54 protein-coding genes and 2 pseudogenes (2 of these 56 cut by a window edge) are annotated in these 56,234 nt (G+C 63.0%); 36 read left to right on the top strand and 20 right to left on the bottom strand.

The genetic code is table 11. From position 1 onward, the window contains the following. On the bottom strand, positions 1-651 hold the 5' portion of the coding sequence (locus tag KJQ96_RS01610; RefSeq protein WP_213284947.1) for a 3-hydroxybutyrate dehydrogenase. Its footprint begins 174 nt before the window's first position; only the first 651 of its 825 coding nucleotides appear in the window; it begins with the start codon at positions 649-651; its stop codon lies off the left edge, out of view. Positions 652-839: 188 nt separating this feature from the next. Between KJQ96_RS01610 and KJQ96_RS01615 the strand changes: the two genes are divergently transcribed. The 4 genes from KJQ96_RS01615 (at position 840) to KJQ96_RS01630 (ending at position 3,494) form a co-directional block, all read left to right on the top strand. Beyond that, positions 840-1,742: a LysR family transcriptional regulator gene (locus KJQ96_RS01615; protein ID WP_213284948.1), complete on the top strand. Its 903-nt coding sequence runs from the start codon at positions 840-842 to the stop codon at positions 1,740-1,742. A gap of 114 nt (positions 1,743-1,856) precedes the next feature. After that, positions 1,857-2,042, top strand: a complete 186-nt coding sequence (locus KJQ96_RS01620; RefSeq protein WP_028347356.1) for a hypothetical protein — start codon at positions 1,857-1,859, stop codon at positions 2,040-2,042. A 396-nt stretch (positions 2,043-2,438) separates the two neighbouring features. Then, on the top strand, positions 2,439-2,894 hold the full coding sequence (locus KJQ96_RS01625) for an antibiotic biosynthesis monooxygenase (RefSeq protein ID WP_213284949.1): 456 nt from the start codon (positions 2,439-2,441) through the stop codon (positions 2,892-2,894). Positions 2,895-2,924: 30 nt separating this feature from the next. After that, on the top strand, positions 2,925-3,494 hold the full coding sequence (locus KJQ96_RS01630) for an NADH-quinone oxidoreductase subunit B family protein (RefSeq protein WP_213284950.1): 570 nt from the start codon (positions 2,925-2,927) through the stop codon (positions 3,492-3,494). Positions 3,495-3,570: 76 nt separating this feature from the next. Here the strand turns inward: KJQ96_RS01630 and KJQ96_RS01635 are convergent, their stop codons facing one another. Both KJQ96_RS01635 and KJQ96_RS01640 read right to left on the bottom strand, forming a co-directional pair. Then, positions 3,571-4,290, bottom strand: a complete 720-nt coding sequence (locus tag KJQ96_RS01635; protein ID WP_249733594.1) for a peroxiredoxin-like family protein — start codon at positions 4,288-4,290, stop codon at positions 3,571-3,573. Positions 4,291-4,370: 80 nt separating this feature from the next. Next, positions 4,371-4,655 (bottom strand): hypothetical protein, encoded by a 285-nt coding sequence (locus KJQ96_RS01640; RefSeq protein WP_213284952.1) that lies wholly within the window; start codon positions 4,653-4,655, stop codon positions 4,371-4,373. Positions 4,656-4,895: 240 nt separating this feature from the next. On the opposite strand from KJQ96_RS01640, the gene KJQ96_RS01645 reads away from it, so the two are divergent. The 4 genes from KJQ96_RS01645 to KJQ96_RS01660 all read left to right on the top strand — a co-directional run bounded on the left by KJQ96_RS01645 (position 4,896) and on the right by KJQ96_RS01660 (position 7,778). After that, positions 4,896-5,384: a DUF302 domain-containing protein gene (locus KJQ96_RS01645; RefSeq protein WP_213284953.1), complete on the top strand. Its 489-nt coding sequence runs from the start codon at positions 4,896-4,898 to the stop codon at positions 5,382-5,384. A 70-nt stretch (positions 5,385-5,454) separates the two neighbouring features. Continuing rightward, positions 5,455-5,694, top strand: coding sequence for a hypothetical protein (locus tag KJQ96_RS01650; RefSeq protein ID WP_249733596.1), 240 nt, complete (start codon positions 5,455-5,457; stop codon positions 5,692-5,694). Positions 5,695-5,935: 241 nt separating this feature from the next. Continuing rightward, positions 5,936-6,427: a cupin domain-containing protein gene (locus KJQ96_RS01655; RefSeq protein WP_065748750.1), complete on the top strand. Its 492-nt coding sequence runs from the start codon at positions 5,936-5,938 to the stop codon at positions 6,425-6,427. Between the two features lie 121 nt (positions 6,428-6,548). After that, on the top strand, positions 6,549-7,778 hold the full coding sequence (locus KJQ96_RS01660; protein WP_213284954.1) for an MFS transporter: 1,230 nt from the start codon (positions 6,549-6,551) through the stop codon (positions 7,776-7,778). On the opposite strand, the gene KJQ96_RS01665 is transcribed toward KJQ96_RS01660, so the two are convergent. The 4 genes from KJQ96_RS01665 to KJQ96_RS01680 all read right to left on the bottom strand — a co-directional run bounded on the left by KJQ96_RS01665 (position 7,747) and on the right by KJQ96_RS01680 (position 13,659). Continuing rightward, a complete protein-coding gene (locus KJQ96_RS01665) occupies positions 7,747-9,039 on the bottom strand; it encodes an MFS transporter (RefSeq protein WP_213284955.1) in 1,293 nt (430 codons plus the stop codon). The genes KJQ96_RS01660 and KJQ96_RS01665 overlap by 32 nt on opposite strands. A 45-nt stretch (positions 9,040-9,084) precedes the next feature. Continuing rightward, on the bottom strand, positions 9,085-9,582 hold the full coding sequence (locus tag KJQ96_RS01670) for a PRC-barrel domain-containing protein (protein ID WP_213284956.1): 498 nt from the start codon (positions 9,580-9,582) through the stop codon (positions 9,085-9,087). Between the two features lie 46 nt (positions 9,583-9,628). Further along, on the bottom strand, positions 9,629-11,827 hold the full coding sequence (locus tag KJQ96_RS01675; RefSeq protein WP_213284957.1) for an amylo-alpha-1,6-glucosidase: 2,199 nt from the start codon (positions 11,825-11,827) through the stop codon (positions 9,629-9,631). A gap of 68 nt (positions 11,828-11,895) precedes the next feature. Continuing rightward, complete coding sequence (locus KJQ96_RS01680) at positions 11,896-13,659, bottom strand: ABC transporter ATP-binding protein (protein WP_213284958.1); 1,764 nt, start codon at positions 13,657-13,659, stop codon at positions 11,896-11,898. 304 nt (positions 13,660-13,963) lie between these two features. Between KJQ96_RS01680 and KJQ96_RS01685 the strand changes: the two genes are divergently transcribed. After that, complete coding sequence (locus KJQ96_RS01685) at positions 13,964-15,034, top strand: glycosyltransferase family 4 protein (protein ID WP_213284959.1); 1,071 nt, start codon at positions 13,964-13,966, stop codon at positions 15,032-15,034. A gap of 140 nt (positions 15,035-15,174) precedes the next feature. Here the strand turns inward: KJQ96_RS01685 and KJQ96_RS01690 are convergent, their stop codons facing one another. Continuing rightward, complete coding sequence (locus KJQ96_RS01690) at positions 15,175-17,121, bottom strand: alkyl/aryl-sulfatase (RefSeq protein WP_213284960.1); 1,947 nt, start codon at positions 17,119-17,121, stop codon at positions 15,175-15,177. A 135-nt stretch (positions 17,122-17,256) separates the two neighbouring features. On the opposite strand from KJQ96_RS01690, the gene KJQ96_RS01695 reads away from it, so the two are divergent. Next, positions 17,257-17,790 (top strand): tripartite tricarboxylate transporter substrate-binding protein, encoded by a 534-nt coding sequence (locus tag KJQ96_RS01695; protein ID WP_213284961.1) that lies wholly within the window; start codon positions 17,257-17,259, stop codon positions 17,788-17,790. A gap of 115 nt (positions 17,791-17,905) precedes the next feature. On the opposite strand, the gene KJQ96_RS01700 is transcribed toward KJQ96_RS01695, so the two are convergent. Next, positions 17,906-18,910 carry an ABC transporter substrate-binding protein gene (locus KJQ96_RS01700; protein ID WP_213284962.1) on the bottom strand — a complete coding sequence of 335 codons (1,005 nt, stop codon included), beginning with the start codon at positions 18,908-18,910 and terminating at the stop codon, positions 17,906-17,908. 99 nt (positions 18,911-19,009) lie between these two features. Here KJQ96_RS01700 and KJQ96_RS01705 point away from each other — a divergent pair, with 99 nt between their 5' ends. The 7 genes from KJQ96_RS01705 to KJQ96_RS01735 all read left to right on the top strand — a co-directional run bounded on the left by KJQ96_RS01705 (position 19,010) and on the right by KJQ96_RS01735 (position 25,746). Then, positions 19,010-19,657 (top strand): TetR/AcrR family transcriptional regulator, encoded by a 648-nt coding sequence (locus KJQ96_RS01705; protein WP_213284963.1) that lies wholly within the window; start codon positions 19,010-19,012, stop codon positions 19,655-19,657. Between the two features lie 88 nt (positions 19,658-19,745). Further along, entirely contained in the window at positions 19,746-20,516 is a 771-nt protein-coding gene (locus KJQ96_RS01710; RefSeq protein WP_065748761.1) for an ABC transporter permease, read from the top strand. A gap of 14 nt (positions 20,517-20,530) precedes the next feature. Beyond that, the gene (locus tag KJQ96_RS01715) at positions 20,531-21,568 is read left to right on the top strand and encodes an NAD(P)-dependent oxidoreductase (protein WP_213284964.1); all 1,038 of its coding nucleotides are present in this window, start codon (positions 20,531-20,533) and stop codon (positions 21,566-21,568) included. Continuing rightward, positions 21,555-22,379, top strand: a complete 825-nt coding sequence (locus tag KJQ96_RS01720; RefSeq protein WP_213284965.1) for a GNAT family N-acetyltransferase — start codon at positions 21,555-21,557, stop codon at positions 22,377-22,379. Before KJQ96_RS01715 ends, KJQ96_RS01720 begins: the two co-directional genes overlap by 14 nt. Positions 22,380-22,390: 11 nt before the next feature. Beyond that, complete coding sequence (locus KJQ96_RS01725) at positions 22,391-23,446, top strand: dihydrodipicolinate synthase family protein (RefSeq protein WP_213284966.1); 1,056 nt, start codon at positions 22,391-22,393, stop codon at positions 23,444-23,446. Beyond that, positions 23,434-24,222 (top strand): ABC transporter ATP-binding protein, encoded by a 789-nt coding sequence (locus KJQ96_RS01730; protein WP_213284967.1) that lies wholly within the window; start codon positions 23,434-23,436, stop codon positions 24,220-24,222. The genes KJQ96_RS01725 and KJQ96_RS01730 overlap by 13 nt, the downstream gene beginning before the upstream one ends. Before the next feature lie 132 nt (positions 24,223-24,354). Further along, positions 24,355-25,746, top strand: coding sequence for an MFS transporter (locus KJQ96_RS01735; protein WP_213284968.1), 1,392 nt, complete (start codon positions 24,355-24,357; stop codon positions 25,744-25,746). 131 nt (positions 25,747-25,877) lie between these two features. On the opposite strand, the gene KJQ96_RS01740 is transcribed toward KJQ96_RS01735, so the two are convergent. After that, on the bottom strand, positions 25,878-26,306 hold the full coding sequence (locus tag KJQ96_RS01740; RefSeq protein ID WP_213284969.1) for a DUF1772 domain-containing protein: 429 nt from the start codon (positions 26,304-26,306) through the stop codon (positions 25,878-25,880). A gap of 57 nt (positions 26,307-26,363) precedes the next feature. Between KJQ96_RS01740 and KJQ96_RS01745 the strand changes: the two genes are divergently transcribed. The 9 genes from KJQ96_RS01745 to soxA all read left to right on the top strand — a co-directional run bounded on the left by KJQ96_RS01745 (position 26,364) and on the right by soxA (position 33,321). Next, positions 26,364-26,822 (top strand): MarR family winged helix-turn-helix transcriptional regulator, encoded by a 459-nt coding sequence (locus tag KJQ96_RS01745; protein ID WP_213284970.1) that lies wholly within the window; start codon positions 26,364-26,366, stop codon positions 26,820-26,822. A 179-nt stretch (positions 26,823-27,001) separates the two neighbouring features. Next, positions 27,002-27,451, top strand: coding sequence for a (2Fe-2S)-binding protein (locus KJQ96_RS01750; RefSeq protein ID WP_213284971.1), 450 nt, complete (start codon positions 27,002-27,004; stop codon positions 27,449-27,451). Positions 27,452-27,461: 10 nt separating this feature from the next. Then, positions 27,462-29,648: a xanthine dehydrogenase family protein molybdopterin-binding subunit gene (locus KJQ96_RS01755; RefSeq protein WP_213284972.1), complete on the top strand. Its 2,187-nt coding sequence runs from the start codon at positions 27,462-27,464 to the stop codon at positions 29,646-29,648. Between the two features lie 53 nt (positions 29,649-29,701). Then, positions 29,702-29,995 (top strand): c-type cytochrome, encoded by a 294-nt coding sequence (locus KJQ96_RS01760; protein ID WP_213284973.1) that lies wholly within the window; start codon positions 29,702-29,704, stop codon positions 29,993-29,995. A 12-nt stretch (positions 29,996-30,007) separates the two neighbouring features. Next, on the top strand, positions 30,008-31,291 hold the full coding sequence (locus KJQ96_RS01765; protein ID WP_213284974.1) for an NAD(P)/FAD-dependent oxidoreductase: 1,284 nt from the start codon (positions 30,008-30,010) through the stop codon (positions 31,289-31,291). 13 nt (positions 31,292-31,304) lie between these two features. Next, positions 31,305-31,742 (top strand): sulfur oxidation c-type cytochrome SoxX, encoded by a 438-nt coding sequence (soxX, locus tag KJQ96_RS01770; RefSeq protein WP_249733597.1) that lies wholly within the window; start codon positions 31,305-31,307, stop codon positions 31,740-31,742. 9 nt (positions 31,743-31,751) lie between these two features. After that, a complete protein-coding gene (locus tag KJQ96_RS01775) occupies positions 31,752-32,231 on the top strand; it encodes a SoxY-related AACIE arm protein (protein ID WP_213284976.1) in 480 nt (159 codons plus the stop codon). Then, positions 32,231-32,551: a thiosulfate oxidation carrier complex protein SoxZ gene (gene soxZ, locus KJQ96_RS01780; RefSeq protein ID WP_213284977.1), complete on the top strand. Its 321-nt coding sequence runs from the start codon at positions 32,231-32,233 to the stop codon at positions 32,549-32,551. The genes KJQ96_RS01775 and soxZ overlap by 1 nt, the downstream gene beginning before the upstream one ends. Then, on the top strand, positions 32,548-33,321 hold the full coding sequence (gene soxA, locus KJQ96_RS01785) for a sulfur oxidation c-type cytochrome SoxA (protein WP_213284978.1): 774 nt from the start codon (positions 32,548-32,550) through the stop codon (positions 33,319-33,321). The genes soxZ and soxA overlap by 4 nt, the downstream gene beginning before the upstream one ends. Positions 33,322-33,465: 144 nt before the next feature. On the opposite strand, the pseudogene KJQ96_RS01790 reads toward soxA, so the two are convergent. Continuing rightward, positions 33,466-34,239 (bottom strand): annotated as a pseudogene (locus tag KJQ96_RS01790) (ferredoxin--NADP reductase). 145 nt (positions 34,240-34,384) lie between these two features. Here KJQ96_RS01790 and KJQ96_RS01795 point away from each other — a divergent pair. From KJQ96_RS01795 to KJQ96_RS01815, 5 genes are all read left to right on the top strand, one after another. After that, on the top strand, positions 34,385-35,584 hold the full coding sequence (locus tag KJQ96_RS01795; RefSeq protein ID WP_213284979.1) for an amidohydrolase family protein: 1,200 nt from the start codon (positions 34,385-34,387) through the stop codon (positions 35,582-35,584). A gap of 383 nt (positions 35,585-35,967) precedes the next feature. After that, complete coding sequence (locus KJQ96_RS01800) at positions 35,968-37,536, top strand: SUMF1/EgtB/PvdO family nonheme iron enzyme (protein WP_213284980.1); 1,569 nt, start codon at positions 35,968-35,970, stop codon at positions 37,534-37,536. A 17-nt stretch (positions 37,537-37,553) separates the two neighbouring features. Beyond that, the gene (locus KJQ96_RS01805; protein WP_213284981.1) at positions 37,554-37,979 is read left to right on the top strand and encodes a DUF4399 domain-containing protein; all 426 of its coding nucleotides are present in this window, start codon (positions 37,554-37,556) and stop codon (positions 37,977-37,979) included. Between the two features lie 60 nt (positions 37,980-38,039). Next, a complete protein-coding gene (locus tag KJQ96_RS01810; protein ID WP_213284982.1) occupies positions 38,040-39,440 on the top strand; it encodes a selenium-binding protein SBP56-related protein in 1,401 nt (466 codons plus the stop codon). 3 nt (positions 39,441-39,443) lie between these two features. Beyond that, a complete protein-coding gene (locus KJQ96_RS01815) occupies positions 39,444-40,109 on the top strand; it encodes a hypothetical protein (protein ID WP_213284983.1) in 666 nt (221 codons plus the stop codon). A 13-nt stretch (positions 40,110-40,122) separates the two neighbouring features. On the opposite strand, the gene KJQ96_RS01820 is transcribed toward KJQ96_RS01815, so the two are convergent. The 8 genes and pseudogenes from KJQ96_RS01820 to KJQ96_RS01855 all read right to left on the bottom strand — a co-directional run bounded on the left by KJQ96_RS01820 (position 40,123) and on the right by KJQ96_RS01855 (position 48,363). Beyond that, positions 40,123-40,578, bottom strand: a complete 456-nt coding sequence (locus KJQ96_RS01820; RefSeq protein WP_213284984.1) for a MarR family winged helix-turn-helix transcriptional regulator — start codon at positions 40,576-40,578, stop codon at positions 40,123-40,125. 28 nt (positions 40,579-40,606) lie between these two features. Further along, positions 40,607-41,311, bottom strand: a complete 705-nt coding sequence (locus KJQ96_RS01825; RefSeq protein WP_213284985.1) for an ABC transporter ATP-binding protein — start codon at positions 41,309-41,311, stop codon at positions 40,607-40,609. After that, entirely contained in the window at positions 41,308-42,099 is a 792-nt protein-coding gene (locus KJQ96_RS01830; RefSeq protein ID WP_213285121.1) for an ABC transporter ATP-binding protein, read from the bottom strand. Before KJQ96_RS01830 ends, KJQ96_RS01825 begins: the two co-directional genes overlap by 4 nt. 30 nt (positions 42,100-42,129) lie before the next feature. Then, positions 42,130-43,968: pseudogene (locus KJQ96_RS01835) on the bottom strand (ABC transporter permease); the annotation flags it as partial. Between the two features lie 206 nt (positions 43,969-44,174). Next, positions 44,175-45,386 (bottom strand): ABC transporter substrate-binding protein, encoded by a 1,212-nt coding sequence (locus tag KJQ96_RS01840; RefSeq protein ID WP_213284986.1) that lies wholly within the window; start codon positions 45,384-45,386, stop codon positions 44,175-44,177. A 23-nt stretch (positions 45,387-45,409) separates the two neighbouring features. Further along, entirely contained in the window at positions 45,410-45,994 is a 585-nt protein-coding gene (locus KJQ96_RS01845) for an amino acid synthesis family protein (RefSeq protein ID WP_213284987.1), read from the bottom strand. Between the two features lie 18 nt (positions 45,995-46,012). Then, positions 46,013-46,921 (bottom strand): UPF0280 family protein, encoded by a 909-nt coding sequence (locus KJQ96_RS01850; RefSeq protein ID WP_213284988.1) that lies wholly within the window; start codon positions 46,919-46,921, stop codon positions 46,013-46,015. Next, positions 46,918-48,363: a 6-hydroxynicotinate reductase gene (locus tag KJQ96_RS01855; RefSeq protein ID WP_249733598.1), complete on the bottom strand. Its 1,446-nt coding sequence runs from the start codon at positions 48,361-48,363 to the stop codon at positions 46,918-46,920. The genes KJQ96_RS01850 and KJQ96_RS01855 overlap by 4 nt, the downstream gene beginning before the upstream one ends. A gap of 290 nt (positions 48,364-48,653) precedes the next feature. Between KJQ96_RS01855 and KJQ96_RS01860 the strand changes: the two genes are divergently transcribed. From KJQ96_RS01860 to KJQ96_RS01880, 5 genes are all read left to right on the top strand, one after another. After that, entirely contained in the window at positions 48,654-49,124 is a 471-nt protein-coding gene (locus tag KJQ96_RS01860) for a (2Fe-2S)-binding protein (protein WP_213284990.1), read from the top strand. Continuing rightward, entirely contained in the window at positions 49,121-52,675 is a 3,555-nt protein-coding gene (locus KJQ96_RS01865; RefSeq protein WP_213284991.1) for a molybdopterin cofactor-binding domain-containing protein, read from the top strand. Before KJQ96_RS01860 ends, KJQ96_RS01865 begins: the two co-directional genes overlap by 4 nt. A 69-nt stretch (positions 52,676-52,744) precedes the next feature. Next, positions 52,745-54,049, top strand: a complete 1,305-nt coding sequence (gene pncB, locus KJQ96_RS01870) for a nicotinate phosphoribosyltransferase (protein ID WP_213284992.1) — start codon at positions 52,745-52,747, stop codon at positions 54,047-54,049. 45 nt (positions 54,050-54,094) lie between these two features. Further along, positions 54,095-55,390, top strand: a complete 1,296-nt coding sequence (locus KJQ96_RS01875) for an O-acetylhomoserine aminocarboxypropyltransferase (RefSeq protein WP_213284993.1) — start codon at positions 54,095-54,097, stop codon at positions 55,388-55,390. A gap of 3 nt (positions 55,391-55,393) precedes the next feature. Next, positions 55,394-56,176 (top strand): alpha/beta fold hydrolase, encoded by a 783-nt coding sequence (locus KJQ96_RS01880; protein ID WP_213284994.1) that lies wholly within the window; start codon positions 55,394-55,396, stop codon positions 56,174-56,176. 36 nt (positions 56,177-56,212) lie between these two features. On the opposite strand, the gene KJQ96_RS01885 is transcribed toward KJQ96_RS01880, so the two are convergent. Next, on the bottom strand, positions 56,213-56,234 hold the final stretch of the coding sequence (locus tag KJQ96_RS01885; protein WP_213284995.1) for a S1C family serine protease. It continues 1,004 nt past the right edge of the window; only the last 22 of its 1,026 coding nucleotides appear in the window; the start codon falls outside the window, past its right edge; its stop codon occupies positions 56,213-56,215.

Consider the following 56,234-nt stretch of genomic DNA (forward strand, 5'->3'; position numbering starts at 1 on the left):
CGCCCTGGCCTGGCCGTCGATCTGCGCCTCGACCAGCGGCGTGTAGACGTAACCCGGGCAGATCGCGTTGCAGGTGATGCCCTCTTCCGCGGTCTCCAGCGCCGCCACCTTGGTCAGGCCGACGATGCCGTGCTTGGCGGCAACATAGGCCGCCTTGAAAGGCGAAGCGACCAGGCCGTGCGCCGAGGCAACGTTGATGATGCGGCCGAACCTGTTCTGGCGCATCGTGGGCAATGCGAGCCGCATGGTGTGAAATGCCGATGACAGATTGATCGACAGGATCGCGTCCCATTTCTCAACCGGAAACTGATCGAGCGGCGCGACGTGTTGAATGCCGGCATTGTTGACCAGAATATCGAGCTGACCGTGACTGGCGACCGTGGTCGCGATCATCTCGGCGATTGCTTCCCGGCTCGTCATATCGGCCGCGGAGTAGCTGACTTCGACGCCGAAATCGGCGGTAAGCTGATCGCGGGTCTTGGCGATCTCGGCCGCGAGGCCGAAACCGTTCAGCACCACCGCCGAGCCGGCTTCGGCCAACGCACGGGCGATCCCGAGCCCGATACCGCTGGTCGAGCCCGTGACCAGCGAGACCTTGCCTGTCAGTGGGCGCAAGGCCGAAGCCCCCTGTGTCTTGAGCTGAATATTCATGGGCCGCCCTTTCGTGTGGCTGGTCAACGTCGTAACGAAACCATTTCCGCCGCAATCTGCACGCTTGGCACGGCTTCAAGGAAATGCCCTTTGGCTTCCAAAACCATACGCCTGCGCTATGGCGGTTTGGGTAGTCATCGGGGGGCGCCATCGGGTAGCTTTCCTGCACGACAGACCGGGGCACGACCATGGAGATGCATCAGGTTCGCTACTTCCTTGCGGTCGCGCGCGTGCTCAACTTCACGCGCGCCGCCGACGAGTGCAACGTCACGCAGCCGTCGCTGACGCGGGCAATCAAGCAACTCGAAGCCGAACTCGGCGGCGATCTGTTTCGCCGCGAGCGCCCGGCCGCGCAATTGACCGAGCTCGGGCAGCGCATGCATCCGCTGCTCAAGCAATGCTATGAGGCGGCGACCGGCGCGCGCGAACTTGCCTCATCCTTCAAGAGCGGCGAAGTCGGCGCGCTCCGGATCGCGCTGACCCATTCGGTCGATCTGTCGCTATTGATTCCGCATCTCGACCAGATCAAGCGGATGTTCAACCGTCTGGAGTTTCGCTTCTTGCGCGGCAACGCCCGCGAAGTCGCGGAATATCTCAAGAAGGGCGAAGCCGAACTCGGCATTGCCGCCGAAATCAGCGAAGAGTGGGACCGGCTCGATACCTGGCCGCTGTTTACCGAAAACTTTCAGCTCGTCATCAACCGGAAGCATCCGCTGGAAGAGCGCGATAAACTCGACTTCGGCGATCTTCGCGCCGAACAGTTGTTGTCGCGGAACTACTGCGAACATGCGGCGCGGGTGAACTCTTCGCTTCGCGAACACGGCCTCGATGTCGATCGCAGCCACGAGATCGCATCCGAGCGCGATCTGATCGAGTTGTTGGAGGCCGATATCGGCGTCGCCGTGGTACCCGATACAGCGTCGATCCCACCGACGCTAAAGCGCGCCAGCGTCGAGGGGCTAGATGCGCGGCGAACGGTAAAACTTTACGGCGTGGCCGGACGTGAACGGACTGCGGTGGCATCCGCCGTAATGCGGATGCTGCGCAGCACCAACTGGCAGCAATTCATCGACAGGAATGGAACTCCCTGAGAGCTCCGGCTGCATCGGTTCCCTCGCTTTCGGCCGCATTGCGCTGAGTACGATCCCCTTAAAATCCAGGACGGCCGCACCATATAGAGATCTGGCTGGGAGTTGGAGGGACCGATGAAATCTCATCCGCGCCCGAACCGCAAAGATTGGGAGCAGATCGCCGAGGATTTACAGGAGACAGCGGATAAGCTGCCGCCCGGCGATGACAAGGAAGCCGCCAAGCGCAAAGCGTTGCAAATGAGGAAGGCAGTCGAAATCAGAAATTGGCTGACTTCCCCAGGCATGCAACCACCCCGCTGATGCAGTGCTTGCCCGGTGGAACCGTGGCGCATGCATGCTCGGTGGCGCATGTCTGCTCGGTAGGGTGAATATCTGCTCGATAAAGAGCGACCCCGCCATTTGAAATCGCAGAATGACGGGGCCGTCGGAGCATTTCATCTTCTATGAAGAAGATTACTTGCTCCTTAGCTACGTAACCTTCGACGTGCGATCACGTTCCGGGTCTCTTCGAGATCTTTCTTTCTCGGAGATTTCTCTTCCCGAAGTTTCTCCACCGGTTCCGGTACCAACGCTTTTGTATCCGGTCGGACCGGCCTTGTGCGGCAGCGATCCTGTTCGCGCGAGCTTGCGCCCCCTCAGGCAATTCTCGGAACCGCTTCCCCTTCCCGGAATTTCTGTAGCTGAGGCGAGGTTGCCATGACTGGACTGCTCGCCGGCGTCGTCGAGCTTGCGGATGCCGGCCCGCGCCAGCAACGCTGGGGACCTGTGCCAGGCGCTGCGCCACGAAGCTGCGCTGAATTCGGTCTCGATCAAGGGAGATCAGCCATGCCGCAGATCCACGCCGACAAACAACCCGTTACCCAGATCACGATCGTCGAGTCGGAGCCCGAGAAGCAGGCGGAGGCGTTGTCGGTCATGACCGAGCGCGCCCGCTTCATGGCGCGTCAGCCGGGCTTCATATCGATCAGCCTGCATCGCAGTCTCGATGGACGCCGTATTGTCAACTACGTGCAATGGCAGAGCAGCGATCTGCTGCGATCGGCCCATCAATCGCCAGAGTTTCGCAAGCAGTGGGGCCACTTCGACGAAATCACGAGCGAGATCGATCCGCATCTGTATGAAGTTTCTGCCGTCATAGACGGGAAGGCGTAAGCATCGCAAACAACCCGTGGGAGCAGCCCAATGCCGGACTCCCGACCATTGATCGCGCCCTCCGGAACGGGAATCTTGGACCCGGGGACCGGCGCTCCCGTGCGTGACGAGTACTTTTTTGCTGGATTGAATAATGAGCTCAGCGACAAAGGCTTCTTCGTTACCGCGGCTGATGATTTGATCACGTGGGCCCGCGGCGGTTCGTTGATGTGGATGACATTCGGCCTCGCTTGCTGCGCAATCGAGATGATGCAGATGGCGATGCCCCGCTACGACGCCGAGCGGTTTGGATTTGCGCCCCGAGCCAGTCCACGGCAGGCCGACGTCATGATCGTCTCCGGTACACTGTGCAACAAGATGGCCCCCGCGCTGCGCAAGGTCTACGATCAGATGCCCGAGCCGCGATATGTGATTTCGATGGGTTCGTGCGCCAACGGCGGCGGCTATTATCACTATTCGTACTCGGTCGTGCGTGGCTGCGACCGCATCGTTCCCGTCGATATCTATGTTCCGGGCTGCCCGCCGACCGCCGAAGCGCTGCTGTATGGCGTGATGCTGTTGCAGAAGAAGATTCGGCGTTCAGGCACCATCGAACGCTGACGTCGATCGCCAACCTTGCCAGAACTTCGCTCGAAAGCGCTCCGGGTGCGATCCGCAAGCCGGCGAACGGATTTCTCTATCGCTCTTCGCCTGCACTCTTCAACGCGGCGATCAGGTCGTCGATCTCCATGCGCTTGCGGAAATCGGGATCGACGAAGCGGGCTTTTACCAATCCATCGCGGCCGACCACGAAGGTAGCCGGGATCGGCAGCATCCAGCCGTCATTACCCTGAAAACTCGCCATATCCTGATACGAAAGCAGCCGCTGGATTTCGGTGCCGAGCCAGATCGCGAGGTTGAGCGACAGCGCGTAGCCGTTGTCGAGATCGGTTAGCACCGGGAACGGCGCTGCGGCCTCCGATTTGAATTTCTCGGCATAGGCCTGCGTCTCCGGCATGATCGCAACCGTCTGCGCGCCCAATGCCCTGATCCGGTCCTGGGCCTGGATCACCGCCCTCACGTTTAGCCGGCAGTAAGGGCACCAATGGCCGCGATAGAACATCACGGCGACCGGCCCCTGATCGATGAGCGATTTCAGGCTGACCAGCCGGCCGGTCTCGTCCGGCAACAGGAACGGCGGCATCACCTCGCCTGGCCTCGGCGCGTTTTCGCCGCCGCCGTTCTCATTGAGCCGCGCCACCAGCCGGTCGACTGCTTCGCCATAGGCCGGAAAGATCTCCCGCCCCGCCGCGGCGTAGGCCTCGAGCTGCTCGCGCAAGGGACCCTCCATGTCGCGGCATTGCTGGAACGCCTCCTTGAGGCGTTCGGCGTTGGCTGGCGATAGCGTTGTCGTCATGGCTTGCTCCGGCATATCCGTATTATTTTCCGGCTCGGGCCACCCCGCAAGGGCGGCCCGAACGCCGCGGCGCTCCCGCTTCAGGGCAGATAGAAATTGCCGGTCGGGTCAAGCATGCCCGAGGTCGAATAGAGCTGGCCCTTGTCCATGAAGAACACGGTGTTAGCAGGCACCTTTTTGGCGTTCTTCATCATCGCATCGTGATTCTTGGGCGTCGCCGCCATTGCCATGGCCGACATCTTGCCGGGGCCGGCATATATGTAGGCCATGCCCGGATTGAATTCCCAGGGGACTTGCGAGAAGGCGGTCGTTGCGACGGCAGCAAAGGCCGCGGCGGCAATCAGGGTCTTGGAAAGGGTGGTCATGGGAAATTCCTCAAGATTGACATCGCGTCCGCCAATCGGACGCTGGCCCATCAGAGGATGGACTTCCCTTGATTTGAAATGCCGTTGCACAATCGGTTCGATAGCCATGGCGTATTGAGAGCACCGATAGTCCGCCGCTATCGACTTGAGAGCGGACACGCATTTCATATCGGCCCGCCGAACGTTCATCCTGTCCTCGAAGGCATGCGGAGAGCATGCGCCACCGACAGGAGGTTTCCCATGACACGCCATTTGACGAACCGCTTTGCAAATTTCTTTGCCACACTGCTGGCGGTGCTCGTGCTTTCCGTCGTCTCGGCAGCACGGGCGGACAGCGACGATGGTATCGTTCGTGTCAAGAGCGCGGTGCCGATGCCGGAGGCGATCAGCCGCATCAAGGCGGATATCACAGCCAAGGGCATCAAATTCTTCAGCGAGATCGACCAGTCGAAACTCGCGGCCGACGCCGGCATCAAGCTGCGTCGCTCGACGCTATTGGTGTTCGGCAATCCGCCGCTCGGGACGCAGTTCATCACCTCGAATCCGAATGCCGGGCTTGACTGGCCGGTCCGGCTATTGCTGACGCAGGACGACAATGGCGACGTCTGGGCAGTCTGGACCGATTTCGGATGGATCGCCAGGCGTCACAACATCAGGGACCGTGTGGCGCAGTTCGAGATGGCGACCAAGGTGATGGGCTCGATCACTTCGACCATCACAACCAAGTAACCGTGTCGGCCCGCTTGCCGCAAGCTCATCAGGCTGCGCCGCCGGTGCGGCCTGATCGCACGTCAATGACATGCTCGACTGGTTCTCCGCGAAAACCTATGCCGAAACCGTGGCGTGGTCGAAAGTAATCGTCGATCAGGCCACGGACCGCATCCTTGGTGCTCATTTCGTCGGGCATTCGGGCCAGGAACTGGTGAACATCTTCGGATTGGCAATGCGCTTCGGCATTACCGCGAGCCAGATCCGGGAAAACGTCTACGCCTATCCGACCTTCTCCTCCGACATCAGACACATGCTCGGCCACGGCTAGAGCCTTTTCGTTTGAATCAGAACCGGGCTCTTGCTTTGACGCATCTTCGTGATGCGAACCGATGTCCACCCCGGATCAAATCCGGGGCAGGCTTTCGCTTGAAAAGGCTCCAGCCGCATAGCAGGGAGCTATCGAGTCAAAAGCAAACCGGCATTTCCTCTCGTGCGCCATTTCCACGATGGTGGTGACGTAGTCGGCCGGACCATCCGGGGCCAAGGCAAAAACCAGAGGAGACCACGACATGTCCAAATCCAACGTCACGTCGCGCATGGTCTGGCAGGGCCTCGCGCTTGCCGGATTGATCGCAGGTTCGGTTGCTACCGCCTCGAGCGCCGTGGCCGGCGAATGCCCGGCCGGGAAGATGCAGGCAAATGTCCGCCCGATGGTCGACCACAAGCCGGTCGGCGTCACCGACGTCACGCTCGGCTCGATCAACCTCGAAAAGCAGCCGGCCAACATCAGGGATCGCGAGCTGCGCTTCCGCAAGCTGACCATCGAGCCTGGCGGCATCGTGCCCTGGCACAGCCATGACGACCGGCCTGCGCTGATCTATGTCCAGCAAGGCGAGATTGTCGAATACGCCAGCAACTGCTCGGAGCCGATCGTGCACAAGGCCGGCGAGATCAGGCCGGAAGTCGCCGGCACCTCGCACTGGTGGAAGAATCTCGGCAAGGAGACTGTCATTCTCTATGTCGGCGACGTCCGCAAGGATCCGCACGACCACAATATGTAAGGAGCCGTAACAAGCGCCACCCGACGTCTCGTTGCCGGATGTGACGGCCTGGGGTCCCCCGTGTCGCCCCACACGCCCAGGCGTCACATCCTTCTTTCTCGATAAGATATTGAGAAGCGCCATGACCGGCATGTCCGCGCCGATGAAATCCCAAGCGATGGAAATGCATGGTCACTCACCGGGCGTAGCCCTGCGATCCCTGGTCATTGGCCTCACGGCGTTCCTGACCGTGGTGGATCTGTTCGCGACGCAGGCGATTCTTCCCTCGCTGACCCGGCACTACAATGTAACACCGGCCGCCATGGGTATCGCGGTCAATGCCAGCACCATCGGCATGGCCGTTGCCGGCCTCGTTGTCGGCTTTCTCAGCCCGCATATCGATCGCCGGCTCGGCATTCTCGTCAGCCTGGTCGTGCTCGCAGTCCCGACCACGTTGCTGGCGATCGCGCCTGATCTCATGACGTTTACGGTGCTTCGCATCGCCCAGGGCCTCTGCATGGCCTCGGCGTTCGCGTTGACACTGGCCCATCTCGGCGAGCAATGCAGTTCGATGGATGCGGGCGGCGCGTTCGCGGCCTATGTCACCGGCAACGTCGCAAGCAATCTGATCGGCCGGCTGGTGTCGGCGGCGGTGGTCGACACGCTCGGGCTGGCCTCGAATTTCTATTTCTTCGCGCTGCTCAATCTCGCCGGTGCCGTACTGGTCTATTTCACCATCCATCGCGTCAAGCCGATGGACGTGGTGCACGCAGCACGATCGCCGCTCGCGGCAACAATCGAGCATTGGCGAAGCCCGGCGCTGCGTTCGGCTTTCGCTATCGGCTTCTGCATCCTGTTTGCCTTTATCGGCACCTTCACCTTTGTCAATTTTGTGCTGGTCCATGCACCGCTCTCGCTCGGACGGATGGACCTCGGCCTTGTCTATTTCGTCTTCGCGCCATCCGTGGTCACGACGCTGTTTGCCGGCGGGGCTGTCGCCCGGTTTGGCACGCGGCCAGCGATCTGGGGGGCGCTAGCGGTGGCAGCAGTTGGATTGCCTTTGATGCTGTCTTCCCACCTGCCGCAAGTATTGGCCGGCATGGTACTGGTCGGCATCGGGACGTTCTTTGCGCAGGCCTGCGCCACCGGCTTCGTCGGCCAGGCCGCCAGCGACTACCGCGGCATTGCCAGCGGAACCTATCTTGCCTGCTATTTCCTCGGTGGTCTCGTCGGCAGCGCCGTGCTGGGCCAGTTGTTCGACCGCTTCGGATGGAGCGCTTGCATCGCCGGCATCGGCGCGTCGCTCGCCATCGCGGCGCTATTGACCGTAGGCCTCACGCTTAAACCTCAGTCCGCCGGGTCTCCGGCATGAACGCCCAGATCACCGTCAAGCCAAGAGCTGCGATCCCCGCCAGCCCGATGAACGCGACGCTGCTGCCAAATGTATCGCTGATATAGCCGGCCAGCACCGTGCTGAGTGACGCGCCGATGCCGGTCGCAGTGCCGACCACGCCCTGCGCCAGATTGAAGTGGCCGCTGCCGTAGGCAACATCGGCCACGATCAGCGGCACCATCACGCTGAGCACGGCCGCGGTGATGCCGTCGAACACTTGCACCAGGACCAGAACATAGGGATCGCGAACCACCGCAAACAGCAAACCACGGATCGCCAGCGCAGCGAACGCCAAGAGCAGCAGCGGTCGCCTCCCCCACGCCTGAGCCTTGCGCCCGACCGAAGGTGAGGTCAACGCGACGATCGCTTGAGGTACGATGATGCAGGCCGCAATCAGCACCGGCGCCCATTGAGCCGATCGCGTCGTGACCACGCCGGCCATGAGTGGCAGCATGGCGGCGTTGGCGAGTTGGAACAGCAATACGCCGCCGGCGAATATCAGCAGCGGGCGCTGCCGAAGGAGATGAAGCACACTGGTCACCTCCTTGTCGGCGGCCTTGGTATCATCACCGTCCTCGCTCAAGGCACCATGCGCCTGCGCCACGTTGATTTCCTGGCCACGAATCCGGGCAAGCGCCAACATGGTAGGGATTGTAAGAAAGAAGGTGACGAAGAAGACCGACTGGCTTGACAACAGATAGCCCGATGCGCCCATCAGCGCCGCCGCTGAACCATTACCCAGGGACGCGAAACGGGCATTGCGCCCGAGCCGCTCACCGATCGCAAACGGCCCGACCAGGCCGAGGCTAATCGCGGCGATTGCCGGACCCAGCACGCAGCTCGCGAGCGCATGCAAAATGGCGGCCGCAGTCACTACCGGGAAGATCGGCCATAAGGCGTAGGCCAGCGCGGCGCAGCCGATGGTGGCGACGGCGAGCCCCGCCACCAGCCGCTCGGAACGGGCGGCATCGACAACGGCTCCGCCCGGCATCTGCCCGAGCAGGCCGATGATCCCGCCGATCGACAGCACGAAGCCAATCTCAACCTGCGTCCATTTCTGCGTGGTGAGGTAAACCGCGATAAACGGGCCGAATCCGGTCTGCACGTCGGCGAGAAAGAAGATGAACCAGTCGAGGCCGCGCTGGCTCTCGCGCGACGGTTTGGGCCGCTTGGCGGGCGCGGGCGGCACCGGCACAACATTACCCTCGCCGGCGGATCGCCGATGGCGATCGTCGTTCATCGGATCGAGCGACTGGGATGGACGCGCGATCAGACCATTTCTCCTTTATTTGTCGAAATCCCACGGCTGTAAGCGGCCGGCCGCACCGAGCACGATGACCGGCGCGTCCTGCTTGTATTCCGGCGCCGCTATCACCTGCTCCTTGGTCAGCTCGAGCGTGATGCTGTCACTCTTGTTGGCGACACGGCCAAAACGCAGCGCGCTCCAGTCGACGACGATCTTTCGGCTGCCGACACCGAGAAAACCGCCGAAATCGATGACGGCGGCGCGCACAGTGCCCTCGCGGTCCACGATCACGTCGACGATGCGTCCCATATTCTCGTTGGCCGCACTGCGGACCTCGCGACCCAGAATGCCGAGCGCGTCGCGAGCGCCGATCACAGTGACCGACGGCGGAGGCGCCGGTTCCTTTTTCGGGGCATCTTTCGCGGCTTCGGCCGGAGCGGCACGGCTTCCCGGCGGTCCATTATCTTCCGCTGCCGAAACCGGGAGGCTCATCGCTAGCCCGGCGATCAGCGATATGATGACAATACCGGCGCGCATATGGCCTCCTGAACTCCGAAGACGCATGGATAGGAATGCACGACCGCTAATGCGTCAACACGATCGACACCTGAATCTGTCCGCGCGTGCCCAATACCTCGAGCGACACTTCATCGCCGTGGCGGCGCACCCTCAAGTCGACGCTGGAAGGCCCGAGCCGCAGATCGCGCAATACAACCTCGTTAAGAAATTCCGGCAGGCGCGGGTCACGAAGCCGGATCTCGCCGCGCGCGGCATCGAATTCGAGGCCGAGCGCTGCTTCCAGTAGCGTAAAGGGCGTCGCGCTGGCCCATGCCTGCGGCGCGCAGGCAACCGGATAAAGCACCGGCCCGCGCCGCTTTTCCCGCCGGAAGCCGCAGAACAATTCCGGCAGCCGCCGCAAGTCCATGTAGCTCGCAGCGTCGAACAGGCCCTTGAACAGATGCGCTACCGAATGCTTCAGGCCATAGCGTGCAAAACCGAGCGCGATCAGCGCATTGTCGTGCGGCCAGATCGATCCGTTGTGATAGGACATCGGGTTATAGCGAACCTCACCGTAGGCCACGGTGCGGATGCCCCATCCCGAAAAGAATTTCTGGCTCATCAGATCGGCCGCAACGAGGCGGGCGCGGTCGGTCCGGATGATGCCGGTGAAGAGAAGCTGGCCGGCATTAGACGTTCGGACCTTGCACGGCCGCTTGGCACCATCGAGCGCCAGCGCGTAGGTGCCGAGCTCCTCGCACCAGAACGCCTCCTCGAAGCGCTCGGCCAGCAGCAGGGCTTCGGATTCGAGTTCTGCTGCCCGGTCGATCAACCCCAACCGCCGGGCGCAGCGCGCCGCCAGCCGCTTGGCGGCAAATACATATCCCTGAACTTCCGCCAGCGCGATGTAGCCCTCGGCGAGCTGCCCTTCGGCGTGGAAGATCGCGTCGAAGGAATCCTTCCAGCCTTGGTTGGCAAGCCCCTGCTCGGTGGCGCGCTGGTACTCGACGAAGCCGTCACGATCAGGGTCGCCGGGGCCGTCGATCCATTGCAACGCCGCCTCGATCGCGGGCCACAGTTCGGCCAGCGTTTCCTCGTCGCCGGTGCGCTCGACATAGAGGCCGGTCAGCAGTACGAACAGCGACGTCGAGTCCACGCTGCCGTAATATTGCGCAAACGGCACTTCGCGCAGCGCCGCCATCTCGCCGCCGCGCATTTCGTGCAGGATCTTGCCAGGTTCGGCATCGGCGAGCGGATCGACCTCCTTGGCCTGAAAATGAGCCAACCGCCGCAGCACGCCCTGGGCAATACGCGGATCGACCCACAGCATCTGCAGTGCGGTGATCAGTCCATCGCGACCGAACGTGGTCGAATACCAGGGAATGCCCGCATAGGGATATCGCCCCTGCGGCGTTTCGGTCATCAGCATGTTGAGGTCGCCCATCGCCTGGCACAGCACCTCGTTGAAGATGTCGTTCGACGTCTCGATGCTGGCCGCGCCGACCGTCGAGCGCCGCATCTCGCGGCGATGCGCCAGCAGGCCGCGATAGAACGGTACCGGCTTCTGCATGGCCGGCTTGTTGCAGGATACCGCGACGAACAATGCGATCACTTGCCTGGGTACCAGCTCGAAATGATAGGTTGCAGAATTGACCGCGAGCCGCGTCGGCCGCGGCTCGAAATGCAACGCTGTAATGCGGGCCTTGCCGTCGAGCCCGCTGTATTCCAGCATGACATCGGCGGGACCGAGCAACCGGCTAGAGCCTATGCCCCGGCGCGACCGGCACTCGCCGCGCACCTCGAACAAGTCGGCGAAGTCATTGTCGAACAACAGCGTCAGGTCGAAGCTCGCCGGCCGGTCGCCGTGATTTTGCAGGGCGATGCGCTGGTAGGCGGTGCCGCGCCACAGGAAAATCGAGCGCACGATGTGCAGCGTGTCCTTCTGCAACGCCAGCCTTCCGTTGCGGTACACGTCCGAGTTGGTGAGATCGATTGTCAGCGCCGAATTGTCATCGCGCAGATTGGAGCCAAGCAACAGCGGCTGGACTTCGTCGAGCACCATCTCCAGCCGGGCAAGATAACGGGTATCAGCGTTGAACAGACCGTCGGGCCCGCCGGCAGAGGCGCCGATGTCGCCATGGCTGTCCAGCACGATGAACGTGTCGTCGTGCTTGAGCGAGCGGCGCTGCCGCGTCGCCGGACCCGTCATCGGGATGTAGAAAGGCGATTCCGCGACGTGTTCGGCAGCCTCAATGGTGATCAATTGAGTAACTTCCGCTGTCATCTTGACCCCTCAAGCGATTTTCTTGCGTTGTGATGCACGCATCGGGACGCAAACGCTACTGCCGCAGATCAGGCCGCGTGGGTCGCGAGACGGCCCATTTCGCGCGCGACCAATTCGCGGTAAGGGCCCCTTCCCTGTACCAGAATATCCGGCGGTCCGTCTTCGATGATCCGCCCGCCCTGCAATACCACAACGCGGTCAAAATTGCGCAGGGTGGCTAGGCGGTGGGCGATCGCGATTACGGTGCGTCCTCGCATTAACCGCGACAACGCCTCACGGATCGCTTCTTCGGATTCGCTGTCGAGCGCAGCGGTTGCCTCGTCCAGCAATAGGATCGGCGCGTCCTTCAGGAAGGCGCGCGCGATGGCGATCCGCTGCCGCTGCCCGCCGGAAACCTTGATGCCGCGATCACCAACCATTGTAGCCATGCCTTCGGGAAGATTTTCGATGAAATCGCAGCGCGCTGCAATCGCCGCGCGCAGCACCTCGTCGTCGGTCGCGTTCGGACGTCCATAGCGGATATTTTCCATGATCGAGCGGTGGAACAGCGAGATGTCCTGCGGCACGACCGAGATCGCCTCGCGCAGGCTCTGCTGCGTCACCCGCGAGATATCCTGGCCGTCGATCATGATGCTGCCGTGCTGGACGTCGTAGAAGCGCTGCAGCAGCACAAACAGGCTGGATTTACCGCCGCCGGAATGGCCGACCAGCCCGACCCGTTGTCCCGGCTGAATGCGCAAGGAGAACTTCTCGAACACCTGAACGCCGCCGGGATAGTGGAACGAGACGTTGTTGAAGGCGACGGCGGCGCCGCTGCGGACCAGCGGCTCGGCCTCGGGATGATCCTTCAATTCGTGCGGCAGCAGCAAGGTGGCGATCGCCTCCGTCAGACGGGCGACGTGCTGGGTCACGTCGACCAGCGCCACCGCAAGGTCGCGCGTCGCGCTCAGGATCGAGAGCCCGAGCGTACATACCAGCACGACATCGCCGGTGGTTGCCGCGCCCCGCTGCCAGAGCGTAATGACCCATGCCAGCAGCGCGATCGTCAGCAGAATGGTCACAACGGCGTGAAGCAGCCGCAGCTTCTCGAGATAGCGGAGGCTGCGCCCACGTGCGTCAAGTTCCCGTTCGACGGTGGCGTCAAAGCGGTCGTGTTCGTAGCTGAGGCCGCAGAACGCACGGACCAGCGGCAGATTGCTGATGACATCGACCATCTCGCCGTCCACCGCAGCCGCCTTGTCGGCAAAGTCATCATGCAGCGGCTTGCCCGCCGCGGCGAGGTGAAACATCGCCATCAACATGATACCCGCGATGATGATCAAGCCCGCAGACATCGCAAGACTGACGGTTCCTATGAGGAGTATCGCCGAAACAGTGGCGACGCACGGCGGTAATACGTTCCAGACGAACATGTTTTCGACGGTGAAAACGGCATTGGATGTCGCGGTGATGCGGCTGGTCAGCATGCCCGGCAGCCGATCAGAGAAATAGCTGGGAGCGTGACCGGTCAGGTGGCGGAACATGTCACGGCGGAGATCGCCGGTGACGCCCACGAACGTGAAACTCGCCGTCCAGCTCGCGACCCGCCACAGCAGATTATCTGCAGCGATCAGCGACATGAGAAAAGCGAATGCCAGCCATACGCTGCTCGCGTGCGACGAACCGGCCGTCAGGCTGTCGACCAGATACTTGACGCCGTATTGCGTGCCCACCGAGCAGGCAACCGCTGCAATGACGGCAGACACGATGACTACATGGGCTCCGCGGCGCCGGCGCAGATAGCGCAAGACAAATGGAAACGGCCGTCGCGCATATCCTGAAAGATTGTCCATGTCGTCTGCAAACCTGTTGAGAGTGAAAGGGAATCCCTAACGCACATCGCGCACGAGGTCGTGAACGATGCCGCTTCGGGTTTGCTGGCGCGCAGCCATCACCGCGCAACAATTCTGCAGCATCCAAGTCGCCTCAAATCTGTTGGTGTCAGATGGCATCAGCAAGACAGTCGTGTGGAAGAACCAAGATGCGCCGATAGTTGGAACTTCGCAGATGCAAGAACGTTCCAGCTTCCGGCACGCCGGTGCCGATCTGCGGGCTGAGGGATTTACTCCAACCAACATTCCAAACAGGAGACGAAAGATGCGCATCGCGCAGGTCGCCCCGCTGACGGAGGCTGTTCCCCCCAAACTGTACGGCGGCACCGAGCGGGTGGTGCACTGGCTGACCGAAGAACTGGTAGCGTTAGGGCACGAAGTCACCTTGTTCGCCAGCGGGGATTCCCGCACCTCGGCGAAACTCGATGCGACATGGCCGAAGGCGTTGCGCCTCGACGGCTCCGTCCGCGATCCCAACGCGCTGCACATGGTGATGCTGGAACGCGTTCGGCAGAAATGCGACGATGAAGAGTTCGATTTTTTGCACTTTCATCTCGACTACTATCCGTTCTCGCTATTCTACCGACAGCCGACGCCGTTCCTGACCACCCTGCACGGCAGGCTCGACCTGCCGGAGCATCAGCCGGTATTCAATACCTTCTCCAAAGTCCCGGTGATCTCGATCTCCAACGCGCAGCGTCGGCCGGTGCCGCAGGCCAATTGGGTGCGCACCATTCACCACGGACTACCGCAGAATCTGCTAACACCGCAGCCGGTGCAGCCGTCCTATTTGGCGGTGCTCGGGCGGATCGCGCCGGAAAAGGGCGTGGATCGCGCCATCAGCATCGCCACCCGATGCGGCATCCCGCTGAAAATCGCGGCCAAGGTCGATCGCGCCGACCAGGACTACTACGACGAGTTGATTTCCCCGCTGATCAAGGCCAATCCGCTGGTCGAATACATCGGTGAGATCAGCGACCGCGAAAAGCCCGACTTCCTCAGCGGCGCCATCGGGCTGCTGGTGCCGATCGACTGGCCGGAGCCCTTCGGCCTCGTCATGATCGAGGCCATGGCCTGCGGCACACCGGTGGTCGCCTACAACCGTGGCTCGGTGGCGGAGATCATCGACCCTGGTCTCACAGGCTTCGTGGTGGAAGATGAAACCAGCGCAGTGGCCGTGGTCGATCGACTATCCATGCTGGATCGTGGCGCCATCCGCCGGCAGTTCGAAGCCCGTTTCACGGCGCGCCGCATGGCGCTCGACTATCTCGCTGCGTATCGCGGCCTGATGGAGCAGGCGGAGCCGCGCATCAAGCTGGTCAGCAGCGCGGAGTGAATGGTGTGATGACGCCCTGCCCTGTCGTCGCAAGACGGCTGTAGGGTGGGCAAAGCGCAAGCGTGCCCACCATCGCATAGATCCGGACGGATGGTGGGCACGGCGCAAGTGCGCCTTTGTTTGCCCACCCTACTCGTGCCTCAGCTTACTGCCGTCCGTTTCGGTTCGACGATCTCGAACATCCGCGGGAATTCGTCCATCAGCATCATCAACTCGCCGAGGCGCACCGGATTGCCGCTGACCTTGATCTTGCCGGAGCCGACTGCTTCCGGGAATGTCGTCAGTTTGGCGATCACTTCGTCGAGAACGCTGCGCGGCAGCGTGAAGCTGGCGTCGGCATCGGGGGCTTGCGCGCTCGCGACATAGGTCAACGCGCAGTTTTCCAGATTGAGGATAAAGGTCTCGCCGGTATCGGTGAAATTCCAGTTCAGGACGATGCGCTTGCCTTCGGCCTTGGGACCGTTGAGGCGCACGCCGAGTACGTCCCAGAGCTGTTCGGTGCGGAGCGCGGCCAGCGTTTCGCGCGGCATCGCGGCGCGTGGCGGCGTCTTGGGCATGCCCTGCCGCAGTTCCTGCGCGCCGAACAGATAGGCATTGCGCCACGTCGAACTTTCGGAGGCATAGCCGAGCTGCTCGAACGTATCGGCGAGCAACGCGCGCGCCGCCTGGTTGTCAGGATTGGCGAACACCAGATGGCTCACGGCTTGCGCGACGAAGCGGAATTCGCCCTTGGCAAAATCCTCGCGCGCGCGCGTCAGGACGGCGTCCGCGCCGCCCATATACTCGACATATTTCTTGCCCGATTCGACCGGCGGCAGCGGATCGAGGTTAACGGGATTGGCGTCGTACCAGCCAAGATACTTTTGGTAGATCGCTTTCACGTTATGCCTGATGTGACCGTAATAGCCGCGGCCATGCCAGGCGCCCTCAAGGCTGGCCGGCAGGCGGATGGTTTCGGCGATTTCGGCGGCGGTTAGCCCATGGTTCATCAGGCGGATGGTCTGGTCGTGCGCGAACTTATAGAGATCGCGCTGTTGGCGGATCATGGCGTCGATCCGCTCTTGACCCCAGACCGGCCAATGGTGCTGGCCACACATCGCATCCGCCTTGCCGCCCCACATCTGTAGGGCCTCACCGAGATATTTCGACCAGGCCAGCGCGTCGCGTACGTCGGCGCCGCGGAACGGCAGCAGGTTATGAAAATTATGCGTGCAGTTTTCCGCAAGGTTGAGAAGCTTGTAACGCGGTATGAAGAAATGCATCTCCGCCGGCGCTTCGCTGTTCGGCGCCATCTGGAATTCGAATTCCACCCCATCGATGGTGCGGCGGTCGCCGGTCGCCATGATCAGATCGGTCGGACGGACGAGTGCGACCGCCCCGGCCGCCATGGTCTTGCCTAGCCCGCAATCGACCTGCCCGCGCACGCCTTTCGCAAGAAACGGCCCGAACTGATATTGCGCGCGCCTCAGCATGGCGGGGCCAGCAACGATGTTTTCCGAAACCGCATGCTCCATGAACAGATTGGGCGCGATGATAGGCACGCTGCCGCCGGTAGGTGTTGCATCGCCGAGTACGCCGCGCGCGCCGCCCCAATGGTCGGTGTGGGTATGGGTGAAGATCACGGCCGCAACGGGTCGCTTGCCCCGGTGCTGGAAGTAGAGCTCCACCGCCGCCCGCGCGCCTTCGATCGAGGTCAGTGTATCCACCACGATCACGCCGCTATCGCCCTCGATCAGCGTCATGTTGGCGATGTCGAGCCCGCGCACCTGGTAGACGCCGGGCACGACCTCGAACAGGCCGTGATGCATGTTGAGGCGCGACTGCCGCCACAGGCTGGGATCGACCGTCGGCGGCGCTTCTTCCGCGGACAGGAAACCGTAAGGCTCCAGGCTCCAGACCACCCGGCCCTGAGGCGACGTAATCCTCGCATTCTCAGTCGTGCCGAGGAAGCCGCGCGCAGCGTCGTCGAAATCACGCCTGTCGGAGAACGGCAGCGCCTTCAGCGTCGCCGCATGCTGCGCGATGACGGAGGCGGACGCTTCCTTTGGAGACTCCTTGCACGCTTCGATCGTGGCTGGTTGGCTCATTGTTGTGTGCTCCCTTGCGCGGAAGAAACAGAAGGTCGAAATTCGAACGGTATCAGCGCGAGACCCTCGAACCGGCCGCCGTTACGTATATTGCTGCCGCTCAAATGCGTCGGTCTTGCGGTCTGGAATCAGAGCGTGACACTGGTCCATCCGTCGATGCCGGCCAGAACCATCAAGGAATTCGTTGAGATCGCGCGCAAGAAGCCGGGCGAACTCAATTTCGGCAATCCCGGCACCGGCTCCTCCATCGATCTGAGCGCGCAAAAGCTGTTTCAGGCCGCTGATATCAAGCTGACCAATGTCGGCTACAAAGGCCAGCCGCAGGCGGCGCTGATAGAGCTGATGACCAATCTGATGCATTTCGAGATCGTCTCGCTCGAGCTGGCACTGCCGCACATCAGGGCCGGCAGCGTGAAACCGCTTGCTGTCATGACCGACAAACGTGTCGCCGATCTTCCCGATGTGCCGACGATTGCGGAAGCTGGATTTCCGGAATCCACTTACCTGCCCTGGTATGGCATCTACGTCCAGGCGGGAAAGCCCGATGCCATCGTCGCGAAGATTAACGAGGCCATCAACAAGGCACTGCAAACCCGGAAGTGCAGCGCCAGCTCGCGATCGCCAACATCCCAGGCAAGCCGATGCCGCTCGCCGACCTCGCCGCGCTGATGAAGGCCGATTACGAGAAGCTGAGGAAGGTGATCGCGACCGCAGGAGTGGCGCTGCAGTGAGAGACAACGCCTGAACGGCTCCACCGTCATTGCGACGGGGCGAGGTTGAAGCCCTACTTCTTCACCTTGCTGGCATCCATCTTGATGCTTGTATCCAGCATCTTGGTCGAGAACGCAGTATTCACGTCGAACGGCTTTTCCATGCCGAGATAGGTCTGCACCAACTCGTAGTCCTTCTTCATCCGCTCGGGATCGATCCAGCCGAGCGCCTTGGTCGTCGTGAATTCGTCTGTCATCAGGAACTTGATGCGCTCCCACTGCCGCTGCTGGTTTTCCTTGTCGAGACCTGAGGCCTGGTCGAGCAGCGCCTTGAGGCAGGGCGCGACGTCGGCGACGCAGGCGGCGTAGGCCTTCTGGCTGATCTTGACGAATTCCTCGACCAGCTTTGGATTCTTTTGCAGATAGGCGCCGTTGACGATCAGCGAATTGCCGTAAGGGTTCAGCCCGATATCCTTCCAGTTGACGTAACCGAGATCGGCGCCGAACTCGATCACCTTCAGATCGTGTTCATTGTAGAAATCGCTGATGATATCGACGGTATGGCTCTTCAGCGCCGCGATCTTCGCGGTCGGACCGACATTGACGAAGCTCACCGCATCAGGCGCGATGCCGGCGGCCTTGGCAAAGGCCGGCCACATCACCCGCGAGGCATCGCCTGGCGGATTGCCGATCTTGTGGTTCGGAAAGTCCTTCGGCCCGTTCACGCCATAGCTCTTCAGCCAGTAGAAGGTCTGTCCAGTGTTGGCGTAGATGCTCATCAACGCCACCACGTCGGCGCCCTTGCTCTTGGCCACCAGCGCGGTCGCGAGATCCGCGATGCCGAACGGCGAGCCGCCGGAGCCGACCTTCAGCGAGGAGACGCCGGAGCCTTTGCCGACTTCGATCGTGAGATCGATGCCGGCCTTCTCGTACCAGCCTTGCGACTTGGCGTAATAGAACGGCGAATGATCAGCCGTCGGCGTCCAGTTCAGGATCAGGTTAACGGACTCGGCGGCCACACAGGGCGCAGCCGGCACGGCAAGCGCAAGCGCCAATCCTGCAATTCGCAAAGCCTTCATTGCACCCTCCTCGTTCTGCAACCCGATCTTGTCGCCGCGCATCCGTGACGCTACCAATGCAACAAGGGACCAGACGACTTGTCAACTATTTGGTTGAAAATGCCGAAAAAACGTTCTGACGATACCAGGCCGCAGCGCCGCGATCCGGCCGCGACCCGCAAAAAACTGCTGACGGCGGCGCGACGCGAATTCGCCAGCAGTGGCCTCGCCGGCGCCCGGGTCGACGACATCGCCGCGCGGGCGGGCGTCAACAAGCAGCTTGTCTATCACTATTTCGGCGACAAGGACGCGCTGTATCTGGCGGTACTGGAATGGGTCTATGAGGAAATCCGCGCCCAGGAGCGCAAGCTCAATCTTGAGGGACTGCCGCCTGAACAAGCGATCAAGAAGCTGATCGAAAGTTCCTTCGACCACCTTGCCGCGCATCCGGACTTCATCGTGCTGCTGAACGACGAAAACCGCGGCGGCGCCCGGCATGTGCGCGGATCGCGAACACTGGAAGCGGTGCATTCGCCGCTGGTCAGCCTGGTTTCGACCATTCTCAGCGAAGGCGTGAAGGCCGGCATATTCCGTAAAGGCATCAACCCCGTGCACCTTTATATCTCGATCGCTGGGCTCAGCTATTTTTACTTCTCGAACACGCCCACCCTGTCGGCGATCTTCGGCAAGGACCTGTCGAGCCGGGCCGCGCGGCAGGCGCGCCGCAGGCACGTGGTCGACCTGGTGATGCATTCGCTGCGCCCATAATCAACCATATGGTTGATTAGTGGCGGAGGCCGCGGTAGATTGCCACCGCGCGGCGGGGAACCGGCCGCACATCCAAAAGGAGCGCACGGTGTTCAGCGGTGACGGCGGATCGGCACGGTCTTTCGCGATCATCCTGATCGTGCATCTGGCTGTGATCGTGCTCTGGCAGGTTCTGGTCGACGCCTTCCAGGTGCCGAAATTCATTCTGCCCTCGCCACTCGCGACCGTCGCAACGCTGGGCTCGCCCAGCTATGCCTGGCCCTCCAATCTGGCGGTGACGGCCATCGAAATTCTCGGCGGGTTCTGCCTCGGCGCGCTGGTCGGCATCATGCTGGCCGTGCTGTTCACCTGGTCGCCGCTGGTCAGCCTTCTGCTGCTGCCGCTGTTCGTGACGCTGAACATGATCCCGAAAGTGGCGCTGGGACCGCTGTTCATCGTCTGGTTTTCCTACGGCATCTTTCCGAACATCCTGATCGCGTTTTCGATTTGCTTCTTTCCGATCCTGCTCACCACTGCGCGTGGATTGAGCGAGGTGGAACCGGACCTGCTGGATCTCGTGAAGTCGCTGCGCGGTTCGCGTTGGACGCTGTTCCGAAAGATCCAGTTGCCCGGTGCGTTGCCTTACGTGTTTTCCGGAATGAAAGTCGGGGCCATCCTGGCGGTTGCCGGCGCAATCGTCGGTGAGTTCATCGCCTCCGAGCGGGGGCTCGGCTATCTCATGATCCAGGTGCAGTCTTCGCTCGATACGCCGGCGATGGTGATGGCGGTGGTGCTCCTGACATTGCTCGGTGTGGCGCTGTATGGACTCGTGCTCGGCTTAGAGCGGATGTTCGTCGTCCGTGACATCCGGCTGCAATAAGACAGGGACTGAAGATGCTACTGACGCGCGAAAACCTGCCGCAGACGATCGCCGATATCACCGCACTCGACGAGCTGCTGTGTCGCCCGACCCAGGCATTGATCGACGATCTGCGCAAGGTCGACGGCGACATCATGATCCTGGGTGTTGCCGGCAAGATGGGGCCGACGCTGGCCGGCCTTGCCAAGGCGGCCGTGCCGGAGCGCCGCGTGATCGGCGTCGCCCGGTTCAGCGATCCCGCCGTCAAGTACTGGCTGCAGGCGCGCGGCGTCGAGACCATCAATTGCGACCTGCTCGACGAAAGCGCCATCAAGTCGCTCCCGAATATTCCGAACATCGTTTTCATGGCCGGACGCAAGTTCGGCGCCGAGGGCGACCTCTCGCTGACCTGGGCGATGAATTCGCACGTCCCAGCCCTGGTCGCGCAGGCCTTTGCGACCTCACGTATCGTCGCGTTCTCGACCGGCTGCGTTTATCCGTTCGTGCCGGTCAACGGCAAGGGCTCGACCGAGGATATGGCGCCCGATCCGCCGGGCGAATATGCGCAATCCTGTGTCGGGCGCGAGCGCATGTTCGAGTATTTCTCACGCAAGCATGGAACGCCTGGACGTCTGTTCCGGCTGAACTACGCGATCGACATGCGTTACGGCGTGCTGCACGATATCGCGAGCAAGGTGCTGCAGGGCCAGCCGATCGACGTCAGCCTCGGCCATGTCAATTTCATCTGGCAAGGCGACGCTTCCTCGCAGGCGCTGCGCTGTCTGGCGCATTGCGAGACGCCGACCTCGCCGATCAATGTCAGTGGCCACGAGATCCTGGCGGTGCGCGACCTCGCCGCAAAATTCGGCCAGCGGTTCGGCCGCGCGCCCGTGATTGTCGGCAAAGAGGAGCCGACGGCGTGGCTCACCGACACGTCGCAGGCGATGAAACTATTCGGCTTGCCGATCGTCGATACCGAGCAGCTCATCAGTTGGACCGCCGATTGGGTGTCGCGCTCGATGCCGAGCCTCGGCAAGCCCACCAAGTACGAGGTGCGCGATGGCCGCTATTGAGCCCATCGACATCGTCGAACTCGGGGTTGGCGACGCACAGGCCGGACTTGCCTTATCGACCGAAGCGGGCTGGAACCAGAACGAAGCCGACTGGCGGTTTTTCCTGAGCCAAGGGGTCGTATTCGGCGCGCGCGACGGCAACCAGTTGGTGGCGACAGCGGCGCTGCTGCCCTACTCGGCCGGCCATGCCTGGATCAGCATGGTGCTGGTGACCGCCAACTTTCGCCGCCGCGGCCTTGCGACCAGGCTCGTCGATACCTGCCTGGAAGCGGCCGCGCGGCGCGGGCTCACAAGCTGGCTTGATGCCACGCCGGCTGGCGCGACCGTCTATGGTCCGCTCGGCTTTGCGCCGACGCTGCAATTGCGGCGGTTGCGGTTGGAAAAGCCGCAAGGCACCACAGCGACAAGGGCGCCCGCGGCCGGCAGCCTCGAAGCCCTGGCCGCGCGCGATGCCGGCGCCATGGGATTCGACCGCAGCACATTGCTGTCGGAATTTGCTGCGCGCCCGGGTTCTCGCATCGTGTCGGATGCTCGAGCCATGGTCCTGATCCGCGATGGACGCACCGCACGGCACATCGGTCCAGTCCTGGCCGATCACGCCGATCAGGCGTTGGCGTTGGTCGACGCCATCACTAGCTCCGAAACCGGCCCCTGGCTGATCGACGCCGTTCATTCTCAGGATGCGTTTCTGAACGGTCTCGTTCGCTCGGGCTGGAATATCGAGCGCCCGTTTCAGCGCATGCGCTTTGGCTCAGCGACTGCCTCGCCAGCGCAACCGCCGTTCGCCGTCGCCGGCCCGGAATTCGGATAGGAACAGCCGCCATGCATCATAGCGAAATCAAGCCAGAGGTTCGAAAGCTGATCGCCGACGGCACCGTGCTTCCGGCGCATCCGCTCGCGCTCGACGCCACCCGCGCACTCGACGTACGGCATCAGCGGGCGCTGACGCGCTATTACCTCGATGCTGGCGCCGGAGGATTGGCCGTGGGCGTGCACACCACGCAATTCGCGATCCGCGACGTCGGCATGTACCGCCCGGTGCTGGACCTGGCGGCCGAGACCGCCGCGTCATGGACCAAACGGCCGGTCGCGATGGTCGCAGGCCTGGCCGGTCCGACCCAGCAGGCTGTTGCAGAGGCGCAAACGGCACGCGGCATCGGCTACCACGCCGGCCTGCTCAGCCTGGCTGCGATGAAATCGGCATCCGAGGACGAGATCATCGCGCATTGCGAGGCAGTGGCACGCGAGATCCCCCTGGTCGGCTTCTATTTGCAGCCGGCCGTCGGCGGCGTGATCCTCAGCGCCGATTTCTGGAAGCGCTTTGCGGCCATCGATAACGTCATCGCCATCAAGGTCGCGCCATTCAACCGCTATCGGACGCTGGATGTTCTGCGCGGCGTCGCGGCAGCGGGCGCGCTCGACCGCGTCGCGCTCTATACCGGCAATGACGATCACATCCTGCTTGACCTCACTTTGCCGTTCGACCTGCGCGACAAGGGCGTCACCACGCGAGCGTACTTCAAGGGCGGTCTGCTCGGGCACTGGTCGGTGTGGACCGCGAGCGCGATCAGGCAGTTCGAGATGTGCAAGGCGGCACGCGGCAAGGACACCGTGCCGGCCGATCTCTTAGCGCTCGACGCGCGTGTCACCGATTGCAACAGCGCGTTCTTCGACGTTGCCAATAATTTTCACGGCTGCATCGCCGGTTGCCACGAAATCCTGCGGCGGCAGGGATTGATGCAAGGTCTCTGGTGTCTCGATCCCGCCGAAGGGCTGAGCCCGGGCCAGGTGCAGGAGATCGACCGCGTCTGCCGCGAGCATGCCGATCTCTCCGACGACGCCTTCGTGCAGACGAACCTGCAGAAATGGCTGGCATGACGGCGGACGAGCCCTTCATCAGCCTGCGCAATGTCCGCAAGGTCTATCGGTCCAAGGGCGCGGAATTCCTCGCCGTCTCCGACGTCACCATGGACGTGAAGGAAGGCGAACTGGTTTCGCTGGTCGGCCCGTCCGGCTGCGGCAAGACCACCGTGCTGAAGATCCTGGCCGGATTGCATGATGCCGATGGCGGCACCATCAAAATCGGCAATGCGACAACCCCGTTCGATCCTGCCCGCGACATCGGCATGGTGTTCCAGCAGGCCCTGCTGCTGAAATGGCGAACTATTTTGGACAACGTGCTGCTGCCGGCCGAAATCGTCGGCCTGCCGATGAAGGCCGCGCGAAGCCGCGCCCGCGATCTGCTCAATCTGGTGGGACTGGCTGGCTACGAGGATAAATACCCACAGCAATTGTCTGGCGGCATGCAGCAACGCACGGCGATCGCCCGCGCCTTCATCCACGATCCCAAACTGATCCTGATGGACGAGCCGTTCGGCGCGCTAGATGCGCTGACTCGCGAGCAGATGAACCTCGAAATGCTGCGGATCTGGCGCGAAAGCGGCAAGACCATCCTGTTCGTGACGCACTCGATTCAGGAAGCGGTATTCCTCGCCTCGCATTGCGCCGTGCTCACCGCAGGTCCGGCGCGAATGGCGGAGTATTTCCCGATCGAGCTGCCGTTTCCCCGCGCATTGCCGATCAAGACCACGGATGAGTTCGGCGCCTATGCGCGGCGAATCTACGCGCGGCTGGGATTGAGCCCGGGGACATAGCCTGTAGGCGCCAGGACTTCGCCGGCCCGCCTCGCATACGCATCATGCAAACTGAGAGCCTGTGGCCAGCGCAGCGTCCGTAGTACACGCCACGCTAGGGCGCGTCCGCGCCGGCGTGGAGAACCCGACAGAATGTCCGCAGACTTAGCCCCCAAACCATCCGCCGCACTCATCGACGGCCTGCCTCCCGAACTCAGGCGCTGGGCGGTGGCGGCGATCTTCACCGCGCTGGCGCTGGCCTCGCTGGATACCGCGATCGCCAATATCGCGCTGCCCGCCATCGCGGCCGACCTCCATGTCAGCCCGGCCGACGTGGTCTGGGTCGTCAATATCTACCAAATCGCCTTGGTCGCGACGCTGCTGCCGCTCGGCGCACTCGGCGAAATCGTCGGTCATGAGCGGATCTATATCGGTGGCCTCGTGCTGTTCACGCTGGCCTCGCTTGGCTGCGCCTTGGCATGGTCGCTGCCGAGCCTGACGGCGGCGCGGGCGCTGCAGGGGCTAGGCGCCAGCGGCATCATGAGCGTGAATGCGGCGCTGGTCCGCTTCGTCTATCCGACGCACATGCTGGGGCGCGGCTTCGGCCATAACGCGCTCGTGGTCGGAACGGCATTCACCTTCGGTCCGACCATTGCCTCCGCGATCCTTGCGATCGGAACGTGGCCGTGGCTGTTCGCGATCAACCTTCCCTTCGGCCTGATCGCAATCTGGATCGGCCTGAAGACCTTGCCCAAAACGCCGCGCGCGAAACACGCGTTCGATTTTGCGAGCGCAGCGCTGACCGCAAGCTGTCTCGGGCTGTTCATCATCGGCATCGGAAGCGCGGCACATCAGGCGCCGCCCGTCCTTGTCGGAGTGGCGCTTGGCGCGGCATTGCTGCTCGGCTGGATCATGACCCGACGGGATGCGGACCATCCGGCGCCGATGTTGCCGATCGACCTGTTCCGGAGGCCGATGTTCGCGCTGTCGGCCGCAACGTCGGTCTGCACATTCGCGGTGCAGGGATTGGCCTTCGTTTCGCTGCCCTTCTACTTCGAGGACGTGCTGCATCGCTCGCAGGTCGAGACCGGCTTCTTCATGACGCCCTGGCCATTGGTGGTGGCGATCATGGCGCCGATCGGGGGCCGGCTCTCCGATCGCTATCCTGTAGGCATTCTCGGCGGCCTCGGGCTGGTATTACTCGGCATCGGCATGGCGCTGCTGGCAACGCTGCCTTCGGATCCTAGCGTTGCCAACATCGTCTGGCGCACGGTGATCTGCGGGATCGGATTCGGCTTGTTTCAAACGCCGAATTTGCGGGCGCTGATGTCGAGCGCGCCGCCGCACCGCAGTGGCAGCGCGAGCGGCATCGTCGCAACCGCTCGTCTGACAGGGCAGACACTCGGCGCCGCGCTCGCGGCCCTTTGCTTTGGGCTGGCCGGTCACGACGGTGCGACGGTCGCGCTGATGCTCGGGGCCGGATTTGCCGCGCTCGGAAGCCTGATGAGTTTCCTGCGTCTGACGGTGGGCACCGAAAAGATATGATGCAACGCAGGGACACGACCCTGTTCGCTGCGCCTAGAGCCTGGTTCTGATTGAATCAGAACCGGGCTCTAGATTCTTGTTTTGACGCGTTTTCTTGACGCGAACCGGTGTCCACTTCGCTTGAAAACGCTCTAATTGAGCGCCCAAAGATAAGCCAGCGTCGCCGCGATCCCGAGTCCCGTTCTGACCGCGTGCAACCCTCCCCATTTCACGATCAGCGCACGTGACTGCGGGCCGGCGTCCTTCTCGTCGATAGCGTTCAGCATGCGGTTGGTCGGCATGATGCCGATCAGCGTATAGGGCCAGTTGGCGAGAATGAGCACCGCGCCGACGATCCAGCGCCAGTCCCCCGTCAGCCAGGCAGCGGTCAGGCCGAGCACACCGGAAATGACTGCGCAACTCGCCTGCATCGCAAAGCCGCGCGCGTAGCTTGGTTTCCACTGCCTCAAGAGGCCCCGGTCATCGAGGCCGAGACGCGCCGGCTGTTCGGCGAAGTTGATGAAGAAGGCGGCACCGGCGAACGCCGCCGCGACGACCATTGCAAGCTGTCCTGCAAACATTTTTTCACTCCACACGCTAATTGACAATATATTGTCATCTTGGATATTAATTGTCAAATGACAACGAAACGACATACGCCCGGCGGTCAGGCATTGACCGAGTTGGTTCTCGCCGTGTTCCGCCTCAATGGACGCCTGCTCGCGGCCGGTGACCGGCTTGTTTCGGACCTCGGCCTCACCAGCGCGCGCTGGCAGGTGCTTGGCGCAATCGCGCTTGCGCCAAATCCGCAACCGGTGGCCTGGCTTGCGCGCAGCATGGGACTCAACCGACAGGGAGTTCAGCGCATTGTGAACGAGATGGCAGAGGATGGCCTCGTGGAGCTGCAGCCCAATCCGAATCACCGCCGGGCGCACCTCGTCGCGCTAACCAGGCGTGGGCAGGATGCCTTCGAAACCGCCAGCGCACTCCAGGTTCCGTGGGCAAATGCCCTTGCGAAGGGGCTTAATCCCGATGAGCTCGCCGCGATGACCCGTATCGCGAAGCTGCTGAGCGAGCGCCTTGATGAGTCCGCCTAGCCCTACCCTCTAACAAGGAAACTAAAATCGGCCAGGTTGCGGAAACCCGGCGCAACACCGGCGGATCGACTTTCTTCCCGTTCGTTAAGCGCGCATTTTCTTGATTTGAACTGTTCTATTTTCTCGGATCACATCGCGCCCGGTTCAATTGGCGAATTGGACTCAAAAAGGGACATGCGATGGCAAACCTCACAATCAACGGCAAAACGATCAATGTGGACGTCGAAGATGACACGCCACTGCTCTGGGCTATCCGGGAGAATGTCGGACTGACCGGCACCAAATATGGGTGCGGCATTGCACTATGCGGCGCCTGCACCGTTCACGTCGACGGGGTCGCGATGCGTTCCTGCGGCGTGACGGTCAGCGAGGCCGTCGGCAAGCAGATCACCACGATCGAAGGTCTCGCCTCAAATGGCGCGCTGCATAAGGTGCAGCAGGCCTGGGTGGCCAACGACGTTCCACAATGCGGCTATTGCCAGAGCGGCATGATCATGGCGGTTGCGGCCCTTCTCAACGAGAAGCCGAAGCCGACCGACCAGGATATTAACGAGGCCATCACCAATATCTGCCGATGCGGGACCTTCCAGCAGGTCCGCGAGGCGATCCACGCCGCCGCGAGCGCTTGAGGGGGACGCCATGAACAAGCACGTCACACCCAAACTCAACCGCCGCACCTTCGTGATCGGCACCGCTGCCGCCGGCGCCGGCCTCGCACTCGGCCTCGATATTCCCTTCGGCGGACCGAAGGTCGTTCGCGCAGCCGATGGCTCACCAGAAGTTAATGTCTGGGTGGTGATCCGCCCCGACAATACGACCGTGGTTCGCGTCGCCCGCTCGGAGATGGGCCAGGGCACCCTCACCGGCCTCGCCCAACTCGTCGCTGAAGAGCTCGAATGCGACTGGTCGAAGGTCGTCACCGAATATCCGACACCGGGCCAAAGTGTCGCACGCAAGCGCGCCTGGGGCGATTTTTCGACGGGCGGCAGCCGCGGCATTCGCTCCAGCCAGGACTATGTCCGCAAAGGCGGCGCCACCGCCCGCGTGATGCTGATACAGGCCGCCGCGAACGAGTGGAAAGTGCCGGCATCGGAATGCACCGCCGCCAACAGCATCATCACCCACACGCCGTCGGGCAGGACCACGACCTACGGCAAGGTGGTGGAAGCCGCCGCAAAGCTCGAGCCACCGGCGGACGTCAAGCTGAAGGATCCCAAGGACTGGAAAATTGCCGGCAAGGGATTGAAGCGACTCGACACCGTCGAGAAGACGACAGGTGCGATGATCTATGGCGCCGACGTCAAGCTGCCGGGCATGCTCAATGCCGCGATCAAGGATTGTCCTGTCTTCGGCGGCAAGCTGAAAAGCTACGACGAAGCCAAGATCGCCGGCATGAAGGGTATCAAGAAGGTGGTGAAGGTCGGCGACAGCGCCGTCGCCGTCGTCGCCGACACCTGGTGGCACGCCAAGACCGCGCTCGACGCGCTACCGATCGCCTGGGACGAAGGCGAGAACGCCAAAGTCTCCAGCGAGTCGATCGCCAACTGGCTGGCCGAAGGCCTCGACAATGCCCAGCCGGCCTATATCGGCAACCAGAATGGTGACGCCAAGGCTGCGATTGCCTCCGCCGTCAAGAAGGTCGAGGCGGTCTACAACTATCCCTACCAGAACCACGCCACGATGGAGCCGATGAACGCCACCGCGCTCTATACGCCGGACAAATGCGAGGTCTGGTGCGGCACGCAGAACGGCGAAGCGGCATTTGCCGCCACGCTGGAGGCGTCGGGACTGCCGGCCGAAAAATGCGAGGTCCACAAGCTGATCCTCGGCGGCGGCTTCGGCCGCCGCGGCATGACCGATTACGTCCGGCAGGCGGTCCTCATCGCGAAGGAGATGCCGGGCACGCCGGTCAAGTTGTTGTGGTCGCGCGAAGAGGACATGGCGCAAGGCAAGTTTCATCCGGTCACGCAATGCAAGATGACCGGGGCCTTCGATGCCGATAACAATCTCACGGCGCTGCATGTGCGATTGTCCGGCCAGTCGATCCTGTACACGGTGCGTCCGGCAGCGCTGGTGAACGGCATGGATACGGCTGCATTCCAGGGCTTGAGTCCTTCCGGCGACGCGGCGATCGGCTACTCCGTGCCGAACCTCTTGGTCGAGCATTCCATGCGCAATCCGCACGTTCCACCCGGCTTCTGGCGCGGCGTCAACGTCAACCAGAATGCCATCTACATGGAATGCTTCATGGATGAGCTGGCGCATTCGGTGGGCCAGGATCCGGTGGAATTCCGCCGCAAGCTGATGAGCAAGCACCCAAAACACCTCGCCGTGCTCAACGCCGTGGCCGAGAAGATCGGTTGGGGCAAGCCCGCGCCGCAAGGCGTCTATCGCGGGATCGCGCAGGTGATGGGCTACGGCAGCTATGTCGCGGGTGCCGCGGAAATCTCGGTCATCGACGACGGCAAGATCAAGGTGCATCGCATAGTCGCCTCGACCGACCCCGGCTACATCGTCAACCCGGCGCAGGTCGAGCGGCAGATTGCCGGCTCGTTCGTCTACGGCCTGTCCGCCCTGTTCTACGGCGGCTGCACGGTGAAGGACGGCAAGATCGAGCAGACCAACTTCGACACCTACGATTCAATGCGCATTGCCGCGATGCCGAAGGTGGAATGCGTCATGGTGCCGAGCGGCGGCTTCTGGGGCGGCGTCGGCGAGCCGACTATCGGCGTCGCCGCACCCGCGGTGCTCAACGCCTACTTCGCGGCAACCGGCAAGCGGATCCGTTCGGTCCCGCTGAAGGACCAGAACATCACGTTTGCCTGACAGTAACGGGCGGCGGCCTCTTCGGCCGCCGCTCGCTTATCGAGAGATTTCTGATGAAAGCCTTGCGTGCCGTCATCGGGCTGGCAACGGTCATGGCGTCGAGCCTGCCGGTGCTTGCGGCTTCCGATCCCCCGCCCGGCGCGGCATCCTGCTCCGGCTGCCACTCCCGCGGGGTGACCGGTTCGTCCGTTTCGCGGCTGAACGGCCGCGACGCCGGCGAGATCGCGACCGCGATGGCTGGATTTCGCAACGGCTCGCTTCCCGCTACGGTAATGAACCGCATCGCCAAGGGCTTTTCCGACGATGAGTTGCGCGCGATCGCCGCGTGGCTCGCGGCACAAAAATAAGGGGCCGCCAGCATGGGCGTAAGCCGTCGCATCAGCCGCCGGAAGTTCTGTAGCGCCAGCGCGGCCGCCGCAGTGACGGCCTTGGCGTCTCCGCTGCCCGCGTTGGCGCAATCCGCGGCGCGCATCATCGTGATCGGCGGCGGCTTCGGCGGTGCGAGTTGTGCGCGCGCGCTGAAACAGATCGATCCGAAATTGCAGGTCACGCTGGTCGAGCCGAACCGGACCTTCACCGCCTGCCCGTTCAGCAACAATGTCATCGCCGGACTGCGTTCGATCGAGGAGCAAAAATTCGGTTACGACAAGATCGCCGCCAGCGGCATCACGGTGGTGGCGCTGGAAGCAACGACCATCAATGCAGCGGCGCGGACCGTGGGGCTCGCCGACGGCACCTCGCTCGCCTACGACCGGCTGGTGCTGTCTCCCGGAATCGAACTGCGTTTCGACGCCCTGTCGGGCTACGACGAAGCCGCCGCAGCGAAGATGCCGCATGCCTGGAAAGCGGGCGAGCAAACGCTGTTGCTGCGCAAGCAGCTCGAGGCCATGGACGATGGCGGCCTGGTGGTGATCACAGCTCCCGCCAACCCTTTCCGTTGCCCGCCGGGACCTTACGAACGGGCCTGCCTGATTGCGCATTATCTGAAGACCAAGAAGCCGCGTTCGAAGCTGATCATCCTCGACGCAAAGGACGCGTTCTCCAAGCAGCGCCTGTTTCAGAACGCGTGGAAGGAGCTTTACCCGGGGATGGTCGAATGGGTATCGCTATCGCAGGGCGGCAAGGTGAATGCCGTCGATCCGGCAACCAACACTCTGATCACCGATTTCGGCAATCACACCGCCCAGGTGGCCAACGTTATTCCGCCGCAACGGGCCGGCCGCATCGCGGCTATTGCGGGCGCGACCGATAACACCGGCTGGTGCGCGATCGATCCTGTCACTTTCGAATCCAGATCGGCCCCGAACATCCATGTCATAGGCGACGCCTGTCTCGCCGGCGCGATGCCAAAATCCGCATTCTCGGCGAATGCGCAGGCCAAGACTTGCGCAAACGCGATTGCCACATTGGTCGCCGGCCGATCGCCAGCCGCGCCGAAGCTGATCAATACGTGCTACAGTCTGGCAGCCCCCGACTATGGCATCTCGATTGCCGGCGTATACCATCCGAAGAATGGATTACTTGCCGACGTTGAAGGCGCCGGCGGCGTTAGTCCGCTGGAGGCGTCACGCGATTTCCGCGCCCGCGAGGCCGATTATGCGCAATCCTGGTTCGCGACCATCACGGCGGAAGTCTTTGGCTAGACGCACCTACCGCATGTTGGATCCGATTCTTGCTGGAGTCCTCCTCGTGCTGCCCGGCTGCGCCGCCGCAACGGAACTTCGCAGCTATGCCGTCATTGGAGATGCCATTCCGCAGTCGCTGACGGGCACGGCCGGCGATGCGACGCGCGGCCGCGCCCTCGTCGTCGAACGTTCCAGCACTTGCATCCTGTGCCACAACGGCCCATTTCCCGAACAGAAGTTCCAGGGCGACCTGGCGCCTGATCTTTCCGGTTCCGGCAGCCGCTGGTCCGAAGGTCAGCTTCGGCTTCGGCTGGTGGATGCTTCTCGTCTCAACGAAGAGACGATCATGCCGTCCTATTACCGCGTTGACGGCCTCACTCGCGTCGGGACGCTGTGGCGCGGTAAGCCGATCCTGTCGGCCGAACAGATCGAGGATATCGTGGCGTATCTCGCAAGCTTACGCGAATAGGAAGGTCCGATGCATCCACCATCGAATTCGACACGCCGCCAGTTTCTCGGCCTCGCCGGAGCGGCAGCCGTGCTTGGCACGGCCCCCGTCGTCACGCTTCGGCCTGCCGAGGCGACGCCCGAGAGGCTCGCTTCCGCCATCCGCAACGTCACCGGCGGCGCCGCGGTGAAGACTGGCAAGGTCAAGCTCGAGGTGCCGCCCTTGGTCGAGAACGGCAACACCGTGCCGTTGACTGTGAGTGTCGCCCACCCGATGGCGCCGGAGGACCACGTCAGCAGCATCCACGTTTTCAACGAGAAAAATCCGCAGCCGAACGTCGCCAACTTCCACCTCGGCCCTCATGCCGGCCGCGCGCAGGTTTCGACCCGCATTCGCCTCACCGACAGCCAGAAGGTCGTCGCGATCGCCAAGCTCTCGGACGGGTCATTCTGGTCGGCCAGCGTCGACGTCGTGGTGACACTGGCGGCCTGCACCGAGGAGGTGATCTGATGGCTTCCGCGCTGATCAACGTTCCGGCCAGAGCCAAACGCGGCGACATCATCGAGATCAAGACGCTGATGTCGCACATCATGGAGTCAGGCTATCGCCATAAGGCGTCAGGTGAAGCTGTGCCGCGCGACATCATCACGAGCTTTACCTGCCGCTTTAACGGCGCTGAAATCTTCCGCGCCGATCTGTTCCCGGCGATCGCCGCCAACCCGTTCTTCTCCTTCTTCACGACCGTGACCGAAAGCGGCAAGTTCGAGTTCGAATGGATCGGCGACAAGGGTTTTTCTGAAACTGCATCCGCCTCGATCTCGGTCGAATGAGATTTTTGGGCGCCATAGCCGCCACATTGCTGGTGGTGGGCGCCGTCGGCGCAGCCGAGATCCCGCAAGCCGACCGCCGTTCCGGCTACAGCTTCATGAAGCCGGACACAAAAACCATGCAGGACGACGACACTGCTAATCCCGGCATGCTCTGGGTGCTCAATGGCGAGACACTGTGGAACCGCAAGGCGGGCGCCGCCGACAAAGCGTGCGCCGATTGCCATGGCAATGCACGCGCAAGCATGAAGGGCGTGGCCGCCCGCTACCCCGCGTTCGACAAGGCAACCGGCCGCCCCATCGATCTGGAACAGCGCATCAATTCGTGCCGTACCAACCACCAACAGGCGACGCCGCTGGCGTTCGAGAGCCGCGAGCTGCTGTCACTGACAGCCTTTGTCGCGCGGCAATCACAGGGCGTTCCGATCGAAACCGGAGCCGACCCGCAGCTCGCGCCGTTCGTCGCCAAAGGACGCGAGCTCTACATGCAGCGGCAGGGCCAGCTCAATCTCGGCTGCACCAACTGCCATGACGACAATTGGGACAAGCGGCTCGCCGGCGCCGCGATCACACAAGGACACCCGACCGGCTACCCGCTCTACCGGCTGGAATGGCAATCGCTGGGTTCGCTGCAGCGCCGCCTGCGCGCCTGCATCACCGGCATCCGCGCGCAGGCCTATGATTACGGCGCGCCGGAACTGGTTGAACTGGAATTGTACCTGATGTCGCGAGCGCGCGGGATGGCGATGGAAGCGCCGGCGGTGCGGCCTTAGCTCCTCGTGGTGCGGAGCGCGTAGCGGGTCTCCTCACTACAAAGCCCGGAGACAAAATCGCGAAAACAACCCCATGCAAAGTAGAGCGACCCCGGCTCGCAGCACTCGCGCTGCTTGTCGGGACACGTTTGTCGTCGTAGCGCTTTACCGCTCCGCGAACGCCTTCTCGACCACGAACTGGGCCGGCTCGCCGTGATTGCCTTCGACAAATCCCTTGCCGCTCAGCAGCGCGCGCGTATCCGTCACCAGCGCAGGGCTGCCGCAGATCATGACGCGGTCATGGGCCGGATCGAGCGAGGCCAGCCCGATGTCGGCGAACAGCTTGCCGGAAGTGATCAAGTCGGTGATGCGGCCGCGGTTGCGGAAGGGATCGCGGGTCACGGTCGGATAATAGATCAACTGGTTGCGAACATACTCGCCGATCAGCTCGTCGTTCGGCAGCTTTTCGGTGATCATCTCACCATAGGCGAGTTCGGCGACGCGGCGGCAGCCGTGCAGCAGCACCACCTTCTCGAACCGTTCATAGGTCTCGGGGTCCTTGATCACGGAAAGGAACGGCGCCAGCCCGGTGCCGGTACCGATCAGATAGAGGTTGCGGCCGTCCTCGAGGTTATCGATGACCAGCGTACCGGTCGCCTTGCGGCTGACGATGATTTCGTCGCCCTGCTTTTAGTGCTGGAGCCGCGAGGTGAGCGGGCCATCCGGCACCTTGATCGAGAAGAACTCGAGCCGGTCCTCGTAATTGGCGCTGGCGACCGAGTAGGCGCGGAGCAGCGGCTTCTCGCCGACCTTCAGGCCGATCATCGTGAATTCGCCATTGCGGAAACGGAACGAGGGATCGCGCGTGGTGGTGAAGCTGAACAGCGTATCGGTCCAGTGATGAACGCTCAGCACGCTTTCCTGGTTGAAATTGCTCATCGCACCGTTCCTTGATTTACAAGCCGGATTGACCGGCTAAATCATTCGTATACGATCATTCGTATACAAACGAATAATCCAGCTTGATCCGGTCGTCAAGCCGGGCAGAATGTCCGGCGAAGGCATTGAACCAAAAGGAAAAACCATGGCCCACGACGCACCCCAGGCGACCGGTCCGAGCAAGCTGGTGATCCGCAATATCGGACTCGTGCTATCGGGGGCTTTGGAAAAGCCGATCCTGGATGCCGACACGATCGTGGCCGAGAACGGCAAGATCACAGCCATCGGCCGCTTCAAGGACTGCAATACCGAGGGCGCCACCACGACAGTCGATGCCAACGGCACCACCGTCGCGCCCGGATTGATCGACAGCCACGTCCATCCCGTCGCCGGCGACTGGACGCCGCGGCAGAACCAGGTCAACTGGATCGACAGCTACCTCCATGGCGGCGTGACCACCATGATCTCGGCCGGCGAGGTCCACATGCCCGGCCGCCCGCGCGACGTCGTAGGCCTGAAGGCGATGGCGATCTTTGCGCAGCGCGCGTTTTGGACGCTGCGGCCAGGCGGAGTGAAGGTGCATGCCGGCGCGCCGGTGATCGAATGCGAAATGGTGGAGGACGACTTCAAGGAGATGGCCGCGGCCGGCGTCAAACTGCTCGGCGAAGTCGGCCTCGGCGGTGTCAAGGACGGCCCGACCGCGCGCAAAATGGTCGGCTGGGCGCGCAAATACGGCATTCAAAGCACGATCCACACCGGCGGACCTTCAATTCCCGGCTCCGGCCTGATCGACAAGGACGTGGTGCTGGAAGCCGACACCGACGTGGTCGGTCATATCAATGGCGGCCATACTGCGCTGCCCGACGACCAGATCCGCTGCATCTGCGAGGGCTGCAAACGCGGGTTGGAGCTGGTTCACAACGGCAACGAGCGCTCGGCGCTGTTCACGTTGCGCACCGCGCGCGAGATGGGTGACCTCCATCGCGTCATCCTCGGCACCGACGCACCGGCCGGCTCCGGCGTACAGCCGCTCGGCATTTTGCGAATGGTCTCGATGCTGTCCTCTCTCGGCGAACTGCCGGCCGAACTCGCCTTCTGTCTTGCGACCGGCAATACCGCGCGCATGCGCGAACTCGATTGCGGAATCATCGAAATCGGCCGCTCCGCGGACTTCGTCCTGATGGACAAGGCCCAGCATTCCCCCGGCAAGAACATTCTGGAGAGCGTGCAACTCGGCGACCTCCCCGGCATCGGCATGACCATCATCGATGGCATCGTCCGCACCCAGCGCAGCCGCAATACCCCGCCGGCGGGGAAAGTGCCGGAGATCATCGTCGGGCATTGACGCTGGTTGAGGGCTCGATCGCACCCGGGCCAAAATTTAAGGTAATGCCTCGAAAGCGATGAACCAGTTGCCGGCCTGCCCCGTCCAATACGGGCTGGCTGCTGCAGCCTGCGTCCTGTCACGACCTAAACTCGCCGTGCTAGTCGCCATTGTTCACGCAATCGCGAGGATCTTGGCGGGTCGATGCCCGGCCTGGCTCGTTGCCGGTATGAACTGGATCACACTCATTCTCGTGTTCTCGTGTTCTCATGGGGGTCCATTGCCGTACCAACCAGCGTGGAACCCGCCCTGCTGCTTGCGGCCAACAGCCACCATGGTACGCTGCAGGTGCTGGAAAGATTGCTTGCCTCACACTGTATTGACAGTTGGGAGCCAATCCAAGCATGGCCCAAATTCGTGACATCAAGTCAGGCCGACCGGGTGAGCGATCGCCCGAGCCAATGCCACGCCGCCTTGCGGCCATCGTGGCAGGCGACATCGCCGGTTACAGCCGTCTGATGCAGATCGACGAGGAAGGAACGCACAATCGCGTCAAGCGGATCGAGCGCGATCTCATCGAACCCAGCATCAGGGAACACCATGGCAGGCTGGTCAAAACCACGGGCGACGGCTTCATCGCCATTTTCGACAGCCCGGTCGAAGCGGTCCGAGCCAGCATCGTGATCCAGCAAAATCTGGTTGGCCGCAATGCGTCACTGCCCAAGCATCATTGGATCGAGTATCGGATTGGCGTCAATCTTGGCGACGTGATTATCGAAACCGACGACGTTTATGGCGACGGCGTCAACATTGCCACGCGGCTTGAGGGCATAGCCCATCCTGGCGAAGTCTATATCTCCGGCGGCATTTATGAGCAGATAAAGCATAAGCTGGTTTGCGGATACGAGTCGCTCGGTGATCGAAAGGTCAAGAACATCACCGATCCCGTTCGGGTCTACCGCGTGCTTCCCGACCCCTCCGCCCTTAACGCATATCGGAACCGGCGCGAACGCGTCCTGATCCTCTTGCTCTGCATCGCGATGCTGACCATTGCGATCGGTTCTCTCTGGTACATGTTCGCACCGGCTCGCAAGGCTATAAATCAGGCGTCGGCTCCCGTTTCATCTCCGGCGGAAGCGCCGAAGGCGCCTGCGCCTGCCGCAAAACAACAAGCGCCGGCGCCCCAACCTTCTCCTTCCGTAGCGCCGAAGCAACAAGAGGCGGCGCCGCTACCGCCGCCGGCGTCTCCCGCCGCACCCGAGACTCCGCCGACGTCGCAAGCCGCTGCACCGGTTCGAGAACCCGAGATGATTTCGCTTCGGGGCGGTAGCTTCGCCATGGGCAGCAACGAAGATGCTTCGGAAAAGCCGGTCCGTCAGGTAACGGTCAAGCCATTTGCGATGGGGAAATTTCCCGTCACCGTGCAGGAATGGAACGCATGCGCCGCCGCAAAGGCATGCGGATTCACGGCAGCCGGAAAGGCCGATGCGCCTGTTACAAACGTAAGCTGGAGCGATGCCAAGCAATACGTCGCGTGGCTCGCGGAAACCACCGGAAAACCATATCGACTGCCGAGCGAAGCCGAATGGGAATATGCCGCGCGCGGCGGCACGCAGAGCCGATACTGGTGGGGCGATCAGTTTCAGCCCGGCATGGTCAATTGCAAGAACTGCAGCGACATTCCAGTCAGCGACCAGCCGGTGAAGGTCGGCAGCCTCAAGCCAAATCCTTTCGGGCTGTTTGATATGGGCGGCGGTGTCGATCAATGGGTCGAAGATTGCTGGCACAGAAATTATCAGGGCGCGCCGGGAGACGGGTCAGCATGGGTCGAGAATGCATGTTCCTCGCATGTCATCCGCTCCGGCTCATGGAGAAAGGACTCAGGCTATGCCCGCGTATCAAACCGCGGCAGCTATGATACCAACGTGCGGTACCCCACCCACGGTTTCCGCGTCGCGCTATCTCTCAAGTAGTCTTAAGAGGGCGGGTAATGAAGTTCATGCAGTGGATCGCTCTCTCAGCAGCGCTCACTTGCCTGCCGTTCGCCGCGTACGCTCAAGGCAAGCCCGCGCACAAGGAGGCCCTTCTCTATTTCATTTGGCCGCAGAACGGCGCCGTCATCAAGGGCGCATTCTGGTGCCGCTTTGGTCTGCGCAACATGGGCGTCACGCACGCCGGCGATAATTACCCGAACAGCGGTCATCACCACCTGCTGATCAATGTGAATGAGCCGCTCAATTCCAATGAGCCGATTCCGCAGGACAAGTCACATCTTCATTTCGGCGCCGGCCAGACCGAAGCCCGAATCGAGTTGCCACCGGGCAAACATACGCTCCAGCTCGTGCTGGGCGATGCCGAACACTATCCGCACGTTCCTCCGGTGGTCTCGCAGAAAATTACCATCACGGTCAAATAGAGCGGAACTCTCTCCGCCGCTTTTGATCATTTGGAATTAGGCAAACAGGGAGGCAGTACGATGAACATTCGGCCCGATCCCACGTTTCACGCTTCACCCAAGCTTGCCATGGAAGCTCCGCCAGAGAGCTTCGCCTACACCGTGCTGCTCAGCCCGGATGCTTCAAAGCCGGACGCCCTCGCGGTGATCGATGTCAAGCCGGGCTCCTCGACCTACAGCCAGATCGTCCACACCGTGACGATGCCCAACAAGGGCGACGAATTTCATCATTTTGGCTGGAACGCCTGCTCGTCAGCGCTATCGCCGCTCACCGGGCATGCCTTTCTCGAGCGCCGCTATCTCATCATCCCCGGCATGCGATCGTCCCGCATCTATATCGTCGACACCAAGCCCGACCCCACCAAGGCGGCGATACACAAGATCATCGAGCCTGAAGAGATCTTCAGGAAGACCGGATATTCGCGGCCCCACACCGTTCATTGCGGGCCTGAAGGCATTTACATCTCTACGCTCGGCGGCAGCGGCAAGGAGGGCACTGACGGGCCGCCTGGCGTCTTCATCATGGATTGCGAGACGTTCGAGGTGCTCGGACGGTGGGAGCTCGATCGCGGTCCGCAACAACTGCATTATGACTTCTGGTGGAACCTGCCGCGCGACTACATGGTGACAAGCGAGTGGGCGCTGCCGCCGCAGTTCGAGAACGGGATCGTGCCGGAAGATCTACTTTCCAACAAATACGGCCATCGGATCCACTTCTGGGATCTGCGCGCCCGGCGCAATGTCCAAACCATCGATCTCGGCGCCAACCATCAGATGGCGCTGGAGGTACGTCCCGCGCATGATCCCGTGCGCGAATACGGCTTCCTGGGCGTCGTGGTCGACACCACCAATCTCGAGGGCTCGATCTGGACATGGTGGCGCGAGGGCGGCAAGTTTCACATCGAGAAGACGGCGACGATCCCGCCCGAGCCTGCAGCAAAGGAGCAACTGCCGCCGCTGCTGCAAGGGTTTGGCGCCGTGCCGCCGCTGGTCTCGGACATTGACCTGTCGATGGACGATAAATTCCTCTACGTCGCCTGTTGGGGCACCGGCGAGATGCGTCAATACGATGTCAGGGAGCCGCGAAGGCCGAAGCTTGCCGGCTCGGTTCACATCGGCGGGATCGCACGCCGTACGCCGCACCCGAACGGCAAGGCGTTTGCAGGCGGCCCGCAGATGGTCGAGATCAGCCGCGACGGCAAGCGGGTGTACTGGACCAACTCGCTGTACTCGACATGGGACGACCAGTTTTATCCCGATGGCGTCCCGGGAGCCATGGTGATGGCCAATGCAAAGCCGGACGGTGGTCTCGAACTGGCGAGCAACTACTGGGTCAACTTCCCCGACGGCTACCGCGCGCACCAGATCCGGCTCGACGGCGGCGACTGTTCGACGGATTCGTTCTGCTATCCGTCGGTTTGAAATTTGAGTTCAGCCGACTGGACACCGGCCTGGCTGTGGCTGGCTGTCATCGCAAGCGGCCTTTACCACGGCGTCAACCCGGGCATGGGCTGGCCGCTCGCGGTTTCGGCTGGACTGATGGAGCGAAGCCCGCGTGCGCTGGTGGCCGCGCTTGGGCCGCTCACGGCCGGCCATCTGCTCGCGATGCTGCTGGTACTCCTTCCCTTCGCGCTGCTCGTTGCCATCTTCGAGTGGCAGCGCACGATACAGATCGGCGCCAGCGTCCTCGTTGTCGCCTTCGGCCTGTTCCGGTTGGCCAACCGCCGCCATCCGAGAGTTTTAGCGCGGATATCACCGGCGCAACTGGGGCTTTGGTCTTTTGCCGTGGCGCTGGCGCATGGCGCCGCGCTGATGCTGGTGCCGATCTATCTCGGGCTCTGCCGGCAAGCCGAACTCGACGGCGGCCACGTGGCCGCCGGTACTCTCATCAACGCCAATCTCGGAATGGCCATGCTGGTTGCCACGGTTCACGCCATCGCGATGGTCGCCGCCGGCGGAGTTTGCGCGTGGCTCGCCTACCGATATCTCGGCCTCCAGTTCATATCGCAGAGCTGGTTCAACCTGGATACGACCTGGGCCCTCAGCCTCATTCTGGTGGGCGCGATCGCGCTTGCGCTGAACCTGAGCTGACGCGAGCTACGCCTTAACGCAGCTTGTCGAGCAGCGCGATCAGGGTCTCGCGCTCTTTTGCATCGAGTGGCGCCAGCGTCTCGCGGCTGATCGCCAGCGCATTCGGCGCGGCCTTCTCGGCCAATTGCTGGCCGGCGCGCGTCAGACTCACGAGCAGGCGGCGGCCGTCCTCGGGATCCGGGCTGGTCTCGGTCAGGCCGCGTGCGGTGAGACGATCGATCACGCCCTTGATGGTGGCGACATCCATCGCCGTCAGCCGCCCGAGCAGGTTCTGCGAGCACGGTCCGGTCTCGGCCAGCTTGGCGAGCGCCGCCCATTGTGTCGGCGTCAGGTTGATGCCGATCTCGCGAGCGAAGATGGTGGCATGGCGCTGCCAGACCTGACGCAGGATGAAGCCGATCTGCTCGTCGAGAATGTAGGACGGGCGCGGCGGCTTGACGCTCCGTTTCGGCGAAACACTCCTTCCCATCTGCGTTCCCCGCCCTTCCCCTCGCCGATCACAGCGACAGATGCGCGTCCCGGACATCCGGCCGCGCGTCGAGTTCGGCTATCGTGCCGCCGAAGCAAATCTTGCCACGTTCGATGATGTAGGCACGGTCGGAAATCAGCCGCGCGAAATGCAGGTTCTGCTCCGAGACCACGATGCTGACGCCTTCCTTCTTCATCGCCAGGATGGCGTCGACCATCTGTTCGACGATTTTTGGCGACAGCCCTTCCGATGGCTCGTCGAGCAGCACCAGCGAAGGATTTCCCATCAGGGTTCGCGCAATCGTCAGCATCTGCTGCTCGCCGCCGCTCATCCGCCCGCCCGGCCGATTGCGCATCTCGCCGAGGTTCGGGAACAGCGTGAACAGTTTTTCGCGCGTCCAGTGCGGCGCGTTCGGCCGTTTTGGCTGGCGGCCGACCTCGAGATTTTCCTCAACTGTAAGATCGGTGAAGATGCGCCGCTCTTCCGGCACGTAGCCGAGCCCGCCACGCACGATCGCATGCGTCGGCTCGCGTGAAACATCCTTCCCCTCGAAGACGATCCGCCCCGAACGGTTCTCGACCAGGCCGACGATGGAGCGGAAGGTAGTCGACTTGCCGGCCCCGTTGCGGCCGAGCAGAGCCACCACTTCGCCTTCGCCGATTTCCAGCGCGATATCGAACAGGATATGCGCCGGACCGTAAAAGCTGTTGAGATCGGCGACTTGCAGCTTCATGCGCCGGCTCCCTCGCGATGACGCGCAGCGTAGACCAGTCCTTCGCCGAGATAGATCGCGCGCACCTGCGGGTTGCCGCGCACTTCCTCAGGCGAGCCTTCGGCGATCAGGCTGCCGCGGTTGAGCACCAGGATGCGGTCGGCATGCTCGAACACCACGTCCATGTCGTGCTCGGTGAAGAGCACGCCGATTGCCTGTTCGCGGGCGATGCTTGCGGTCAGCCGCATCAGCTCGATCCGTTCGCGCGGCGCCATGCCCGCGGTCGGCTCGTCCATCAGCAAAAGCCTGGGCTCGTTGGCGAGCGCGATCGCAAGCTCCAGTCGCTTGAGGTCGCCATAGGCAAGCTCACCGCACGGACGCTCGGCATAGGCGCCCATGCCGACGAGGTCGAGCAGCCGGCCCGCCTCGTCGCGGGCGTAGGCCGCGGTCGAACCCCAGAGGTTGAACAATTGCCTGCCATACGACACCAGTGCGACCTGCACGTTCTCGCGTACGGTCATGGTCGGAAATGTCGCCGTGATCTGGAACGTGCGTCCGACGCCAAGCCGCCAGATCGCGCGCGGCTTTCGGCCGACCGTATCCTCGCCGAGCAGATGGATCCGTCCGCTGTCCGGCATGTTCTGGCCGTTGAGCATGTCGAAGCAGGTGCTTTTTCCCGCGCCGTTGGGTCCGATCAGCGCGAGAATTTCGCCCGCACGCAGTTCGAACGATACGCTGCGCACCGCGTGCACGCCGCCATAGGATTTGCTTAAGGCCTCGACCGACAGCAATGTAGGGAGCATGCTCATTCGGCGGCCTCGATCCGAGAGGTTGGCTTCGGCGGAGCGCCGGCGATTCCGGATCGTCTCCAGCGTCCCGACGATCCCCTTGGGGAACGCCACCACCATCAGCACGATGAAGCCGCCCAGCACCAGCTTGGAAAGATCGGTCTGGCTGACCAGCCAGATATTGGCTGCCTTAAAGACGATAGCCCCGATCACCGCGCCGGAAACCGTCTCGACGCCGCCGAGCAGCACCATAACCAGCGCATCCACAGAGAGCGAGATGCCGACGCTGTCCGGGAACACGCTTCCCTTCAGATAGGCGAACAACGCGCCGCCGATGCCCGCCACCGTTCCTGATATGACGAAAGCCGTCCACTGCACGCGTTTGCCATTGATGCCGATCGCCTCGCTACGCAGCGGCGAGTCCCGCGTTGCGCGCAGCGCAAAGCCGAACGGTGAGAACACCATCACCCGGAGCACAGTGACCACGAGCGCCGTGATGCCGAGCGACAACCAATAGAAATTAGCGGGGCTCGCCGCCCATCTCTCCGGCCATACGCCCAAAATGCCGTTGTCGCCGCCGGTCACCTCGACCCACTGGAACGCGATCGACCAGACGATCTGCGCAAAGGCCAGCGTCAGCATCGCGAAATAGACGCCGGAGAGCTGCACGGCGAAGAAGCCGAATACCGCGGCACCCAACAGCCCCAGCACCGGGCCGAGCAGCAGCGAAACGATCATCGGCAAGCCCGCCGCCTTGGCGAGGAATGCAACGCCATAGGCGCCAAGCCCGAAATAGGCGGCATGACCGAACGAGGCGAGGCCGCCGACCGACATCAGGAAATGCAGGCTGGCGGCGAAGATGACGAAGATCGCGATTTCCGATCCGACGGTGAGCGCGTAGTTGCCGGCAAACAACGGCATCATGGCCGCAAGGACCAGCGCGCCCAGTGACATCAACCGTTCACCCGAGGTGAGCGGCCGCCACGGCGTGACGGTCAGTCCCGGCGTGCGGCGTGCGGCAGCTTCCGGCTTGCCGAACAGACCCCATGGGCGCACGATCAGCACCACTGCCATCACCAGGAATACCAGGATGATGGATATCTTCGGGAAGATGAGAATACCGAAGGCGTTGAGTTCGGACACCAGCACGGCCGCCACAAAAGCACCGATGATGCTGCCGAGCCCGCCGATCACCACGACCACGAACACTTCGACGATGATACGCAGGTCCAGCGCGTGATGCACCGCATCGCGCGGAATCTGCAGCGCGCCGCCGAGCGCGGCCAAAAAGACGCCGAGCGCGAACACGCTGGTGAACAGCCATTTCTGATTGACGCCCAGCGCCGCCACCATGTCGCGGTCCTGCGTCGCCGCGCGCACCAAAACGCCCCAGCGGGTGCGCTGGAATAGCAGCCAAAGAATGCCGAGCACGATCGGGCTGAGCGCGATCAGGAACAGGTCGTAGCTCGGAATATTCTGGCCGAAAAAATCGACCGCGCCCTTGAAGCCGGGTGCGCGACGGCCGAGCAGATCGTCCGGGCCCCAGATCATCACGACGATGTCCTGAACCATCAAGGTGAGACCGAACGTCGCCAGCAACTGGAATAGTTCCGGCGCATGATAGATCCGCCGGAGCAGCACCATCTCGACCAGCACGCCGATGATGGCAACGATCAGCGACGCAACGACGATGCCGCCCCAGAAGCCGAGCGCGCCGGAGAACCGCTCCGTCAGCGTGAACGCGACATAGGCGCCGAGCATATAGAACGCGCCATGGGCAAAGTTCACGATCCGCGTCACGCCGAAGATGATCGACAGCCCCGATGCGACCAGAAACAGCGACGCCGCGCTGGCGAGACCGGTCAGGAACTGAACGAAGTAGAAGGCCATTGGCAGTCCGGGTTGGTGGGTCTATTGCGTCGAGGTAGATCGGCGTCGGAGGCTATGGTCACCTCTCCCCGCCAGCGGGGAGAGGTCGGATCGCCCTTGCGATCCGGGTGAGGGGGTACAGGTCCATCGGCTGCCACAACTCGTGGAGAGAGCCCCTCACCCCGACCCTCTCCCCGTAAGAACGGGGAGAGGGAGTGGAGAGAGAATCAATCCTTCGGACGCAGCTTTTCCACTTCCGCGTCGGTCGGCAGATAGTCCGCGCCCTTGCGATAGACCGAGTTCACCATCACGCCCTTGCCGTCCTTCAGCGCGGTCTTGCCGACATAGGCCCCTAACGTCGACTGGTGATCGATCTTGCGGAAGGTGATCTCGCCGAACGGCGACGGCATCGACAGGCCTTCGGTCGCCGCGATCAGCTTCTCCGGATCGGTCGAGTTGGCTTTCGCGAGGATCGCAGCGGCCGCCTTAATGGTCTGGTAGCCGACGATCGAGCCGAGTCGCGGATAGTCCTTGTACTTGGCCTGATAGGCCTTCAGGAACTTGTCATGGTCCGGCGTCTTGATGTCGTACCAGGGATAGCCGGTAACGATCCAGCCCTCCGGCGTCTCATCCTTCAGCGGATCGAGATACTCCGGCTCTCCGGTGAGGAAGGACACCACCGAACGTCCCTTGAAGAGGCCGCGGGTATTGCCCTCACGCACGAGCTTCACCAGGTCGGCACCGAAGGTGACGTTGAGGATCGCCTCGGGATTGGCCGCAGCCACCGCCTGCACCACCGGGCCAGCGTCGATCTTGCCTTGCGGCGGCCACTGCTCGTCGACCCACTGGATATCGGGCCGCTTCTCCGACATCAGCTTCTTGAACACCGCGACCGCCGACTGGCCGTATTCATAGTTCGGCGCAATCGTCGCCCAGCGCTTGGCCGGCAGCTTGGCGGCCTCCTCTACCAGCATCGCGGCCTGCATGTAGTTGGAGGGACGCAGGCGGAAGGTGTAGCGGTTGCCCTTCGACCAGGTGATGGCGTCGGTCAACGGCTCCGCGGCCAGAAAGAACACCTTCTTCTGGTTGGCGAAGTCGGAGACGGCGAGACCGATATTGGACAGGAACGTGCCGGCCAGCATCGCGACGTTCTCGCTCGAGACCAGCTCATTGGCTGCGGTCTGCGCATCCGCTGGCTTGCCGCCATCGTCCTTGGAGATGACGACCAGCTTCTTGCCATTGATGCCGCCCGCGGCGTTGACTTCCTCGACCGCGAGCTGCCAGCCCTTGCGGTAGGGTTCGGTGAAAGCCGGCAACAGCGAATAGCTGTTGATCTCGCCGATCTTGATTTCCTTGATTTCGCTCTGCGCCATGGCGCTGCCAGCCATGCCGGCGACCGCGATCGCCAATCCCGCTCCCAGCAAATGTCTCCGTCGCATCCCTACCTCCAATGTTGATGTCATTATCTCAAGCCGTCTTCGCCTTTGACTTCCGCCACCGTCAGCCCGCCGACGCGCGGCAATGGCCTGCCGCTATCGGTGACGGCGACCGCGACCATGATCTCGTTGGCGCGGGGGGCGTCATTGATCTGCACTTCCATGCCGTCGAAATGGCTGCGCACGAAGGCCGCGTCCTTGTGGCCGAGCGGAATGTCCAGCGTGGTGCCCGGGCCGCTCCGCTTCTTCGACGACGGAAGCAGCGCTGCGCCCTTGCCCAATACCTTCCGCACCGGTGCGCCCATTTTGGGATGCAAGATCGCTGCCGCATGCTCGAGCTCGCCGTTTTCGCCGACGGCGGCCGCCTTGCCGTAGCTGTGGGCCTTGGCGCCTTCAATGCCAAGCGCGGCGACCGCTCTTTTCGAGAGCAATTCGCCGAGCTCCTCGCCGATTTCGATCAAGGGCGAAAGGTCTTCGACATACCGGCCTGCAAACGGATTCTCGATCACAGCGATCGCCGCGGCCCGCCGCGTCGGCGGTGCAATCTTCTGTCCCATCTCAAGATGAGTTTCCTCGACCACCGTGACGATCTTGCGAATGATCGCGCTCATTGTCCGCCTCGCTCCCGATCAAACATGCGCTGTGCTTTCTAGTGCGTTTCCGTGAAACGTTGGCAACGCGCCCGCCCTGATCCCTGTTGCACTCACCACAGCCGTCTCGCCTAGTAGACGCAAGGCCGCACCTTCGATCAATCCCGCCGTAAGCAATTGTTGTGCCCGACTTACCCCTGCCCTTAACGCATCGTCGATCTCGCTTTCCCGGAGCACGCCGACGTCGCGGGTGACGAGGCGCGCGCCGAGGTCGCTGTCGAGCTGCAGCTCATTGGCCGGACAGCGGATGATGGCGGGATGACCAGGCAGGTCGACGGCATTGGCGATGATGGTCGCCGCCGCATCGGCTTGCGAGGCCGTTCGAGCCAGCACGGTAACGGCATCGGCAATCCCGAGTGAGAAACTGCGGCCAAGCCGTCCACTGGTCGCGACGCCGCGTGCCGGATCATCGGCTTCGATATTGATGGTTTGCATCACGCCATGATGGTCCGGTCGGTCCATCAGCCCGACGGTGAACTGCTCGCCACGGGTCAAATGCAATGCGATGTCGCCGCCATTGTTGACGTAGGCACGATCGAGCCGCGCCGTGCCCAGCATCGCACCAAGAATCTCTTCCGCGACGCTGCCCGCCACCGCCGCCATCGGCGTGATGAAGTGTTCGCCTGCAAACGGCGCGACCGCCGCATGCATGCGACGCGCAACGACACCGTTCACCGCGCTTCGCGCCGGATCGGCGGCTTTTCGAAGTTCGATCAACTCGTCGCAGAGTTCATCGAGCAGGCCGGTGAAGCGCCGCGCGGCGGCCTCATAAGCGGCGCGCACGTTGCGCTCACTTCCCGTCGCCTCGATGATCAGGTCGATCGGACCGTCCTGCAAATGCAGCCGCTTGCCGTCAGGAAGAAGCGCGATTTGCGGGAGCCGTCTCATGCGGGCCGTCCCGGCACATTGGGCATCGGGCGGAACCCGCTGTTCTCCCGTAGCGACGCCAGCGGGCGCACATGATCCATGTGACCGCCCAGCGCTGCGTAATCGGACAGTTTCAGCGTAAACTCGATCGGCGCGACCAGCGCCGGTGTCGGCACATAGCCGAACGCGCCGGCCGGCATTTGCGTGACGTCGACCATGAAAGTGATGCCGCCGCCCGGCCAGACATAGACCGGCGCGCCGCCGCTGGTGACCCGCGTCAGCGCGTCCTTGACCGACCGCGTCAGCCGCACCGGATTATCGGTGACGCCGGCACGAAGCGAGCCGCCGGCACCGCCCATGAACAGCACTGTGCACAGCGCCGGTTCGCAGTTTTCCTGGATGCGCTCGACCGAGAACTGGAGATCGGGCGGCATCTGCTTCTCGATCGGCCGCAACGCCTCGTCGAGTTCGTAATAGGCGGCATGCTCGCCGGTGGTCGAGACCATCAGCATGGTGAGCCCAGGCCGCGCCTCCTTCGGATTGAACGGTCCCAGCACCGACAGCGGATCGGAAATATTGGTGCCGCCCCACCCCGTTCCGGGATCGGCGACCTGAAAGTAACGGCCGGGCGTCGAGCGCCGGCCCTTCATCTTGATCCCGGTATCGGGAATATCCAGCAGCTTGCCGGCCTGGTGTTCCGAGAGCACGCCGGTGATGTGGTCGTCTACGACCACGACCTCATCGACCTTGCCGTGCCATTGCTTGGCGAACATGCCGATGGTCGCCGAGCCGCAGCCGACCCGCATGCGCTCTTCTGCGACGCCGTTGACGATCGGCGCTTGGCCGGCCTGCACCACAACCGTGGCGCCGCCATCGATCGTCAGCTCCACCGGCTTGCGATTGGAAAGGTCCATCAGCGCGTCGCAGGTAACGCGGCCCTCCTTCTTGGAACCGCCGGTCAGATGATGCACGCCACCGAGCGACAGCATCTGCGAGCCATATTCGCTGGTCGTTACATGGCCGATCGCCTCGCCTTCCGCGCGGACGGTTGCCGTCTCCGGCCCAAGATAGCGGTCGGTGTCGATCTTCACCTTGACACCGCAATAGCTGAAAATGCCTTCGGTCACGACCGTAACCATGTCGACGCCGTCGATTTCCGATGACACGATGAAGGGCGCCGGCTTGTAATCGGGATAGGTCGTTCCGGCGCCGATCGCGGTGACGAACACATTGGGCTCGTGGACGAGTTTGCCGTCCCAGTCGCCACCGGCCTGAAACGGCACCAGCCGTCCGCCGTGCGACACCGTTCGTTCCAGCACGATATGCGGATCAACGCGCACCAGCTCGCCATTATGGTTGGCATAGCGATCGCACGCGCCCGCCGCGCCCGGCTTGATGTAGCACATCACCGGACAGGCATCGCAGCGGATCTTGTCGCCAGTGGCAACGGCCTCGTCAGTCATGAACAAGCCTGCAGTCGGGAAGGCGCCGATCATAGCCGCTTATTCGCGGTTCCGATCATTTGTTCGTATACTAATGATGTTGCGCGCGGACTGGAACACTGTCAAGCCGCTCCCGCTGCGAAACGCGCCGCTTGCCGCATAATACCTCATTTGCCTCGCCGCTCTGTTCATAAAGCGAGCAGCGCGCTGCAGCGCGGGATCGCGCGGCTTGCACGTTTGTACACAAACGGTATCTTTCGCGAAGCATCCAGTGCGGATTTTGCAGCGCAACGAGGACTTCGGAGAGCATGATGCGCCTGACCGTCAACGGCAAAGCTCACGACGTTGACGCCGCGCTCGACACTGCATTGCTTTATGTGCTCCGCAACGACCTCGAACTGAACGGACCGAAATACGGCTGCGGGCTTGGCGAATGTGGCGCCTGCGCCGTGCTGATCGACGGCGTCGCCGCGCGTTCCTGCGTGATCCCGATCGAGGGCTGCATCGGGCGCGACATCGTGACGCTCGAAGGCCTCGGCACGCGCGAGCATCCCGATCCCGTGCAGCAAGCGTTTATCAGCGAACAGGCGGCGCAATGCGGCTATTGCCTCAACGGCATGATCATCACCACCAAGGCGCTGTTGCTGCGCTCCCCTCGCCCGTCGGAAGACGAGGTACTGGAAGCACTGCGCCATCATCTGTGCCGCTGCGGCGCGCATGTCGAAATCATGCGCGCTGCAATGCGCGCCACAGGCCGTCTCGTTGAGGCGCAGGCGCGATGACCGTCCCTGACGCGGCCGAGAATCGCGAGCGTTTGCAAGGCACGCTGTCCGTCGTGCGTCCGGCATCGCCGGTCGAGGCCGTCAAGTTCGAGACGTTCATCAAGGTCACGGCGGATGGATCGGTCACCGCCTATAACGGCCACGTCGATCTCGGCACCGGCATCCGCACCGCGCTCGGGCAGATCGTTGCCGAAGAGCTCGACGTATCCTTTGCCCGTGTTGTGGTCGTGCTCGGCGACACGGCCCTCGTTCCCAATCAGGGCGCGACGATTGCGAGCGAAACAATTCAGATTACGGCCGTTCCGTTGCGCAAGGCCGCCGCGCAGGCGCGGCAGTTTCTGGTCGCACGCGCCGCCGAGCGGCTGGAGCTTTCGGCCGAGGATCTCCTCGTTGAAGACGGCCTCGTCCGCGGCAAGGACAATCGCAGCGTCAGCTATGGCGAATTGATTGCGGGCGAAACTATTCGCCTTGAACTCGCCGACGACGTTTCAGTTAAGTCCGTCGACGCCTACAACATCGTTGGCCGATCGGTGCCGCGCGTCGATCTTCCGGCGAAGGCGACCGGTGAATTGGTCTACGTGCACGACATGCGCGTGCCCGGCATGCTGCATGGCCGCGTCGTTCGGCCGCCCTATGCCGGCGTCGATGTCGGCGACTTCATCGGCAACAGCCTGATTGCGGTCGACGAAAGCTCGGTCAGCGATATTCCAGGACTCGTCGCCGTCGTCAGGATCGGCGACTTCGTCGGCGTCGTCGCCGAGCGCGAGGAGAATGCAATCAAGGCGGCGGCGCAGCTCAAGGTGAGCTGGAAACCGGTGCCGACGCTGCCCGACCTCAAGGACATCGAAACGGCGTTGCGGGCCAATCCATCGACGCCACGCAAGTTGATCGACAAGGGTGATGTCGATGCGGCAATCGCCGGCGCCGCCAAGCCGATGCCGCGGACCTACATTTGGCCCTACCAGATGCACGCTTCGATCGGCCCGTCCTGCGCGGTCGCGGATTATCAGGAGGATGTGACGCGGGTCTGGTCCGGCACGCAGAATCCGCATCATCTGCGCACCGACCTGGCGCGACTGATCCACCGGCGCGAAGCCGAGATCGAGGTGATCCGGCTGGAGGCTGCCGGCTGCTATGGCCGCAACTGTGCCGATGATGTTTCCGCCGACGCGGTGCTGCTGTCGCGCGCCGTCGGTCGGCCCGTCCGCGTGCAATTGACGCGCGAGCAGGAGCACGCCTGGGAGCCGAAGGGCACCGCGCAGTTGATGGATGTCAACGGCGGATTGAACGCCGATGGCGGCGTTGCCGGCTATGATTTTGCCACGCGCTATCCGTCGAACGGCGCACCGACGCTCGCGCTGCTGCTGACCGGCGCCGTACCGCACACACCCGCTGTCTTCGAGATGGGCGATCGCACCGCGATCCCGCCCTACGACTACGAGAATCTGCGCGTGGTAGCAAATGACATGCCGCCGATCGTGCGCGCCTCCTGGCTGCGCGGCGTCTCGGCGCTGCCGAACACCTTTGCGCATGAATCCTGGATCGATGAATGCGCCAGCGAGGCTGGTGTCGATCCGATCGAGTACCGTCTGCGCTATTTGAAGGATCCGCGCGCCATCGATCTCGTCAATGCGGTGGCCGAACGCGCCGGCTGGACGCCGCGGCCGGTACGCGAGGAGAAGCAGGCCGAGGACGATATCCTGCGTGGGCGCGGCTTTGCCTATGCGCTCTATGTGCACAGCAAGTTTCCTGGCTATGGCGCAGCGTGGTCGGCGTGGATCGCCGAGGTCGCGGTGAACAAGGCGACCGGCGATGTCAGCGTGACGCGGGTGGTGGCGGGCCAGGACTCCGGCCTGATGATCAATCCGGACGGCGTGCGCCACCAGGTCCACGGCAACGTCATCCAGTCGACCAGCCGCGCGTTGATGGAGGAAGTGTCGTTCGATCGCACCTCCGTGACGGCGCGGGAATGGGGCGCCTACCCCATCATCAAGTTTCCCGAGGTGCCTGAGATCGACGTGCTGATGCTGCAGCGACAGGATCAGCCGCCGCTCGGTGTCGGCGAGTCCGCCTCCGTCCCTAGCGCAGCCGCCATCGCCAATGCGATCTATGATGCGACCGGCGTGCGCTTTCGCGAATTGCCGTTCACGCCGGAACGCATCTTGCGGGGGCTGCGCGGTGAGGAACTGACTACGTCGGAGGCGTTGCCTGCGCCTGCATCCGCACCACAGCCGGATCTCAATCGATGGCGCAATCCGTTCGCCGGACGACGCGGCGTGCTTGCGGCTGCCACAGCGCTGTGCGCGGCTATGGTCGGCATCGGCGCCGCCGTGTTGCCGTGGCGAGCGATCGCGCCGATCGCGCGGCCCGACGCCTCGGTCTATTCGGCCGCGACGATCGCCCGCGGCGAGCAACTTGCCGCGCTCGGCGATTGCGCGGTGTGCCACACCGCTGCGAACGGCGCGCTCAACGCCGGCGGCCGGCCGCTGCCGACGCCGTTCGGCACAATCTATTCGACCAACATCACACCCGATGTCGAAACCGGAATCGGCGCCTGGTCCTATCCCGCCTTCGAGCGCGCAATGCGCGAGGGCATCCATCGAGATGGACGACATCTCTATCCCGCGTTTCCCTATCCGCATTTCGCCAGGGCCACTGACGCCGACATGCAGGCGCTCTATGCCTATCTGATGGCGCAATCGCCGGTGCGCGCGGAGACGCCAGCCAATGCGCTGGCATTCCCGTTCAACCTGCGCCCGCTGATGGCCGGATGGAATGCGCTGTTCCACACCCCCGCCGTGTTCCAGCCCGATCCCGCAAAATCCGAGATCTGGAATCGCGGCGCTTATCTCGTCGAAGGCCTCGGCCATTGCGGCGCCTGCCATTCGCCGCGCAATGCGCTCGGCGCGGAGAAGGCGAATGCCTATCTCGCCGGCGGATTTGCGGAAGGTTGGGAAGCGCCGGCGCTGACCTCGTTGTCGCAAGCGCCGATCCCGTGGAGCGAGGACGAGCTCTACGCGTATTTGCGAACCGGCGAATCGCGCTTTCACGGCGTCGCCGCCGGGCCAATGGCGCCGGTGGTGAAGGAGCTCGCCGCATTGCCAGATTCCGACATCCGCGCCATGGCGGTCTATCTCGCCTCGTTCAACGAGACCGCGATCGATCGCCCGGCGCAGCAAGCGCTTGCCGCCAGGCTCGAAGCCTCGACGGGCACACGAACGCTTGCGGCCTCCAGCGTCGGCGCGCGGCTCTATCAGGGCGCCTGCGCCGTCTGCCATGAGGTCGGCGGCGCACCGCTGTTCGGCAGTCGGCCATCGCTGGCGCTCAACAGCAATCTGCACAGCACCGTGCCCGACAATCTGATCCAGGTCATCCTGCACGGCATCGCAAAACCGGCCGTCACCGACCTCGGCTATATGCCAGCGTTCAAGGACAGCCTGAGCGACGGCCAAATCGCCGAACTGGTCGCTTATCTGAGGCAACAATTTGCCCCCGATAAGCCGGTCTGGAAGGATATTCCTGCTGCGATCGGCCGTATCCGGCAGGAATAGCGCGCTGAGCTGCCATGCCGCCGGCAAAACCCACTGGTTGGGCGGCTCGCGGCACGGTAGAGTTCCACCATGGCAGTTACCGATATTGCATCCCGGACCTATAACCACGGCTGGCGGCTCGACCCGATCGTGCGCAGCCTGCTCGATACCGATTTTTACAAGCTTCTGATGCTGCAGATGATCCGGGAATTTTACCCGGAGCAGCGCGTCACCTTTTCGGTCATCAACCGCACCCGGCAGGTTCGCCTCGCCGAGATCGTCGATGAGGGCGAACTGCGCGCACAGCTCGACCACGCGCGCACCATCCGCTTCACCAAGAAGGAGCTGATCTGGCTCGCCGGTAACACGTTCTACGGCAAGACCCAGATGTTCTCGCCGGACTTCATCCACTGGCTCGCCAACTTCCGCCTGCCCGAATATGAGCTGAACAAGGTCGACGGCCAGTACGAGCTGCACTTTCACGGGCCGTGGACCCACACCACGATGTGGGAAATCCCGGCGCTCGCGATCATGAACGAGCTGCGCTCGCGGCAGGCGACCAAGGGTCAGGGACGCTTCGTGCTCGACGTGCTCTATGCCCGAGCCAAGGCCAAGCTGTGGTCCAAGGTGGAGCGGCTGCGCAAGCTTGAGGGCCTCCGGCTGTCGGACTTCGGCACGCGCCGACGCCACGGCCATCTGTGGCAGCGCTGGTGCGTCGAGGCCGTCAAGGAGGGGCTCGGCCCCTCTTTCACCGGCACCTCCAACGTGCTGCTGGCGATGGACAACGATCTCGAAGCGATCGGAACCAATGCGCATGAATTACCGATGGTCGCAGCCGCGCTCGCCAATTCCGACGAAGAGCTGCGCTGGGCGCCCTATCGCATCCTCGATCAGTGGCGACACACCTACGGCGGCAACCTCCTGATCGCCCTGCCCGATGCATTCGGCAGCAAGACATTCCTGCGCGATGCGCCGGACTGGGTCGCCGACTGGACCGGCTTCCGCCCGGACAGCGCGCCGCCGATCACGGCCGGCGAAGACATCATCAAGTGGTGGAAGCAGAAGGGCCGCGAGCCTAAGGAGAAGCTGCTGGTGTTCTCCGACGGCATGGATGTCGATTCGATCGAGGAGACCTATCGTCACTTCGCCGGACGCGTCCGCATCTCGTTCGGCTGGGGCACCAATCTCACCAACGATTTCGTCGGCTGCGCGCCGGATGGATCGGCCGACCTCGATCCGATCTCGCTGGTCTGCAAGGTGACGTCGGTCGATGGGCGGCCGGCGGTCAAGCTGTCGGATAATCCCGAGAAGGCCACCGGCACGCCGTCCGAGATCGAACGTTATTTGCGCGTGTTCGGCAATGCCGGACGCGTCCGCACCGCCGTGCACGTCTGAGCCATCACATACTTTCCCGCCACCACTTGATCTGACGAGCCCCGCATGCCCGCACCCAAGCCGCCTGCTTTCGAAACCCTGAGCCTGCATGCCGGCCAGCGCCCTGATCCCGCAACCGGCGCCCGTGCCGTTCCGGTCTACCAGACCACCTCCTACGTGTTCCAGGACTCCGACCACGCCGCGGCGCTGTTCAACCTGGAGCGCGCCGGACACATCTACACCCGTATTTCCAATCCCACGACCGCCGTGCTCGAGGAGCGGTTGGCGGCGCTGGAAGCCGGCGTCGGCGCAATCTGCACGGCGAGCGGCATGGCGGCGATGCATCTCGCCATCGCAACGATCCTCAACGCCGGCGACCATATCGTGGCCTCTGCTTCGCTTTATGGCGGCACCATCAATTTGCTGGCGCACACGCTGCCGCGCTTCGGCATCACGACGACCTTCGTCAAGCCGCGCGCGCTCGATGAATTCCGCGCCGCGATCAAGCCGAATACACGGCTCGTGATCGGCGAGACCATCGGCAATCCCGGGATGGAGGTGCTGGATATCCCGGCGGTCGCGCAGATCGCGCATGACGCGAAGATTCCGCTTCTGATCGACAACACCTTTGCGACGCCGTTCCTCAGCCGCCCGATCGAGCTCGGCGCCGACATCGTGATGAACTCGGCGACCAAATGGATCGGCGGCCACGGCATCGCCATTGGCGGCGTCATCGTCGATGGCGGCCGGTTCGACTGGCACGCGTCGGGCAAGTTCCCGCAGCTCACCGAGCCCTATGCCGGCTATCACGGCATCGTCTTCGACGAGCAGTTCGGCCAGGCCGCCTTCATCATGCGCGCCCGTACCGAGGGCCTGCGCGACTTCGGCGCCTGCCTGTCGCCTACCAATGCGTTTCAACTGCTGCAGGGCGTCGAGACGCTCGGCGTGCGGATGGAGCGCCACATGAGCAACACGCTTGCGGTGCTCGAAGCGCTGAGCGCCAACAAGGCGGTCGAGTGGGTGCTGCATCCGGCGCTGGAAAATCATCCCGACCATCAGCTCGCGAAGCGGCTGTTGCCGCGCGGCGCCGGATCGATCGTCTCTTTCGGCATCAAGGGTGGCCGGGCGGCGGGCAAAAAATTCATCGAGTCGCTCAGGATGATCAGCCATCTCGCCAATGTCGGCGACGCCAAGACGCTGGTCATTCACCCCGCCAGCACCACACATCAGCAGATGGATGCCGCGCAGTTGAAGGCCGCCGGGATCGGCGAGGAGCTGGTGCGGCTGTCGATCGGAATTGAGGCCGTTTCCGACATCATCGACGATCTCGGCCAGGCGCTTCGCGCATCGCAGAAGGTTTGACCCATGCAGCTTTCCGTCAACGGTGCTGATGTCCTCGTTGCGACCGGCGGCCGTCCGTTCGATCGGTCGCTGCCCGCGGTAGTGATGCTGCACGGCGCAGGCTTTGATCATTCGACCTGGGCGCTGCACAGCCGATGGTTCGCCCATCACGGCTACGCCGTGCTGGCGCCCGATTTGCCCGGCCATGGCCGTTCGGGAGGCAGCCCGCTGCCGACCATCGCCGACATGGCAGACTGGACCGCTGCGCTGCTCGACGCGGCCGGTGCGCCGAAGGCGAAGCTCATCGGCCATTCGATGGGGTCGCTGATCGCGCTGGAGATGTCTGCGCGACATCCCGACAAGGTATCCGGCCTCAGCCTGATCGGCACCGCTGCTGCGATGACGGTCGGCCCCGATCTGCTCAAGGCCGCCGAGGTCAACAACCCCGATGCCATCGACATGGTTTCGATCTGGGGTCTCGGCTTCAAGGCCGAGCTCGGCGGCAGTCTCGCGCCGGGACTGTGGATGCATCAGGGCACGCAGCGCGTGCTGCAGCAGACGCGGCCGGGCGTGCTCTACAGCGATCTCAATGCCTGCAACTCCTATCAGAACGCACTCGCAGCAGCCGCGCAGGTGAAGGTACCCGTCACCTTCATTCTCGGCGAGCGCGATATGATGACGCCAGCCAAGGGCGGCAAGGCGCTGGCGGCGGCGACGCCGAATGCGCGGATCGTCGTCGTTCCCGGCGCCGGCCACATGATCATGGCCGAAGCGCCGGATGAGTTGCTGGCGGCGTTGCGGCAGTAGGCCGCCGGTCAAGCCCGCGTATGACGACTGGGGACACTAGTGCCTTCCCGGCTGCCTG

It is taken from the genome of Bradyrhizobium sp. sGM-13 (assembly GCF_018398875.1).
Lineage (GTDB): Bacteria > Pseudomonadota > Alphaproteobacteria > Rhizobiales > Xanthobacteraceae > Bradyrhizobium.

Coding starts and splice junctions, on each gene's coding strand:
- KJQ96_RS01615 (WP_213284948.1), top strand. CDS start 840: ATGGAGATGCATCAGGTTCGCTACTTCCTTGCGGTCGCGCGCGTGCTC.
- KJQ96_RS01620 (WP_028347356.1), top strand. CDS start 1,857: ATGAAATCTCATCCGCGCCCGAACCGCAAAGATTGGGAGCAGATCGCC.
- KJQ96_RS01625 (WP_213284949.1), top strand. CDS start 2,439: ATGACTGGACTGCTCGCCGGCGTCGTCGAGCTTGCGGATGCCGGCCCG.
- KJQ96_RS01630 (WP_213284950.1), top strand. CDS start 2,925: ATGCCGGACTCCCGACCATTGATCGCGCCCTCCGGAACGGGAATCTTG.
- KJQ96_RS01635 (WP_249733594.1), bottom strand. CDS start 4,290: ATGACGACAACGCTATCGCCAGCCAACGCCGAACGCCTCAAGGAGGCG.
- KJQ96_RS01640 (WP_213284952.1), bottom strand. CDS start 4,655: ATGACCACCCTTTCCAAGACCCTGATTGCCGCCGCGGCCTTTGCTGCC.
- KJQ96_RS01645 (WP_213284953.1), top strand. CDS start 4,896: ATGACACGCCATTTGACGAACCGCTTTGCAAATTTCTTTGCCACACTG.
- KJQ96_RS01650 (WP_249733596.1), top strand. CDS start 5,455: ATGCTCGACTGGTTCTCCGCGAAAACCTATGCCGAAACCGTGGCGTGG.
- KJQ96_RS01655 (WP_065748750.1), top strand. CDS start 5,936: ATGTCCAAATCCAACGTCACGTCGCGCATGGTCTGGCAGGGCCTCGCG.
- KJQ96_RS01660 (WP_213284954.1), top strand. CDS start 6,549: ATGACCGGCATGTCCGCGCCGATGAAATCCCAAGCGATGGAAATGCAT.
- KJQ96_RS01665 (WP_213284955.1), bottom strand. CDS start 9,039: ATGAACGACGATCGCCATCGGCGATCCGCCGGCGAGGGTAATGTTGTG.
- KJQ96_RS01670 (WP_213284956.1), bottom strand. CDS start 9,582: ATGCGCGCCGGTATTGTCATCATATCGCTGATCGCCGGGCTAGCGATG.
- KJQ96_RS01675 (WP_213284957.1), bottom strand. CDS start 11,827: ATGACAGCGGAAGTTACTCAATTGATCACCATTGAGGCTGCCGAACAC.
- KJQ96_RS01680 (WP_213284958.1), bottom strand. CDS start 13,659: ATGGACAATCTTTCAGGATATGCGCGACGGCCGTTTCCATTTGTCTTG.
- KJQ96_RS01685 (WP_213284959.1), top strand. CDS start 13,964: ATGCGCATCGCGCAGGTCGCCCCGCTGACGGAGGCTGTTCCCCCCAAA.
- KJQ96_RS01690 (WP_213284960.1), bottom strand. CDS start 17,121: ATGAGCCAACCAGCCACGATCGAAGCGTGCAAGGAGTCTCCAAAGGAA.
- KJQ96_RS01700 (WP_213284962.1), bottom strand. CDS start 18,910: ATGAAGGCTTTGCGAATTGCAGGATTGGCGCTTGCGCTTGCCGTGCCG.
- KJQ96_RS01705 (WP_213284963.1), top strand. CDS start 19,010: ATGCCGAAAAAACGTTCTGACGATACCAGGCCGCAGCGCCGCGATCCG.
- KJQ96_RS01715 (WP_213284964.1), top strand. CDS start 20,531: ATGCTACTGACGCGCGAAAACCTGCCGCAGACGATCGCCGATATCACC.
- KJQ96_RS01720 (WP_213284965.1), top strand. CDS start 21,555: ATGGCCGCTATTGAGCCCATCGACATCGTCGAACTCGGGGTTGGCGAC.
- KJQ96_RS01725 (WP_213284966.1), top strand. CDS start 22,391: ATGCATCATAGCGAAATCAAGCCAGAGGTTCGAAAGCTGATCGCCGAC.
- KJQ96_RS01730 (WP_213284967.1), top strand. CDS start 23,434: ATGGCTGGCATGACGGCGGACGAGCCCTTCATCAGCCTGCGCAATGTC.
- KJQ96_RS01735 (WP_213284968.1), top strand. CDS start 24,355: ATGTCCGCAGACTTAGCCCCCAAACCATCCGCCGCACTCATCGACGGC.
- KJQ96_RS01740 (WP_213284969.1), bottom strand. CDS start 26,306: ATGTTTGCAGGACAGCTTGCAATGGTCGTCGCGGCGGCGTTCGCCGGT.
- KJQ96_RS01745 (WP_213284970.1), top strand. CDS start 26,364: ATGACAACGAAACGACATACGCCCGGCGGTCAGGCATTGACCGAGTTG.
- KJQ96_RS01750 (WP_213284971.1), top strand. CDS start 27,002: ATGGCAAACCTCACAATCAACGGCAAAACGATCAATGTGGACGTCGAA.
- KJQ96_RS01755 (WP_213284972.1), top strand. CDS start 27,462: ATGAACAAGCACGTCACACCCAAACTCAACCGCCGCACCTTCGTGATC.
- KJQ96_RS01760 (WP_213284973.1), top strand. CDS start 29,702: ATGAAAGCCTTGCGTGCCGTCATCGGGCTGGCAACGGTCATGGCGTCG.
- KJQ96_RS01765 (WP_213284974.1), top strand. CDS start 30,008: ATGGGCGTAAGCCGTCGCATCAGCCGCCGGAAGTTCTGTAGCGCCAGC.
- soxX (WP_249733597.1), top strand. CDS start 31,305: ATGTTGGATCCGATTCTTGCTGGAGTCCTCCTCGTGCTGCCCGGCTGC.
- KJQ96_RS01775 (WP_213284976.1), top strand. CDS start 31,752: ATGCATCCACCATCGAATTCGACACGCCGCCAGTTTCTCGGCCTCGCC.
- soxZ (WP_213284977.1), top strand. CDS start 32,231: ATGGCTTCCGCGCTGATCAACGTTCCGGCCAGAGCCAAACGCGGCGAC.
- soxA (WP_213284978.1), top strand. CDS start 32,548: ATGAGATTTTTGGGCGCCATAGCCGCCACATTGCTGGTGGTGGGCGCC.
- KJQ96_RS01795 (WP_213284979.1), top strand. CDS start 34,385: ATGGCCCACGACGCACCCCAGGCGACCGGTCCGAGCAAGCTGGTGATC.
- KJQ96_RS01800 (WP_213284980.1), top strand. CDS start 35,968: ATGGCCCAAATTCGTGACATCAAGTCAGGCCGACCGGGTGAGCGATCG.
- KJQ96_RS01805 (WP_213284981.1), top strand. CDS start 37,554: ATGAAGTTCATGCAGTGGATCGCTCTCTCAGCAGCGCTCACTTGCCTG.
- KJQ96_RS01810 (WP_213284982.1), top strand. CDS start 38,040: ATGAACATTCGGCCCGATCCCACGTTTCACGCTTCACCCAAGCTTGCC.
- KJQ96_RS01820 (WP_213284984.1), bottom strand. CDS start 40,578: ATGGGAAGGAGTGTTTCGCCGAAACGGAGCGTCAAGCCGCCGCGCCCG.
- KJQ96_RS01825 (WP_213284985.1), bottom strand. CDS start 41,311: ATGAAGCTGCAAGTCGCCGATCTCAACAGCTTTTACGGTCCGGCGCAT.
- KJQ96_RS01830 (WP_213285121.1), bottom strand. CDS start 42,099: ATGAGCATGCTCCCTACATTGCTGTCGGTCGAGGCCTTAAGCAAATCC.
- KJQ96_RS01840 (WP_213284986.1), bottom strand. CDS start 45,386: ATGCGACGGAGACATTTGCTGGGAGCGGGATTGGCGATCGCGGTCGCC.
- KJQ96_RS01845 (WP_213284987.1), bottom strand. CDS start 45,994: ATGAGCGCGATCATTCGCAAGATCGTCACGGTGGTCGAGGAAACTCAT.
- KJQ96_RS01850 (WP_213284988.1), bottom strand. CDS start 46,921: ATGAGACGGCTCCCGCAAATCGCGCTTCTTCCTGACGGCAAGCGGCTG.
- KJQ96_RS01855 (WP_249733598.1), bottom strand. CDS start 48,363: ATGACTGACGAGGCCGTTGCCACTGGCGACAAGATCCGCTGCGATGCC.
- KJQ96_RS01860 (WP_213284990.1), top strand. CDS start 48,654: ATGCGCCTGACCGTCAACGGCAAAGCTCACGACGTTGACGCCGCGCTC.
- KJQ96_RS01865 (WP_213284991.1), top strand. CDS start 49,121: ATGACCGTCCCTGACGCGGCCGAGAATCGCGAGCGTTTGCAAGGCACG.
- pncB (WP_213284992.1), top strand. CDS start 52,745: ATGGCAGTTACCGATATTGCATCCCGGACCTATAACCACGGCTGGCGG.
- KJQ96_RS01875 (WP_213284993.1), top strand. CDS start 54,095: ATGCCCGCACCCAAGCCGCCTGCTTTCGAAACCCTGAGCCTGCATGCC.
- KJQ96_RS01880 (WP_213284994.1), top strand. CDS start 55,394: ATGCAGCTTTCCGTCAACGGTGCTGATGTCCTCGTTGCGACCGGCGGC.